55 protein-coding genes (1 of these 55 only partly in view) are annotated in these 53,856 nt (G+C 73.5%); 28 read left to right on the top strand and 27 right to left on the bottom strand.

From position 1 onward, the window contains the following. From ACIBCA_RS29310 to ACIBCA_RS29300, 3 genes are all read left to right on the top strand, one after another. Positions 1-369: the 3' end of a hemolysin family protein gene (locus tag ACIBCA_RS29310; RefSeq protein WP_396286160.1), read on the top strand. Its footprint begins 972 nt before the window's first position; the window shows 369 of its 1,341 coding nt (coding positions 973-1,341); the start codon falls outside the window, past its left edge; it ends in the stop codon at positions 367-369. Next, on the top strand, positions 366-1,406 hold the full coding sequence (locus tag ACIBCA_RS29305) for a hemolysin family protein (protein WP_396286023.1): 1,041 nt from the start codon (positions 366-368) through the stop codon (positions 1,404-1,406). Before ACIBCA_RS29310 ends, ACIBCA_RS29305 begins: the two co-directional genes overlap by 4 nt. Positions 1,407-1,503: 97 nt before the next feature. After that, entirely contained in the window at positions 1,504-2,487 is a 984-nt protein-coding gene (locus ACIBCA_RS29300; protein ID WP_396286022.1) for an NAD-dependent epimerase/dehydratase family protein, read from the top strand. A 29-nt stretch (positions 2,488-2,516) separates the two neighbouring features. Here ACIBCA_RS29300 and ACIBCA_RS29295 read toward each other — a convergent pair whose 3' ends face one another. Together ACIBCA_RS29295 and ACIBCA_RS29290 are read right to left on the bottom strand one after the other, a co-directional pair. Next, the gene (locus tag ACIBCA_RS29295) at positions 2,517-4,550 is read right to left on the bottom strand and encodes an AAA family ATPase (protein WP_396286159.1); all 2,034 of its coding nucleotides are present in this window, start codon (positions 4,548-4,550) and stop codon (positions 2,517-2,519) included. A gap of 412 nt (positions 4,551-4,962) precedes the next feature. Further along, a complete protein-coding gene (locus ACIBCA_RS29290) occupies positions 4,963-5,541 on the bottom strand; it encodes a hypothetical protein (RefSeq protein WP_396286158.1) in 579 nt (192 codons plus the stop codon). 264 nt (positions 5,542-5,805) lie between these two features. Here ACIBCA_RS29290 and ACIBCA_RS29285 point away from each other — a divergent pair, with 264 nt between their 5' ends. Beyond that, a complete protein-coding gene (locus ACIBCA_RS29285; protein ID WP_396286021.1) occupies positions 5,806-6,969 on the top strand; it encodes an acyl-CoA dehydrogenase family protein in 1,164 nt (387 codons plus the stop codon). 107 nt (positions 6,970-7,076) lie between these two features. Here ACIBCA_RS29285 and ACIBCA_RS29280 read toward each other — a convergent pair whose 3' ends face one another. Continuing rightward, positions 7,077-7,574, bottom strand: coding sequence for a hypothetical protein (locus ACIBCA_RS29280; protein ID WP_396286020.1), 498 nt, complete (start codon positions 7,572-7,574; stop codon positions 7,077-7,079). Positions 7,575-7,802: 228 nt separating this feature from the next. On the opposite strand from ACIBCA_RS29280, the gene ACIBCA_RS29275 reads away from it, so the two are divergent. From ACIBCA_RS29275 to fxsA, 5 genes are all read left to right on the top strand, one after another. Next, positions 7,803-8,243, top strand: coding sequence for an Lrp/AsnC family transcriptional regulator (locus ACIBCA_RS29275; RefSeq protein WP_396286019.1), 441 nt, complete (start codon positions 7,803-7,805; stop codon positions 8,241-8,243). Between the two features lie 31 nt (positions 8,244-8,274). After that, positions 8,275-9,879, top strand: coding sequence for an amidohydrolase (locus tag ACIBCA_RS29270; protein WP_396286018.1), 1,605 nt, complete (start codon positions 8,275-8,277; stop codon positions 9,877-9,879). 42 nt (positions 9,880-9,921) lie between these two features. After that, positions 9,922-10,380 (top strand): GNAT family N-acetyltransferase, encoded by a 459-nt coding sequence (locus ACIBCA_RS29265; RefSeq protein ID WP_396286017.1) that lies wholly within the window; start codon positions 9,922-9,924, stop codon positions 10,378-10,380. 128 nt (positions 10,381-10,508) lie between these two features. Then, positions 10,509-12,149: an apolipoprotein N-acyltransferase gene (gene lnt, locus ACIBCA_RS29260; RefSeq protein ID WP_396286157.1), complete on the top strand. Its 1,641-nt coding sequence runs from the start codon at positions 10,509-10,511 to the stop codon at positions 12,147-12,149. 55 nt (positions 12,150-12,204) lie between these two features. Further along, positions 12,205-12,801, top strand: a complete 597-nt coding sequence (gene fxsA, locus ACIBCA_RS29255; protein WP_396286016.1) for an FxsA family membrane protein — start codon at positions 12,205-12,207, stop codon at positions 12,799-12,801. Between the two features lie 102 nt (positions 12,802-12,903). On the opposite strand, the gene ACIBCA_RS29250 is transcribed toward fxsA, so the two are convergent. From ACIBCA_RS29250 to ACIBCA_RS29240, 3 genes are all read right to left on the bottom strand, one after another. Continuing rightward, the gene (locus ACIBCA_RS29250; RefSeq protein ID WP_188300504.1) at positions 12,904-13,278 is read right to left on the bottom strand and encodes an RNA polymerase-binding protein RbpA; all 375 of its coding nucleotides are present in this window, start codon (positions 13,276-13,278) and stop codon (positions 12,904-12,906) included. 299 nt (positions 13,279-13,577) lie between these two features. Continuing rightward, positions 13,578-15,152, bottom strand: a complete 1,575-nt coding sequence (locus ACIBCA_RS29245) for a hypothetical protein (protein WP_396286015.1) — start codon at positions 15,150-15,152, stop codon at positions 13,578-13,580. A gap of 133 nt (positions 15,153-15,285) precedes the next feature. Next, positions 15,286-15,480 carry a hypothetical protein gene (locus tag ACIBCA_RS29240; protein WP_396286014.1) on the bottom strand — a complete coding sequence of 65 codons (195 nt, stop codon included), beginning with the start codon at positions 15,478-15,480 and terminating at the stop codon, positions 15,286-15,288. Positions 15,481-15,833: 353 nt separating this feature from the next. Between ACIBCA_RS29240 and ACIBCA_RS29235 the strand changes: the two genes are divergently transcribed. From ACIBCA_RS29235 to ACIBCA_RS29225, 3 genes are all read left to right on the top strand, one after another. Beyond that, positions 15,834-16,226 (top strand): ankyrin repeat domain-containing protein, encoded by a 393-nt coding sequence (locus ACIBCA_RS29235; RefSeq protein ID WP_396286013.1) that lies wholly within the window; start codon positions 15,834-15,836, stop codon positions 16,224-16,226. Between the two features lie 215 nt (positions 16,227-16,441). Further along, positions 16,442-16,969 (top strand): GNAT family N-acetyltransferase, encoded by a 528-nt coding sequence (locus ACIBCA_RS29230; protein WP_396286012.1) that lies wholly within the window; start codon positions 16,442-16,444, stop codon positions 16,967-16,969. Positions 16,970-17,163: 194 nt separating this feature from the next. Continuing rightward, positions 17,164-18,195, top strand: coding sequence for a serine hydrolase domain-containing protein (locus ACIBCA_RS29225; protein WP_396286011.1), 1,032 nt, complete (start codon positions 17,164-17,166; stop codon positions 18,193-18,195). 19 nt (positions 18,196-18,214) lie between these two features. On the opposite strand, the gene ACIBCA_RS29220 is transcribed toward ACIBCA_RS29225, so the two are convergent. The 3 genes from ACIBCA_RS29220 to ACIBCA_RS29210 all read right to left on the bottom strand — a co-directional run bounded on the left by ACIBCA_RS29220 (position 18,215) and on the right by ACIBCA_RS29210 (position 20,533). Beyond that, the gene (locus ACIBCA_RS29220) at positions 18,215-18,877 is read right to left on the bottom strand and encodes a vitamin K epoxide reductase family protein (protein WP_396286010.1); all 663 of its coding nucleotides are present in this window, start codon (positions 18,875-18,877) and stop codon (positions 18,215-18,217) included. 84 nt (positions 18,878-18,961) lie between these two features. Beyond that, entirely contained in the window at positions 18,962-19,762 is an 801-nt protein-coding gene (locus tag ACIBCA_RS29215; RefSeq protein ID WP_396286009.1) for a thioredoxin domain-containing protein, read from the bottom strand. Between the two features lie 96 nt (positions 19,763-19,858). Then, complete coding sequence (locus tag ACIBCA_RS29210; RefSeq protein ID WP_396286008.1) at positions 19,859-20,533, bottom strand: hypothetical protein; 675 nt, start codon at positions 20,531-20,533, stop codon at positions 19,859-19,861. Positions 20,534-21,508: 975 nt separating this feature from the next. On the opposite strand from ACIBCA_RS29210, the gene ACIBCA_RS29205 reads away from it, so the two are divergent. After that, positions 21,509-22,387, top strand: coding sequence for a CHAD domain-containing protein (locus ACIBCA_RS29205; RefSeq protein ID WP_396286007.1), 879 nt, complete (start codon positions 21,509-21,511; stop codon positions 22,385-22,387). 87 nt (positions 22,388-22,474) lie between these two features. On the opposite strand, the gene ACIBCA_RS29200 is transcribed toward ACIBCA_RS29205, so the two are convergent. Then, entirely contained in the window at positions 22,475-23,254 is a 780-nt protein-coding gene (locus ACIBCA_RS29200; protein WP_396286006.1) for a uracil-DNA glycosylase, read from the bottom strand. Between the two features lie 124 nt (positions 23,255-23,378). On the opposite strand from ACIBCA_RS29200, the gene ACIBCA_RS29195 reads away from it, so the two are divergent. Beyond that, entirely contained in the window at positions 23,379-24,362 is a 984-nt protein-coding gene (locus tag ACIBCA_RS29195; protein ID WP_396286155.1) for a slipin family protein, read from the top strand. A 78-nt stretch (positions 24,363-24,440) separates the two neighbouring features. Then, positions 24,441-24,890: a CBS domain-containing protein gene (locus ACIBCA_RS29190; RefSeq protein ID WP_396286005.1), complete on the top strand. Its 450-nt coding sequence runs from the start codon at positions 24,441-24,443 to the stop codon at positions 24,888-24,890. 106 nt (positions 24,891-24,996) lie between these two features. Here ACIBCA_RS29190 and ACIBCA_RS29185 read toward each other — a convergent pair whose 3' ends face one another. Beyond that, entirely contained in the window at positions 24,997-25,410 is a 414-nt protein-coding gene (locus ACIBCA_RS29185; RefSeq protein WP_396286004.1) for a PaaI family thioesterase, read from the bottom strand. Positions 25,411-25,442: 32 nt separating this feature from the next. After that, positions 25,443-26,063 (bottom strand): TetR/AcrR family transcriptional regulator, encoded by a 621-nt coding sequence (locus ACIBCA_RS29180; protein WP_396286003.1) that lies wholly within the window; start codon positions 26,061-26,063, stop codon positions 25,443-25,445. Between the two features lie 82 nt (positions 26,064-26,145). Between ACIBCA_RS29180 and ACIBCA_RS29175 the strand changes: the two genes are divergently transcribed. Beyond that, positions 26,146-26,649 (top strand): DUF1453 domain-containing protein, encoded by a 504-nt coding sequence (locus tag ACIBCA_RS29175; RefSeq protein ID WP_396286002.1) that lies wholly within the window; start codon positions 26,146-26,148, stop codon positions 26,647-26,649. Positions 26,650-26,691: 42 nt separating this feature from the next. Beyond that, a complete protein-coding gene (locus ACIBCA_RS29170) occupies positions 26,692-27,198 on the top strand; it encodes a hypothetical protein (protein ID WP_396286001.1) in 507 nt (168 codons plus the stop codon). Positions 27,199-27,357: 159 nt separating this feature from the next. On the opposite strand, the gene ACIBCA_RS29165 is transcribed toward ACIBCA_RS29170, so the two are convergent. From ACIBCA_RS29165 to ACIBCA_RS29155, 3 genes are all read right to left on the bottom strand, one after another. Next, positions 27,358-27,885 (bottom strand): hypothetical protein, encoded by a 528-nt coding sequence (locus ACIBCA_RS29165; RefSeq protein ID WP_396286000.1) that lies wholly within the window; start codon positions 27,883-27,885, stop codon positions 27,358-27,360. A 70-nt stretch (positions 27,886-27,955) separates the two neighbouring features. Beyond that, positions 27,956-28,312 carry a hypothetical protein gene (locus tag ACIBCA_RS29160; RefSeq protein ID WP_396285999.1) on the bottom strand — a complete coding sequence of 119 codons (357 nt, stop codon included), beginning with the start codon at positions 28,310-28,312 and terminating at the stop codon, positions 27,956-27,958. Positions 28,313-28,464: 152 nt separating this feature from the next. Beyond that, positions 28,465-31,359: an FAD-binding and (Fe-S)-binding domain-containing protein gene (locus ACIBCA_RS29155; protein ID WP_396285998.1), complete on the bottom strand. Its 2,895-nt coding sequence runs from the start codon at positions 31,357-31,359 to the stop codon at positions 28,465-28,467. A gap of 113 nt (positions 31,360-31,472) precedes the next feature. Between ACIBCA_RS29155 and ACIBCA_RS29150 the strand changes: the two genes are divergently transcribed. After that, positions 31,473-32,129 (top strand): hypothetical protein, encoded by a 657-nt coding sequence (locus tag ACIBCA_RS29150; protein WP_396285997.1) that lies wholly within the window; start codon positions 31,473-31,475, stop codon positions 32,127-32,129. On the opposite strand, the gene ACIBCA_RS29145 is transcribed toward ACIBCA_RS29150, so the two are convergent. The 3 genes from ACIBCA_RS29145 to ACIBCA_RS29135 all read right to left on the bottom strand — a co-directional run bounded on the left by ACIBCA_RS29145 (position 32,130) and on the right by ACIBCA_RS29135 (position 36,189). Next, the gene (locus ACIBCA_RS29145; RefSeq protein WP_396285996.1) at positions 32,130-33,134 is read right to left on the bottom strand and encodes a glycosyltransferase family 2 protein; all 1,005 of its coding nucleotides are present in this window, start codon (positions 33,132-33,134) and stop codon (positions 32,130-32,132) included. Between the two features lie 271 nt (positions 33,135-33,405). Then, positions 33,406-34,077: a transglycosylase SLT domain-containing protein gene (locus tag ACIBCA_RS29140; protein WP_396285995.1), complete on the bottom strand. Its 672-nt coding sequence runs from the start codon at positions 34,075-34,077 to the stop codon at positions 33,406-33,408. Positions 34,078-34,764: 687 nt separating this feature from the next. Beyond that, entirely contained in the window at positions 34,765-36,189 is a 1,425-nt protein-coding gene (locus ACIBCA_RS29135) for an amino acid permease (RefSeq protein ID WP_396285994.1), read from the bottom strand. Positions 36,190-37,116: 927 nt separating this feature from the next. Between ACIBCA_RS29135 and ACIBCA_RS29130 the strand changes: the two genes are divergently transcribed. Together ACIBCA_RS29130 and ACIBCA_RS29125 are read left to right on the top strand one after the other, a co-directional pair. Further along, the gene (locus ACIBCA_RS29130) at positions 37,117-37,998 is read left to right on the top strand and encodes a LuxR family transcriptional regulator (RefSeq protein WP_396285993.1); all 882 of its coding nucleotides are present in this window, start codon (positions 37,117-37,119) and stop codon (positions 37,996-37,998) included. A 49-nt stretch (positions 37,999-38,047) separates the two neighbouring features. Then, on the top strand, positions 38,048-38,182 hold the full coding sequence (locus ACIBCA_RS29125) for a hypothetical protein (protein WP_396285992.1): 135 nt from the start codon (positions 38,048-38,050) through the stop codon (positions 38,180-38,182). Here the strand turns inward: ACIBCA_RS29125 and ACIBCA_RS29120 are convergent. The 3 genes from ACIBCA_RS29120 to ACIBCA_RS29110 form a co-directional block, all read right to left on the bottom strand. Next, positions 38,155-38,724, bottom strand: coding sequence for a hypothetical protein (locus tag ACIBCA_RS29120; protein ID WP_396285991.1), 570 nt, complete (start codon positions 38,722-38,724; stop codon positions 38,155-38,157). The two genes, ACIBCA_RS29125 and ACIBCA_RS29120, sit on opposite strands and share 28 nt — an antisense overlap. Before the next feature lie 54 nt (positions 38,725-38,778). After that, on the bottom strand, positions 38,779-40,734 hold the full coding sequence (locus tag ACIBCA_RS29115) for an ABC1 kinase family protein (protein WP_396285990.1): 1,956 nt from the start codon (positions 40,732-40,734) through the stop codon (positions 38,779-38,781). Between the two features lie 462 nt (positions 40,735-41,196). Beyond that, the gene (locus tag ACIBCA_RS29110; protein WP_396285989.1) at positions 41,197-41,472 is read right to left on the bottom strand and encodes a hypothetical protein; all 276 of its coding nucleotides are present in this window, start codon (positions 41,470-41,472) and stop codon (positions 41,197-41,199) included. A gap of 90 nt (positions 41,473-41,562) precedes the next feature. Here ACIBCA_RS29110 and ACIBCA_RS29105 point away from each other — a divergent pair, with 90 nt between their 5' ends. Continuing rightward, positions 41,563-42,495, top strand: coding sequence for a Ku protein (locus ACIBCA_RS29105; RefSeq protein WP_396285988.1), 933 nt, complete (start codon positions 41,563-41,565; stop codon positions 42,493-42,495). A gap of 37 nt (positions 42,496-42,532) precedes the next feature. After that, the gene (locus ACIBCA_RS29100) at positions 42,533-42,814 is read left to right on the top strand and encodes a hypothetical protein (protein WP_396285987.1); all 282 of its coding nucleotides are present in this window, start codon (positions 42,533-42,535) and stop codon (positions 42,812-42,814) included. A gap of 68 nt (positions 42,815-42,882) precedes the next feature. On the opposite strand, the gene ACIBCA_RS29095 is transcribed toward ACIBCA_RS29100, so the two are convergent. Both ACIBCA_RS29095 and ACIBCA_RS29090 read right to left on the bottom strand, forming a co-directional pair. Further along, positions 42,883-44,271 carry an NADP-dependent succinic semialdehyde dehydrogenase gene (locus tag ACIBCA_RS29095; protein WP_396285986.1) on the bottom strand — a complete coding sequence of 463 codons (1,389 nt, stop codon included), beginning with the start codon at positions 44,269-44,271 and terminating at the stop codon, positions 42,883-42,885. A gap of 111 nt (positions 44,272-44,382) precedes the next feature. Beyond that, positions 44,383-44,661 carry a DUF6158 family protein gene (locus ACIBCA_RS29090; RefSeq protein ID WP_396285985.1) on the bottom strand — a complete coding sequence of 93 codons (279 nt, stop codon included), beginning with the start codon at positions 44,659-44,661 and terminating at the stop codon, positions 44,383-44,385. A gap of 153 nt (positions 44,662-44,814) precedes the next feature. Here ACIBCA_RS29090 and ACIBCA_RS29085 point away from each other — a divergent pair, with 153 nt between their 5' ends. From ACIBCA_RS29085 to ACIBCA_RS29075, 3 genes are read left to right on the top strand one after another with little or no spacing between them, the layout of a single operon-like run. Beyond that, positions 44,815-45,444, top strand: coding sequence for an ArsR/SmtB family transcription factor (locus ACIBCA_RS29085; RefSeq protein ID WP_396285984.1), 630 nt, complete (start codon positions 44,815-44,817; stop codon positions 45,442-45,444). Then, complete coding sequence (locus ACIBCA_RS29080) at positions 45,441-46,739, top strand: MFS transporter (protein WP_396285983.1); 1,299 nt, start codon at positions 45,441-45,443, stop codon at positions 46,737-46,739. The genes ACIBCA_RS29085 and ACIBCA_RS29080 overlap by 4 nt, the downstream gene beginning before the upstream one ends. 55 nt (positions 46,740-46,794) lie before the next feature. Next, complete coding sequence (locus ACIBCA_RS29075) at positions 46,795-47,793, top strand: adenosine deaminase (RefSeq protein WP_396285982.1); 999 nt, start codon at positions 46,795-46,797, stop codon at positions 47,791-47,793. Positions 47,794-47,839: 46 nt separating this feature from the next. On the opposite strand, the gene ACIBCA_RS29070 is transcribed toward ACIBCA_RS29075, so the two are convergent. From ACIBCA_RS29070 to ACIBCA_RS29060, 3 genes are all read right to left on the bottom strand, one after another. Beyond that, positions 47,840-48,487 carry a vitamin K epoxide reductase family protein gene (locus ACIBCA_RS29070; protein WP_396285981.1) on the bottom strand — a complete coding sequence of 216 codons (648 nt, stop codon included), beginning with the start codon at positions 48,485-48,487 and terminating at the stop codon, positions 47,840-47,842. Beyond that, positions 48,484-49,281, bottom strand: coding sequence for a DsbA family protein (locus ACIBCA_RS29065; RefSeq protein ID WP_396285980.1), 798 nt, complete (start codon positions 49,279-49,281; stop codon positions 48,484-48,486). The genes ACIBCA_RS29070 and ACIBCA_RS29065 overlap by 4 nt, the downstream gene beginning before the upstream one ends. 66 nt (positions 49,282-49,347) lie before the next feature. Next, positions 49,348-50,007, bottom strand: coding sequence for a hypothetical protein (locus ACIBCA_RS29060; protein ID WP_396285979.1), 660 nt, complete (start codon positions 50,005-50,007; stop codon positions 49,348-49,350). 141 nt (positions 50,008-50,148) lie between these two features. Here ACIBCA_RS29060 and ACIBCA_RS29055 point away from each other — a divergent pair, with 141 nt between their 5' ends. Beyond that, positions 50,149-51,012 carry an Fpg/Nei family DNA glycosylase gene (locus ACIBCA_RS29055; protein WP_396285978.1) on the top strand — a complete coding sequence of 288 codons (864 nt, stop codon included), beginning with the start codon at positions 50,149-50,151 and terminating at the stop codon, positions 51,010-51,012. Positions 51,013-51,161: 149 nt separating this feature from the next. Here the strand turns inward: ACIBCA_RS29055 and ACIBCA_RS29050 are convergent, their stop codons facing one another. Then, positions 51,162-52,022, bottom strand: a complete 861-nt coding sequence (locus tag ACIBCA_RS29050; protein ID WP_396285977.1) for an SAM-dependent methyltransferase — start codon at positions 52,020-52,022, stop codon at positions 51,162-51,164. 243 nt (positions 52,023-52,265) lie between these two features. Here ACIBCA_RS29050 and ACIBCA_RS29045 point away from each other — a divergent pair, with 243 nt between their 5' ends. Further along, positions 52,266-53,189 (top strand): polysaccharide deacetylase family protein, encoded by a 924-nt coding sequence (locus ACIBCA_RS29045; protein ID WP_396285976.1) that lies wholly within the window; start codon positions 52,266-52,268, stop codon positions 53,187-53,189. A gap of 182 nt (positions 53,190-53,371) precedes the next feature. Next, complete coding sequence (locus ACIBCA_RS29040; RefSeq protein ID WP_396285975.1) at positions 53,372-53,698, top strand: hypothetical protein; 327 nt, start codon at positions 53,372-53,374, stop codon at positions 53,696-53,698. Positions 53,699-53,856 lie beyond the last annotated feature (158 nt).

Below are 53,856 nucleotides of genomic sequence, written 5' to 3'. Positions count from 1 at the left end.
GTCGTCACCGTCGAGGACATCGTCGAGGAGATCGTCGGCGAGGTGCAGGACGAGCACGACCCGGCCGACCACCCCGACCTCATGGCCCTGCCCGCCGTCGACGGCCTGCCCGTCTGGCAGGCGGACGGCCGCGCCCGGCTCGACCAGCTGGAGCGCATCGGCCTGCACGCCCCGGACGGACCGTACGAGACCCTGGCCGGCCTGGTCGCCGACCTGCTCGGCAAGCTCCCCGAGGTCGGCGAGCGGGCCGAACTGCCCGGCTGGCGGCTCACCGTCACCGGCGTCGACCGCCACCGCACCAGCGAGGTCCGGGTGGAGCGCACCACCGCGCCCACGCTGTTCGGCGACGAGAGGGAGGGCTCCCGATGACCGCCCTCCAACTCCTGGTCGCGCTGCTGCTCCTGCTCGGCAACGCCTTCTTCGTCGGCGCCGAGTTCGCCGTCGTCTCCGTGCGCCGCAGCCAGATCGAGCCGCTCGCCGAGGCCGGCAACAAGCGCGCCCGCACCGTGCTGCACGCCCTGTCCAACGTCTCCGCGATGCTGGCCGCCGCCCAACTGGGCATCACCGTCTGCTCGCTGGGCCTCGGCGCGCTCGCCGAGCCGACCATCGCCTCCCTGCTGGAGGGCCCGTTCCACGCGATCGGCGTCCCCTCCGGCCTGATGCACCCGCTCAGCTACGGCATCTCCCTCGCCGTGGTCGTGTTCCTGCACATGGTGATGGGCGAGATGGTGCCCAAGAACATGGCCATGGCCGGCCCCGAGCGCGCCGCGCTCTTGCTCGGCCCGCCGCTGGACCGGCTGGCCCGCTGGCTCGCCCCGGTCATCCGCGTGCTGAACAGCCTCGCCAACGCCGTGCTCCGGCTGTTCCGGGTGGAGGCCAAGGACGAGGTCGAGTCGGTGTTCACCACCGAGCAGCTGATGTACCTGCTCGTCGACTCCCGGGACGCGGGCCTGCTCGACGAGGGCCGCCAGGAACGCCTGGAGGACGCCCTGGAGATGGGCCACCGCCCGGTCACCGACGTCCTGCTGCGCCCCGAGCAGCTCGTCACCGTGGACACCAAGGTGACGGCCGCCGAGGTCGAGGAGCTCGCCCTGCGCACCGGCTTCTCCCGCTTCCCGGTCACCGACGGGGACCCTGCGGGCCACGGGTACCTGGGCTACCTGCACCTCAAGGACATCCTCGACGTCGACGACCCGTCGGCGCCCGTCCCGGCCCGCCTGTGGCGCCCGATCACGGTGCTGCGCGGCAGCCTCCCGCTGGACGACGCCCTCGGCGCGATGCGCAGGGCCACCTGCCACCTGGCGGCGGTCCTCGACCAGGACGGCCGCACGCTGGGCGTGGTGATGCTGGAGGACGTCCTGGAGGAACTGGTCGGCGAGATGCACGACCCGGACCACCGCGCCTGATCCCACCGCGCCTGAGCCCTTCCGTTCACTCGCAGCGATTCTGCCGACAGCAGTGAGCGCTTCCCATGCCGGCCACCCTCGTCGCAGGGTGGTCGGCATGAGACTTCTGCTGCTGGGTGGGACGAACTTCGTCGGACGGGCCCTCGCCGAGGACGCGCTGGCCAGGGGCTGGGAGGTGACCGCCCTCAATCGCGGCAACCGGCCCGCCCCCGAGGGCGTGCGGGCGCTGACCGGGGACCGTACGGCCGAGGGCGGCCTCGCGGCGCTCGCGGCGGGGGAGTGGGACGCGGTGGTGGACACCTGGTCCTGGGCCCCCGCCGCGGTCCGCGACAGCGCCCGCGCCCTGGAGGGCCGGGTCGGCCACTACACGTACATCTCCAGCCGCTCGGTGTACGACTACCCGCTGAGCGCCGGGGCCGACGAGAGCGCCCCCGTGGTCGACTCCTCCCCGGACCTCACCGGCGAGGTGCCCTACGCCGAGGCCAAGCGCGGCGCCGAGATCGCCCTGGAGGAGTGCTACGGCGGCCGGGCGCTGCTGGTGCGCGCCGGGCTCATCCTCGGCCCCCACGAGGACATCGGGCGGCTGCCCTGGTGGCTCGGCCGGATCGCCCGCGGCGGCCCGGTGCTCGCCCCCGGCCCGCGCGAGCAGGCTCTGCAGTACATCGACGTCCGTGACCTCGCCCGCTGGACCCTGGACGCGACGCGGGCCCGCCTCGGCGGCCCGTACAACGTGGTGAGCCCCTCCGGGCACGCCACCATGGGCGAACTGCTGGACGCCTGCGTGCGGGCCACCGGCTCGGACGCCGACCTGCGCTGGACGGCGCCGGAGAGGATCCTCGCCGCCGGGGTCGCGCCCTGGACGGAGCTGCCGATCTGGCTGGCCCCGGGCGAGCTGTACGACTTCCTGCACACCGGCTCGGTCGCCCGCGCCGAGGCCGCCGGTCTGCGCTGCCGGCCCGTCGCCGAGACGGTCGCGGACACCTGGGCCTGGCTGCGCTCGATCGGCGGCACCGCCCCGCAGCGCGCCGACCGGCCAGCGGTCGGGCTGGACCCCGCGCGCGAGGCCGAGCTCCTGGCGTGATGTGGGAGGCGTGATGCAGGAGGCGCGACTCAGGAGCGGCCGTCGATCAGTTCCCCGTACGCCTGCACCAGGTCCGGCAGCCGCAGGGTCGAGAGGTCCTCGCGGCCCGGCGGCTCGCGCAGCAGCGAGAGTCGCAGGTCCCGGTAGGCGCAGGACTTCTCGTACAGGGTGCGGATGAACCGGCCGTTGCCCAGTTCGTCGATCCAGCCCTCGCGGACCACGTGGGTGCAGATGCTCGCCAGCTCCTCGGCCGCGTCCTCGTCCCAGCCGTCGCCGTCCCGGCCGGCCAGCGCCGCGCCGATCGCGGTCAGCTCGCCGGGGCGGTAGCTGGGGAAGTCCACCCGGGTGGTGAAGCGGGAGTTGAGGCCCGGGTTGGTGGCCAGCAGCCGGTTCATGCCCTCGGGGTAGCCGGCGAGGATGACCACCAGCCGGTCCCGGTTGTCCTCGGCGCGCTTGAGGAGCACCTGGAGGGCCTCGTCGCCGTAGGCATCGCCCTTGGTGTAGCCGGAGTTGGAGAGGCTGTACGCCTCGTCGATGAACAGCACGCCGTCCAGCGCCGAGTCGATCAGCTCGTTCGCCTTCACGGCCGTCTGTCCGAGGAACTCGCCCACCAGGTCCGCCCGTTGGGCCTCCACCAGGTGGTCCCCGGAGAGCAGGCCCAGGGCGTGGAACACCCGGCCGAGTATCCGGGCCACGGTGGTCTTGCCGGTGCCGGAGGGGCCGGAGAAGACGAAGTGCCGCTTGGGCGGCTGCACGGGCAGGCCCTGCTCGGCCCGCAGCCGCGACATCCGCAGCTGGGCGGACAGCGCCCGCACCTGCCGCTTGACCGGCTCCAGGCCCACCATCAGCTCGAGTTCGGCCAGGGCGGCGTCCAACTCCCGCTCGTCATCAGCCGGTTGGGCGGCGGCCACACCCTCGGCCCGGGGCTCGGCCACCGCCCGTACGGGCAGCGGCGCGGAGGACGCCTGGCCGGGCTGGCCGGTCTGTCCAGGTTGGCCGGTCTGGCCGGGCGCCGTCGCGGAGCCGGTCCGCTCCCCGGCGGCCTGCGGGGCACCGCCGTCGACGGTCACGCCCTCGGCGGTCGCACCCTCGCCGGGCCCGGCCTCCGCCACGCCCTCCTGCGGCGCAGCGCCGTTCAGCAGGGAGCCGTTCATCAGCACGCCGTCCGCCAGCACGCCGTCCGACAGCGGTGAGTCCGCCAGCGGCGAGTCCGACAGCGGGCCCTCCAGCAGCGCCGCCTGCTCGGAGAGGCCGAAGCCCGGCCCGTCCACGAACAGCGTCTCGTCCTGGTACCCGACGGGCTCCGCCACCCCGCCCTCGCCCGGCCGGATGCCCGTCAGCAGCCCGTCCGCGAGGGCGTCCTCGGCGGCGATGGCCGCCAGCCGGGCCGCCGTGTCCATGAACGCCTGGTCCGCCCGGTGCACCGCCCGGTACAGCGGCAGCGCGGCGGCGCTGCGCCCGGCTCCCTCGTACGCCCGCGCCAGCCAGTACCGCAGCTCCTTGCGCTGCGGCTGCTCGGAGCGGCAGCGGGCCAGGGAGGCGGCCAGCGGGCCCTGCGCCTGGGCGCACATGTCCAGGCGGACCCGGGCCATCCCCGCGAACAGGCCGGCCTCTATGCCGAGCATCGGGTCGTCCAGCAGCCGGTCGGTGTCGCGGATCAACTGCTCCCAGTCCTTGAGCAGGTAGGAGCGGCAGGCGTACAGGAACTGCGCGGACGGGTCCTCGCTCGCGGGCGCGCACTGCTCCAACGCCCGGTCCAGCTCGGCGAGGTGGCGTCCGTCCAGCCAGTGCGAGGCGTGCGCCAGGGCGAGGTCGCGGGTGTTCTCCAGCACGGGCTGCACCCACCAGCCCAGCCAGTACCAGGAGCTGAGCGGGCGTCGGTGCAGGCGCCGCTGTTCGCCGAAGCGGCTCTGGTTGCGGTACATGGCGAGCAGGGCGGCGGAGGTGTCGCTGCGCAGGGCGTGCAGGCCGAGCCAGGCGTCGGCCATGCCGGGGTCGAGCCGGACGGCGGCGCGGAACTCCTCCTCGGCGCGGGCGTAGGCGCCGGCCGTGTAGGCGTCCATGGCACGCTGCCAGGCGCGGTCGGCGAGCCGGTCCGGGCCGCCCGCCGTGCTGTCGGAACTGTCCACCGTCGTCACTCACGCCCCCCGCCGTGTGGCCCGGGGCGCGGCCCGGCGGATGGTCTGCGCACAACCGGGCCGGTGGTCGTCGTGCCCCCGGGGCGCATCCGCGCCTGTCAGGAATCGTACCGGGGCGGGGCTGATCCGGAAGGGTGTCGCGCGGGGTCAAATGCGATCGCGGGGGCGGTCGTTGACCGTCCGTCGGCCTGTTCGGCCGCACGGGGGCGAATTTCGGAAGGGGGCGGAGCGGTGCCCCCGGCTCACGGGGGAACAAGCCGGGGACACCGGGTCCGTCGCGGCCGGAAGCGGGCGTTCCGGCGGCTGTGGAGAACCTAAGCCGTGCCAACGCCGCAGGTCAAGAGCTTGTTGAAGGTTCACCGACGGTGCTCGGCGCGATCCGCCCGGTCACCCCGTCGACCCGCGTCGCGGCGTACGGCCGGCTCGGGTCGGCGGCGAAATGTGCCGATTCGGCCTGCGCCCAGCCCGCCCAGAAATCGGCCAGTTCCGGACCGTCCCTCAACTCCCCGCGCCGGCGGGCCGAAGCGGCGTCCAGCTCCATCCAGATCACCCGGGCGAGCCACGGCCGCACCGCCCGCCGCCCGGCGCCGACGCCCTCCACCAGCACCACCGGCGCGGGCGGCACCACGGCCGTGCCCGCGAAGCGGCGCAGCGTCCAGTCGTACACCCCGTGCCGCGCCTCCTGCCCCGCCGCCAGCGGCGCGATCACCTGCTCCCGCAGGCGGCCCGTCCAGCCGAAGAGCTCCTCGTGGGTGGCCAGGTCGTCCAGGTGCACCACCGGGGCGCCGCCGAGGGCGGCCGCCAGCCGGGCGGCGAAGGTGGTCTTGCCGGAGCCCGCGTGCCCGTCCACCGCGACCAGCCGCACCGGCCCGCAGGAGGGCGCCAGCGCGCCCAGCTCCCCGGCGAGCGAGGTCAGCGAGGTCGGCGAGGTCGGAGAGGAGGCGGAAAGAGGTCCGGAAGCAGCCACAACGGCAACCCTACGGTGCCGTAGCCCACCACTGCGGACAGTTGATCTGTGCTGGTCGTGACGCCGGGCCGGGATTCGGGCATACTCGCCTTCGCCACGCCTGTGAACGGCCGTTCACCGCAACCCGGTGCCCGGTCGGGCCGACCCCGCCACACCCGCGCCGGACCAGCCGAAACCCCGGCCCGGTGCCCGATCGAGGAGGCGACCACCGCCATGACCCCCTCTCCTGCGAAAGCCGTGGAGCGCCAGCTGCCCAGCGAGGAGGCCCGTGAGCTGCTGAGCCTCACCCGGGAGCTGGTCCAGCGCGAGCTGCGGCCGCGCGCGGCGCAGGACGAGGACGCGGGCCGCTTCCCCCGGGAGGTCTTCCGCACCCTCGGTGAGGCGGGCCTGCTCTCCCTGCCGTACGACGAGAAGTACGGCGGCGGCGCCCAGCCGTACGAGGTGTACCTCCAGGTGCTGGAGGAGCTCGCCTCCGGCTGGCTCGCGGTCGGCCTCGGCGTCAGCGTCCACACCCTCTCCTGCCACGCGCTGGCCACCTTCGGCAGCGAGGAGCAGCGCGACAAGTGGCTGCCCGCCATGCTGTCCGGCGAGCAGCTCGGCGCCTACTGCCTCTCCGAGCCGCAGTCCGGCTCGGACGCGGCCGCGTTGCGCACCCGCGCCGACCTCGACGGCGAGACGTACGTCGTCAACGGCACCAAGGCGTGGATCACCCACGGCGGCCAGGCCGACTTCTACAGCGCCCTGGTGCGCACCGGCGCCGAGGGCCCCAAGGGCATCAGCTGCCTGCTGGTGCCCGGCGTCACCGAGGGGCTCTCCGCCGCCCCGCCGGAGCACAAGATGGGCATGCGCTCCTCGCCCACCGCCCAGCTGCACTTCGACGGCGCCCGCGTCTCCCGCGACCGGCTGATCGGCGAGGAGGGCCAGGGATTCCAGATCGCGCTCGCCGCGCTGGACTCCGGCCGCCTCGGCATCGCCGCCTGCGCGATCGGCGTCGCCCAGGCCGCGCTGGACCTCGCCGTGGAGTACGCCCGCACCCGCAAGCAGTTCGGCCGGGCGATCGCCGACTTCCAGGGCCTGTCGTTCCTGCTCGCCGACATGGCCACCCAGATCGAGGCCGGCCGCGCGCTCTACCTGTCCGCCGCGCGGCTGCGCGACGCGGGCCTGCCGTTCTCCAAGGAGGCGGCGATGGCCAAGCTGTTCTGCACCGACACGGTGATGCGGGTGACCACCGACGCCGTCCAGGTGCTCGGCGGCTACGGCTACACCCAGGACTTCCCGGCCGAGCGCTACATGCGCGAGGCCAAGGTCCTGCAGATCGTCGAGGGCACCAACCAGATCCAGCGCCTGGTCATCGGCCGCCACCTCACCAAGGGCTGAGCCCCTCAGGGCTGAGCGCCCAGGGCCGGGAGCCCATCTCATACGGCCGCCGGCCGTCACTCCAGGGTGCGGAGTGACGGCCGGCGGTTCACGTTTCCGACGGTTCGTCAGCTCGCCCGCGCCATGCGGCGGCGCTGCTCCGGCACGGAGCGCAGCGGCGAGACCTGGGCCAGCGGGGCGGCCTTCACGGGGGATTCGACGGCGGCCGCGGCGCGCACCGGCCGGTGCAGCACGGCGTGCGAGAACGGCTGGGTGCGCCAGTCGAGTTCGCCCGGCGGCTTGAAGAGGGCACCGAAACCGACCGGGCCGCTCTCCTCGGGCGTCTCGACCTCGGCCAGGTCGTCGGTGAGCGTGCCCGAGCCGGGGCAGATCGCCGGGGCGAAGGGGTTCCAGGCGGTCGGCAGCAGCGCGTGCTCCGGAAGTCGCTCCTCGTCGGCCACCAGGGCGATCGGGCGGCGGCACTCGGGGCAGTGGACCCGGTAGATGTCCCAGGCCTCGGCCTCGCCGAGGCCGGAGCCCGGCGGGAAGTCGGCCGCGAGACCCTCGCGACCGGTCATATCGTCGGTCTCGTCGGCGTCCAGCGCAGGCTGGTCAGTAGCAGGCATGAAGATCCCCCTAGGATCAGGCCCGACGTGGTCGTCCAGGGCCACAACCAGCACTTCCCTCCGGTCAGGACTCATAACCCTGCGGTGCGGCGCACTGTGATGCACGCGGTGTGTCCTTGGCCACATCACCCGCCATGTTCACCCGGCATGTGCCCCGTGGGCACCTGCAGGGGCACCGGGTGCCACCTCGTGCGCCCCCCGTGCGCCCGAGCGGGTAGGTTGACCGCTGTGGAGGATCTCGACCAACGCATCGTCCAGCTGCTCGTAGAGGACGGCCGGATGAGCTACACGGACCTGGGCAAGGCCACGGGCCTGTCCACCTCGGCGGTGCACCAGCGGGTACGCCGCCTCGAACAGCGCGGGGTGATCCGCGGCTACACCGCGATCATCGACCCGGACGCCGTCGACCTGGCGCTGACCGCGTTCATCTCGGTCAAGCCCTTCGACCCCAGCGCCCCGGACGACACCCCGGAGAGACTCGCCGGTCTGCCCGAGATCGAAGCCTGTCACAGCGTCGCCGGCGACGAGAACTACATCCTCAAGGTCCGCGTCGGCGCCCCCGGCGACCTGGAGGACCTCCTCGCCCGCATCCGCAGCGCCGCGGGCGTCTCCACCCGCACCACCGTCGTCCTCTCCACCCCCTACGAGGCCCGCCCCCCGAAGGTCTGACCACGACCCGGTGAGGTGCAGACTTAGCCCCATGACCGAAAGCACCCTCCGGACCGTCCTGCTGCGCGGCGGCGCCGTCTACAGCCCCGCCGACCCCTTCGCCACCGCGATGCTCGTCGAGGGCGAGCACGTCGCCTGGGTCGGCAGCGACGGCGCCGCCGAGGCGTACGCGGCGACCGCCGACGAGATCGTCGAGCTGGACGGCGCCCTGGTCACCCCCGCCTTCGTCGACGCCCATGTGCACGCCACCGCCACCGGGCTGGCGCTCACGGGCCTCGACCTCACCGGCACCCCCTCGCTCGCCGCCGCCCTGGCCGCCGTCACCGCCTTCGTCGACGCCCAGGGCGCGGACGGCGTGCTGATCGGCCACGGCTGGGACGAGACCGCCTGGCCCGAGGGCCGCCCGCCCACGCTCGCCGAACTCGACGCCGCCGCCCGCGGCGCCGCGCTCTACCTCTCCCGCACCGACGTGCACTCCGCGCTGGCCACCACCGCCCTGCGCACCCTCACCGAGGGCCTCACCGAGCGCCCCGGCCACGACGCCGAGGGCCCGCTCACCAAGGACGCCCACCACGCCGTCCGCCGCACCGCCCTCGCCCACCTCACCCCCGGGCAGCGCCGCCACGCCCAGGCCGCCACCCTGGCCCGCGCCGCCGAACTCGGCATCGGCGCCCTGCACGAGTGCGCCGGCCCCGAGATCTCCTCCGAGCAGGACCTCACCGCCCTGCTGGCGCTGGCCGCCGAGGGCGAGGGCCCCGAAGTCTTCGGCTACTGGGGCGAGTTGGGCGCCGCCGACACCGCCCGCCGGCTCGGCGCCGTCGGCGCCGGGGGCGACCTCTTCGTGGACGGCGCCCTCGGCTCCCACACCGCCTGCCTGCACACCCCCTACACCGACGCCGACCACACCGGCACCGCCTACCTGAGCGCCGAGCAGATCGCCGACCACGTCGCCGCCTGCACCGAGGCCGGACTCCAGGCCGGCTTCCACGCCATCGGCGACGCCGCCGTCGACGCCGTCATCGAGGGCGTGCGCGCCGCCGGCGAACGGGTCGGCGCCGACCGGGTCAGGGCCCTGCGCCACCGCGTCGAACACGCCGAGGCCCTCGACGACAAGAGCATCGCCGCCTTCGCCGAACTCGGCCTCACCGCCTCCGTCCAGCCCGCCTTCGACGCCGCCTGGGGCGGCCCCGACGGCATGTACGTCCAGCGCCTGGGCGCCGAACGCGCCGCCGCCCTCAACCCGTACGCGGCCCTGCTGCGCGCCGGCGTCCCCCTGGCCTTCGGCTCCGACGCCCCCGTGACCCCGCTCGACCCCTGGGGCACCGTCCGCGCCGCCGCCTTCCACCGGACCCTCGAACACCGCATCTCGGTGCGCGCCGCCTTCACCGCCCACACCCGCGGCGGCTGGCGCGCCATCGGCCGCGACCAGGACGGCGTGCTGGTGCCCGGCGCCGTCGCCAGCTACGCGATCTGGGCCGCCGACGAACTGGTCGTCCAGGCCCCCGACTCCCGCGTCGCCGGCTGGTCCACCGACCCCCGCTCCGGCACCCCGGGCCTGCCCGACCTCACCCCCGGCCACGACCTCCCCGTCTGCCTGCGCACCGTCGTGCGCGGCCGTACCGTGCACCAGCGGTAAAAGCAGATGAGCCGGCGGGCGCCCGTCCGTAGGTTGACCACCATGACGACCGAACCCCTGGTGCCCGCCGACTTCACCGTCCCGCGCGAGCTGCGCACCCCGCAGTTCCGCCTCGAACCCCTGGGCGAGCGGCACAACGACTCCGACCTCGCCGCCTGGACGGGCAGCATCGACCACATCCGCGCCACCCCCGGCTGGGCCGACGGCCAGTGGCCGCCCGTCGAGGGGATGCCGCCGGAGAAGAACCTCGCCGACCTCCGGCGCCACGCCGCCGACTTCGAGGCCCGCCGGGGCTTCACCTACACCGTCCTCGAACCGGACCGGGACGAGGTGATCGGCTGCGTCTACATCTACCCCGACCGCGAGGACCCGTCCGCCGTCTCCGTCAGCTCCTGGGTCCGCGCCGACCGCGCCGCCCTGGACACCCCGCTCCACCACGCCGTCAGCGCCTGGCTCAACGGACACTGGCCGCTCGGTGAACTCCGGTACGCCGCCCGCTGACTGGGGCCCGTCTTGCCGGTCAGCCCCCCGGCCACCACCCTCGCCTCTGCCGTCCCCGGCGTTCCGGGGTACCTTCTTCCGACAGCGTCCGAACAAGCTCGTTTCAGGAAGATGGTGTGCCGGTGGCCATGCCCGTCACGGAGGAGCGGCCGGGAGCCGCCGCCGAGCCGCAGGAACAGGCGCCGCGCCGCGGCCTGCTGGCCCGCGTGCTCGCCAAGGTCCGCGCCGGGCTGCCCCGGACGGGCCTGGCCGCCGTGGCCGGGCTGCTGCTCGCGCTCGCCTTCCCGCCGTACGACCTGTGGCCGCTCTCCCTGCTCGGCGTCGCAGCCCTGTCGCTGCTCACCCGCGGCCGCACCGTCCGCCAGGGCGCCTGGACGGGCTTCGCCTTCGGCCTGCCGTTCTTCCTGATGCTGCTCAGCTGGCTGCGGGTGGTCGGCTGGGACGCCACCATCGGCCTGTCCGTGGTCGAGGCCCTGTTCCTGGCCGCCCTCGGCGGCGCGCTGGCCGGCACCTCCCGGCTGCCCGGCTGGCCCGCGTGGGCGGCCTGCCTCTGGGTCACCCAGGAGTGGGCCCGCGACCGGCTGCCGCTGGGCGGCTTCCCCTGGGGCCGGCTGGCCTTCGCCAACACCGCCACCCCGTACACCCCGCTGGCCGCGCTCGGCGGCGCCCCGCTGGTGACCTTCGCCGTCGCCCTGTCCGGCACCCTGCTCGCCTGGGCCGCCCTGCGCCTGCGCGGCCCCGGGCGGGCCCCTCGCGCCGCCGCGCTGGCCGCGCTCGGCGCCGTCGCCGCCATGGTCGCCGGCTACGCCGTCCCCGTGCCGACCAACGCGAACGACACCGTCAAGGTCGCCATCGTCCAGGGCAACGTCCCCAACCCCGGCATGGACTTCCTCGGCCGCCCGATGATGGTCCTCAACAACCACGCCGCCGCCACCGAGCGCCTCGCCCAGGACATCCGCGACGGCGCGGCCACGCGGCCCGACATCGTCATCTGGCCCGAGAACTCCTCCGACCTCGACCCCTTCAGCGACCCGCTCGCCCGCCAGCGCATCGACGAGGCGGTCAAGGCCATCGGCGTGCCCACCCTCGTCGGCACCCTGGTGGACGGCCCCGACGCGCAGCACGTCCAGAACGAGGGCATCGTCTGGGACCCGGTCACCGGCCCCGGCGCCTCCTACACCAAGCAGCACCCCGTCCCCTTCGGCGAGTACGTGCCCTTCCGCGCCCAGCTGATGAAGGTGGTCACCCGCCTCCAGCGCGTCGCCCGCGACTTCTACCCCGGCGACCACAACGGCGTCATGCAGCTCGGCCCGGCGAGGATCGGCGACGTCATCTGCTTCGAGGTCGCCTACGACGAGATCGTCCGCGACACCGTCGACGACGGCGCCCGCATCCTCGTCGTCCAGACCAACAACGCCACCTACGCGAAGACCGGCCAGCCCGAGCAGCAGCTCGCCATGAGCCGCCTGCGCGCCGTCGAGCACGGCCGCTCCGTGCTGATCGCCGCCACCAGCGGCATCAGCGCCGTCATCGCCCCGGACGGCACCGTCCAGCAGCGCACCCGGGAACTGACCGCCGCCGAGCTGTCCGCCACCGTCCCGCTGCGCGACGGCACCACCGTGGCCGACCGCGTCGGCGCCCTCCCGGAGTGGACCCTGGCCCTCGGGGGCCTGCTGGCCTGCGCCGCCGCCGTGGCCCTCGGCCGCCGCCGGCGCCCCGAGGACGGAACACCGGCCGAGCCGGAATCGTTGGACCAGGTGGTGCCGTAGCCGGCCCGGACCTCCCGTGCGGCGCGCCGAGCACCGCCTGGAGTGGATTCGTACCGTGACCCAGCAAGACACCCCCACCCGTCCGGTCCCGCGCAGCCGCCTCCGCCGCGTGCTGCCGCTGCTGCTCACCGCCTGGCTGGTGCTGGAGATCTGGCTGCTGGTCCAGGTGGGCTCCTGGCTGGGCGGCTTCACCGTCCTGCTGCTGCTCATCGCCGGCGCGCTGCTCGGCGGCTCGCTGATCAAGCGTGCCGGCGTCAAGGCGCTGTCGGCGGCCATCGAGCAGAGCCGCAACCCGCAGTCCCAGCAGCCGCAGACCGGCACCAGCCTGACCGTGCTGGCCGGGCTGCTGCTGATCGTGCCCGGCTTCCTGTCCGACCTGGCGGCGCTGACCCTGCTGTTCCCGCCCACCCGGGCCCTGTGGCGGGCCGCCGGGCGCAAGGCGGCGGACAAGGCGCTGCGCGCCGCCGGCCCGGTCGGCGCCGCCCCGTTCGCGGACGCGGTGCGGCTGCAGGAGCAGCTGCGCATCCACCGCCCGGACGGCAAGGTCATCCAGGGCGAGGTCGTCGACCCCTTCGTCGACCCCGAGGCGGGCCCGCGCGGCCCGGGCTCCCAGGGCCCGGACACGACCTACCGGCCGCCGATCTCGGGCTGACGCACGCCCGTACCCCAGGTACGCGAAGGGGTGGTACGCGAAAGGGACCCTGGTGACCAGGGTCCCTTTTCGTGTGTGCTCCCGCGCGGGGCGGGGGCTCGGTCAGGCGCTCTTGCGGGTGTCGCGCGGGTGCACCGCGAGGTTCATCCCACCGGAGCGGAGAACGGCCAGCCGCTCGGCCAGCACCTCCTCCAGCTCCTCCCGAGTCCGGCGCTCCATCAGCATGTCCCAATGGGTGCGTGTCGGCTTGGTCTTCTTCTCCTCCGGCTCGTCGCCGTCGAGAAGGGCGGCCTCCTGGCCGCAGAATCGGCATTCCCAGGTCGAGGGGATCTCGGCCTCGACCGAGAAGGGAACCTCGAAACGGTGTCCGTTCTGACACGCGTACTCGACGGTCTGGCGGGGCGCCAGGTCAATGCCACGGTCGGTCTCGTAGCTGGTGGCCCCGAGTCGCGTGCCGCGGAGAGCTCGCTCGCTCATGAATCGTGCCTCCCGGGCTTATGGCCCACAGGACTAGTGGTCGCTGTTCTTCGTCGTTCGGTCAACGCTCGGCCTCCGACGAAGATTCCCGTCCCGGGACATGCGTCGTCTGTTGTGCCGCCCCTGTTTGTACCCATCAGCGCCCGATTTGTCACATCTGGCCGGGGATATCACCCAAGGTGTCACCTGTTTCACATCTGGTGATCGTGCGGACTTTCTGTGACGAGCGTACCGGGCCGGGTTCCGACGGTATTCGTCGCCCCCGAATCACCCGCCTCCGCAGGGGTCCGCGGTGGCATTCAGGAGATCGGACGGGAGCGGATCAGCGGTTCATCCTTGGCCAGGACCACAGGGACGACCGGTGGGTGCTCCGGGCGCGGCGGCGCCTCCGTTCGGGTGTCGCGGTGCGGCAGCAGGGCGATCACCGCGTCGCGCAGCGGGGCCGGGGCGTCCTCGTCCAGCGGGTCGACGGTGGCCGGCACCTGGAGCCGGACGGGCGCCGCGTTGCCGATCCGGGCGTAGCCGCGGCCGACGGGCGCGTGGGCGGCGGGCACGATGTCCAGGGGCGCGCCCAGCGCGGTGTACGCCTCCTCGGGGCCGGTGGGGCCGAGCAGCACCCGTGCCCGGGTGGTGGCGAGGACGGTCGGGGTGAGGCGGTCGTGGGCGGCGAGGTCCTCGGCGACCACCACCGTCACCCGGGCGGCCCGGCCGTGGCGCAGCGGCAGCTCCAGCAGGTCCTGCGGGTCCGGGCGGCCCTCGGCCCGGGCCAGCTCGCTCAGCTCGGTCGGGTGGTCGAGCAACAGCCACAGCGGCCGGGTGACGTCCTCGGGCGGGGCGGTGCCGGCGTGCCGGGCGGCGTTGAGCGCGGCGAGGCGGCGGTCCGTCTCGCCGGCGGCCCACTCCAGGGCGGCCAGCGCCCCGTGCAGGCTGGTCTCCACGGTGTGCACGCCCGGGCGGTTGACCAGGCAGGCGTGCTCCCCGGTGCCGGCGCCGTCGACCACCACCAGGTCGGCGTAGGGCAGGGCCTGGAGGGCGACGGAGCGCACCAGGCTGGAGGTGCCGTAGCCGGTGGCGCCGAGGGCCAGCAGGTGCGGTTCGGAGGAGCGCGGGCCGGTGCGCCAGACCACGGGCGGCTGCTGGACGGGGGCGCCGCCCTGGTTCACCGGGATCGTCCGGGCGCTGCCGTCCTCGTCGGTGAAGCCCAGCACGATCTCGCCGGGGGCGGCGACGAAGCGCTGGGCGGTGATGTCGGTGGGCAGCGGCGTCAGCGCGGCGATCCGCAGCCGGTTGGACTCCTCGTCCCAGTCGAAGCGGTACTCCCGGGCCCGGCCCGCCTTGCCCTGGACGACCTGCTCGATCCGGGCGCGGGCGGCCGGCTCGGTGTCGGTGAAGTAGGCCGGGTAGCCCAGTTCCAGCCGGGCGAGGCGGCCCTCGCCGTCGAACTCCCAGGAGCCGAAGGCGGCCTTGTAGTCGCCCTCGAAGCGGTACATCGGGTTGGCGTCCTCGGGCCCGCACAGGTACGGGGTGAGCGCCGCGTAGAGCGCGTTCAGCTTGATGTCGGCGACGTCCGGGGCGGGCGGGGCGGGGGCCGCCTTGGGGGCCCGGCCGGCCCAGGCGGCGCTGGCCATCAGGGCGATCAGGGCGAACAGCAGGCCGTGGGGCAACAGGTAGACGCCGACCGCCATCGCGGCGGCGAGGAACAGCGTCGGGCCGCGGCGCTCCTTCGGGGTGGCCTGCCAGCGGTCCTTGGCCCAGGCGCTGTGGTGGCGCAGGCCCCGGCTGATCACGGTGAGCGGGGCGAACATGTCGGAGGCGTGGTCCCCGGCGGTTCGGGCGATCTCGCGGCCCTTGACGAGATGGCGGTGGAGCGGCATGGCGTGACTCCCCGGGCTGGTGGGACGGGTCGGAGGGTTTCGGTGCGGTCGTACTGGTCCGGTCGTACGACGGAGCCCGGGGCGGTGGGAATCCGCGCCCGGGCCCGTGCGGGGGCTTCGAGTGGTTCGGCCGCTAGAACTTGAGGCCGCTGAGCAGGCTGGCGAGGCTGGCGCCGCCCGCCGTGATGCTCGGGGCGATCGAGGAGCCGGCGATGTAGAAGCCGAACAGGGCGCAGACGATGGCGTGGGAGACCTTCAGTCCGTCCCTGCGGAAGAACAGAAAGGCGATGGCGCCGAACAGGAGGATGCCGGAAATGGAGAGGATCACGTTCTGCTCCTCGGGGAGGGGGACAGGGCAGTGTCACGGAAAGTGCACTAATCGTGACAAAAAGTAATAGATGATGGAACGGGGCAAATGGGTGGTTCTGCCGTTCAATACCGCCGCGGGCACCGGACGGAGGTATGCGAACCGGCCGAAGCGGTGACCGCGAACCGCCCGGATTCGGTGCGGCAGCGGCGCGACGAGGCATTCCCGGCGTTAGGGCGGGAAGCTTCCCGGGGGGTCGGTAAGTTCGCTCTAATGGCCGCGCAACCGGTGCGGCCGCGTGTCGCACCGCCCCGGTCGAATCGCGGCGTGCGATTCGACCGACGAAGGAACCGACGAAGGAAAGGCCGATCTCCATGACCGACGCCCCCGACGCTGATGTGATCGCCCTCGCGGGGAAGCTCTTCGACGCCGCCCGCACCGGGGACGCCGCCGCCCTGGCCGCCTACCTGGAGGCCGGCGCCCCGGTCGGCCTCACCAACGACCGTGGTGACGACCTGCTGATGCTCGCCGCGTACCACGGCCACGCCGTCGCCGTCGAAACCCTGCTCAAGCACGGCGCCGACCCCAACCGGGCCAACGACCGGGGCCAGACCCCGCTCGCCGGCGCCGTCTTCAAGGGCGCCGACGACGTCCTGGAGGCCCTCCTCGCCGGCGGCGCCGACCCGACGGCCGGCACCCCGAACGCGCTGGACACGGCCCGGATGTTCGGCAAGGAGCACCTCGTCGCCCGCTTCGAGGGCCGCTAGGCCCTCTCTTTCGGATCTTGCCGGGCGGTCGCCGCCGGGGCACGCACCTCGACGGCTTCTCGTCAGTCACCAGTGCTCCGCAATGGCTCCCTCCTCGGCACCGCCGATGCACGCACCCATGGGGGCACCTCCCGGCCGAAGGCTGGGGGAGACGCCCGCTCATCCGACAACATCCGAAAGAGAGGGCCTGGCCGCAGGTCGTAGGCTTTTCGACCATGGACACCAAGACCGCCGGCACCGTCGAGTACCGCGTCACCGGCTTCGGCCACCCCGACGCGCAGGCCCTCGCCCAGGAGGTGCAGCAGGAGTACGTGCGCCGCTACGGCAGCCCCGACGAGACCGAGATCCGCTCCGAGGACTTCGCGGCGCCGGCCGGTCTGTTCATGATCGCCTACCTCGACGGCCGGCCGGTCGCCTGCGGCGGCTGGCGGGCCAAGCAGGCCGGACCGGACGGCCTGCGCGACGGCGACGCCGAGCTCAAGCGGATGTTCGTCGTCCCCGACGCGCGCGGCAAGGGCCTGGCCCGCGCGGTGCTGCGCCGCCTGGAGCGCACCGCCGTCGAGGCCGGCCGCACCCGGTTCATCCTGGAGACCGGCACCGAGCAGCCCGAGGCCATCGCGCTCTACGGCTCCGAGGGGTACGCCGCGATACGGAAGTTCGGCATCTACAAGGACCACCCGCAGAGCATCTGCCTCGGCAAGGAACTGGACCCGGCGGCGGTTGTCCGAGACGTGTCAGTCTGAGCGGCCGCCGCGCCGGGTAGGTTCCCGTCAGCCTCAGGGGGTGACGGATGGACGAGCACGAGCCCGGCGCCGGCCGGCTTCCCGAAGCGGCTTCGCCTGGACGGCCTCTGCCTGGATCGGCACCGCGTGAATCGGCTTCGCCTGCGCGGCCTCTGCCTGAACTGGCCCTGCCCGGAGGGGAACTGGACCGGCTGGTGCGCGAGGGCGTGCGCACCGTCGGCGCCGGGGCCGTCTGGGCGGTCGGCGACGCCGCCGGCCCGCTCGGCGGCGGCAGCCACGGCCCGCTCGGGCAGGGCCCGTACGCCCGGCTCTCGCCCGGGGCGGACACCCTCTACGACCTCGCCAGCCTCACCAAGGTCGTCGCACTCTGGCCCTGCGCCGGGGTGCTCTGGCAGGAGGGCCTGCTGCCGCTCGACGAACCGCTCGGCCGCTGGTGGCCCCCTGCCGGCGGACGGCGGGTCGGCGGAGTGACGGTCCGTCAACTCCTCACCCACACCGCCGGGATGCTCCCGTTCACCCGCTTCGAGAAGCTCTACGGCCCCGAAGCGTCCGCCATCCGCGCCGGAGTGCTCGGCGCACCGCTGCACCGCGAGCCCGGGGAGGCCGTGGAGTACACCGACCGGGCCGCCGTCCTCCTCACGTACGTCGTCGAGGACCTCGGCGGCGCCGGGCTCGACGAACTCGCCGCGCGCTGGGTCTGGCGGCCGCTGGGCATGGCCGACACCCGCTACGGGCCCCTACCGGAAGGGGAGTTGAGCCGCACGGCGCCCACCGAGCGCTCCGGCACGGATGGCGGCTACGCGGACGGCGGCTGCGCGGATGGCGGCTACCTGCGCGGCGTCGTCCACGACCCCTCCGCCCGGCTCCTCGGCGGGGTCTCCGGCAACGCCGGGGCCTTCTCCAGCGGCCGGGACCTCGCCCGCTTCCTGGCCGCCGTGCTCGACCCGCCCGCCGGAACCGGCTGGGGCGGGGACTGGACCGCCGAATCGCTGCGCGAACAGACCGGCGGACTGGAACCCGCACGCGGCCTGTCCTGGATGGTCGCCCCCGGCACGGACCCGGCCGAGGGCACCTTCGTCCACTACGGATTCACCGGCACCGGGTTCTGGGTCTCGCGCCGACTCGGGCGCTGGGCCGTCCTGTTGACCAACAAGGTGCACTACGACCGGAACACCCGACCGCTCACCGACCTGCGCAACGCCTACCGGCGAGCGGTCTTCGGGTGATCTCCCTTTCGGCGATGCGTCAGATCAGCGTGCTCCAGTAGAACCAGAACCGGTTCAGGACCAGCAGCGCCAGCACCGTCACCCACACCACCGGCAGCGCCCAGTGGTAGCGCGCCGCCTCCCGGACGACCGTCGCCCCGCGCGGGCCCACCGGGATCACGCCCGTCCGCAGGTTGTGCAGCGTCGTGTACCAGAACAGCAGCACCACCGTCACCCACACCACCATGCAGTACGGGCACAGCGCGCCGATGTCGTACAGCGCCTGGTCGACCAGCCAGTGCACCGACAGCAGGCCCAGCGTGGTGCCCGCCTGCATCCCCAGCCAGAACCAGCGCCGGTACGCCCCGCCGGCCAGCAGGCCCGCCCCGACCGCCGCCAGCGCGCCGAAGGCGGCGATGCCGAGGAGCGGGTTCGGGAAGCCGAACACCTCCGCCTGGTCGGTGCGCATCACCGAACCGCAGCTGATGACCGGATTGACGTTGCAGCTCGGGACGTACGACGGGTTCTCCAGGATGCGGAGCTTGTCGAAGGTCAGCACCGCCGAGGCGGCCAGGCCGACCAGCCCGCCGAGGAACACCAGCAGGGCCAGGGCCCGGCTCGCGCCGACGGCGGGGGAGGAGGAGGCGGAGGCGGGACGGGAGGTGGGGGAGGGCGAGGATGGCACGGTGGCGGCGGCGGACATGGCTGCTCACTCCGAGGACGGGGAGGGCCGGCCCGGCCGGGGTGTCGGCCGGGCCGGTGGTGCGTGCCGTGCTTTCGTGCGTTCCTACTGCAGGCCGGCGGCCTGCTTGACCGCCGCGCTGAACTGCTCCGGGCTCACCACGGCGTTGCCGGTGAACAGGCTCACCGTCGTGCCGTCCACCTTCACGGTCGGGGTGCCCGTCACCCCGCTGTCGTTGAACTTCGCGGCCACCTTGTCCGCCCACGGCTCGTAGGTGCCGTCCTGGACGGCCTTCACGAAGGCCTCCGTCTTCAGCCCCGGCACCTTGCCTGCGAGGTCGAGGAGGTGGTTGACGTCCCCGAAACCGTCCTCCCGCTCGTCCGGCTGGTTGGCGTACAGCACGTCGTGGAACGCCTTGAACTTGTCCACGCCCTCGTTCAGCGCCGCGCCGGCCGTCGCCAGGGCCAGGTGGGAGCCGTCGCCGCCCAGGTTCTTGTCCAGGAACGCCGCCAGGTGGTACTGGACCTTGATCTGGCCGTCCTCCGTGAGCTTCGCGGTGGTGGCGCCGTTCGCCGCCTCGAAGTGCTTGCACACCGGGCAGCGGAAGTCCTCGTACACCTCCATCGTGTGCGGGGCGTCCGCCTTGCCGTACGTGACTACCGTGCCGTCGTCACCGGTCGCGTTCGCCGGGACGACCAGGGCGGTGCTCTTCGCCTTGCCCGACGGCTTCTCGTCCTTCTTCGCCGAGGTGATCGCGAGCGTCACCCCGCCGATCAGGGCGATCACGGCGACGGCCGACACCGACACCACGATCCGCTGACGGCGCTTGGCGGCCGCCTGCTCGGCGCGGTGCAGCTCCTGGAGCCGCTCACGGGTGCTGGCACGCTTGGACTGGTTCTGAGCCATGGGAATTCAACTCCTGTCGACGCGCGGATACGCGCGGAAGACCGAAAAGGGACCAACGCGGAGTCGAGCGCACCACCTGCTGCCGTGACGTTCCGGTCAGCAGGCAGGCGCGAGAACCGGCGGCCCCCGACGCGGAGCAGGGCTCAGAACCACATCCGCGTGCCGCGGTCGCACCTTGTCCGACGCCGGCAGCGGCACCCGCGGCACCGGCCGGACCGGAGCCGGGATCACCAGCAGCACCAGCGCCCGCAGCGGCCGCGCCAGCGACTCGCCCAGCGCCCGCAACGCCCTCGCCAGCCCCGACAGGGCGGCATCCCCCAGCCGCAACCACGCGGCGGCGGCCAGCGCGATCACCAGGTGCACGAACAGCAACAGGAACTGCGCGGCCGCCGGCGCCAACTGCCCGACGTGCCCCAACGTCCCGTCGAACCACGACCCGTCCATCGACCCGCCGCCGCACACCAGCAGATTCACCCCACGCGAGGGCACCTGCCCCGACAGCACCGGCCCACAGCCCGTCTGCCCCAGGTTGAACGTGGTGTTCAGCAACAACTCGACCGGCACCATCACACCCGAGATGTGCAGCAGCCGCCGCTCCCCACCGGCCAACGCGGCCGCGAGGACGAACACGACGACCGTCGCCACCCCCACCAACGCCACCGGCAACGGACGCCCCGTGATCACCACCTGCCCCAAGGCAGACAGCGGCACCGCGAGCGCGGTGAACACCGCTGCCCGCAGGCCCCTGATCACATGGCTGGACGTCGTCATGCCCCGGAGTATGCCACGCCACTTACACCCCACACGAGACCACATCCCGCCGACCCCCCACCCCCGGCCCCCACCCCACCTCCATGGGCACCCCCTCCCCCTCCGGCTCCCCGCCACCCGCCCTCGGCCGCCCCATCGGCCCCCGGCCACCCGCCTACCCCTCAGCCCCCGGGCCAGCCGCCCCGCCTCCCGGCCGCCTGCCTGGCCCTCCGGCTACCCGCCGCCTGCAGGGGCGCCGCCTCTTGGGCCTCGGGCGATCCGCCTTGCCTCCCCGGCCACCGGCCCCGCCTCAGGAGGCCCCGCACCCTCCGGCTGCCCGCCGCCCGCCTTACCCCCCAAACCCCCGGGCCCCCTGCCGCGCCCCGGCCGCAGGGTCGCCGCCCCTTCGGCCTCCGGCCTCGGTCCGGCGGCGGTGGTCGGGCCCGGCGGACCGGATGGCCCGGCGGGCCCAGGGGGACACGCCCCAGCGGCTGTGCCGCACGGCACGGGGCCGGCAGCAGGCTGTTGAGTGGCTGACCTCCCGGTGGGGCGGCGCATGCTCGGCTCGGTTCGTGTCCTGTGCAGGTGCTGCGCGCTGCCAGGCCTGCGGGAGTGGCGGGGCATCGCGGGCGCGGGATGTCGAGTTGGGGGCCTTCTGGCTTCGGTGCCCTGGCGTCTCGCGTGCCGTGTGCTTTGCCCGTGGTGGTGAGGGGGGAGGCAGCTTGTGGTGGCGGCCCGCTGCGCTCGGCCGTACGTCGGCCGGGATGGCTGATGCGTGTGACGTGCGGACTTTTGCTGGGCGCAGGCCCCCGGCACTACGCAAGTAGTGCCACTACTTGCGTAGTGCCGGGCCCGGCCAGGTCCGCCCGAGGGCCCGGGGCTGCCCCCGGCTCGCCCCGGTGCGTGTTGTGCCGGAGGGGGTGGTTCGGGTGTGTGGCGTGAGCCGGAAGGCAGGTCCTAGCCTGGAAGGCGACCTCTGTGAGGGGGTGTGTGCGCATGGCCGGGGCAGGGAGCACGGTCGGGCAGGTGCTGATGGCGCGCGTCGAGGCGCAGGTTGTGGTGCTGGCCGGGCTCGACGATGCCGTACGGGCGGATGAGCCCGACGCGGTGCACCGGATGCGGGTGGCCTGCCGTCGGCTGCGCAGTGCGTTGCGGACCTTCCGCCGCTACCTCGCCCCCGGTTCCACCGACGACCTGGTTGCCGAACTGCGCTGGCTGGCCGCCGCGCTCGGCCGGGCACGGGACAGGGAGGTGCTCACCGAGCGGCTGGTCGGGCAGGCCCGCGAGCTGCCCGCCGTGTGCGGGCCGGAGCGGGTGGCCGCCGAGTTGGAGCGGTGGGGACGCGAGGAGTACCGGCGGGCCTGGCCGGAGGTGACGGCCGCACTGGACTGTCCGCGCCGCCGCGCGCTCGGCGTCGCCCTCGGCGGTCTGCTCGCGGACCCGCCGCTGCGCCGCCGGGCGCGGCGGCCGGCCGTCCCCGGGCTGGCCCGGGTCGCGGAGCGGGAGCAGCGGCGGACGGGCAGGCGGGTGCGGGCGGCCCTGGAGGCGCCGAGCGGGGAACGGGATGCGGCGCTGCACGAGGCCCGCAAGGCCGCGAAGCGGGCACGGTACGCGGGCGAGACGGCGGCATCGGCGGTGGGCGAAGCGGCGGAGCGCTACACGGAGCGGATGAAGGCCGTGCAGGAGGTGCTGGGCGAGCATCAGGACGCGGTCGTCGCCGCTGCCGCACTGGTGGGCGCCGCGGCCACGAGCGGCACGCCCTTCGGCTACGGGGCCTTGTACGCCCGGCAGTTGGCGGAGGCGGAGGCGGCGCGGGGGCGCCTGCCGAAGGCGTGGAAGCGGGCGTCGAAGCCGAAGCTGCACCGTTTCGGCTGACGCCCCGGCCGGGCGGCAGTGCTGATCCACGGATTCGCCCCGTGAGGCGTGGCAGTCGAGGTGCGGGCCAAGATTGGCCCCTTCGGGTCACTCTGGGGTCGGGGTGAGGCCCGCTGAGAGGGCTGCTTCGCGGAGGGCGGTGCGGAGCATGGGCGGGGTGAGGCGGCCGGTGTTCGTGTTGCGGGGGCTGACGTGGTAGCAGCCGTAGAGGGTGAGTGGGGGGCCGCCGTCGGTGGCGGGGAGGGTGGCCCGGGTGGCGTGGCCGAAGGTGGGGCGGGGGCGGGGGATCTGCCAGCCGGCGTCGGCGAGGACGGGGAGCATGGCCTGCCAGGCGAAGCCGCCGAGGGCCAGGACCGTGCGGACGGTGGGGCGCAGGAGTCGCAGTTCACGGGTGATCCAGGGACGGCAGGTGTCGCGTTCGGTGGTGGTGGGCTTGTTCTCGGGCGGGGCGCAGCGCACGGGGTCGGTGATGCGGACGCCGTACAGTTCCAGGCCGTCGCCGTGGCGGACGGATTCGGGGCGGTTGGCGAGGCCGAGGTCGTAGAGGGCGGCGTAGAGGAGGTCGCCGGAGGGGTCGCCGGTGAAGATGCGGCCGGTGCGGTTGGCGCCGTGGGCGGCGGGGGCGAGGCCGACGAGGACGAGCGGGGCGTCGGGTGGGCCGAAACCGGGGATGGGGCGGGCCCAGTAGTCCCAGTCGAGGTAGGCGCGGCGTTTGGTGCGGGCGGTCTCCTCGCGCCACTCGACGAGGCGGGGGCAGGCCCGGCAGTGGGTGACCACGCGGTCGAGTTCGGTGAGTCCGGTGGCGCGGGCGGATGCCTCGGCGGGGTGTGCGGGGTGGCCGGGGTCGTCGGCGGGGCACGGCGGCATGGGCGTGATCCTAGGGGCTCGGTGGAGGGCCGTTCCGGCGGTGGCGGGGCAGGCGTAGCGTGGGATTTGCGCTGGTTCGCGCCGGTATGCGCGGAAGGCCGTGGAGGCCGAGGAGGCCGTGATGATCGTCGATGCGGTGCTGGGGGCGATCGGGGGGTTGGTGGGGCTGGGGGCACTGTGGGCGGGGATGAGCATCCGTGTCGTCCAGCAGTTCCAGAAGGGTGTGGTGTTCCGCTTCGGGCGGGTGCGCGACGAGGTGCGGGAGCCGGGGCTGGTGGCGCTGATGCCGATCGCCGACCGGCTGCGCAGGGTGAACGTGCAGATCGTGACGATGCCGATCCCGGCACAGGAGGGCATCACCCGGGACAACGTCACCGTACGGGTGGACGCGGTGGTGTACTTCCGGGTGCTCGATCCGGTGAAGGCCACGGTCAACGTGCAGGACTACACCTTCGCGATGTCGCAGGTCGCGCAGACCTCCCTGCGGTCGATCATCGGCAAGAGCGAGCTGGACGATCTGCTGGCGAACCGCGAACCGATCAACCAGGGCCTGGAGTTGATGATCGACAGCCCGGCGCTGGGCTGGGGCATCCAGATCGACCGGGTGGAGATCAAGGACGTCGCCCTGCCGGAGTCGATGAAGCGCTCGATCGCCCGGCAGGCGGAGGCCGAGCGTGAGCGGCGGGCGAGGATCATCACGGCGGACGGCGAGTACCAGGCGTCGGAGCGGCTGTCGGAGGCGGCCCGGGTGATGAGCGCGACGCCGTCGGCGCTCCAACTGCGGCTGTTGCAGACGGTGGTGGAGGTGGCGGCGGAGAAGAACTCGACGCTGGTGCTGCCGTTCCCGGTGGAGCTGCTGCGGTTCCTGGACAGCGCGACGGAGAACCAGCAGCGGGAGGTGCTGGCGGCCGCGGCCGCTGCTGCGGCGGTCAAGGTGGCGCGGCAGTCCGGGGTGGTGGAGGTCGAGCCGGAGGAGGAGCCGCCGCCGCGGCCGGTCGAGGGTGCGGAGGCGCGCGAACTCCCGGAGCTGGACGAGGTGTTGCGGCAGTCCCCGCTGGAGGAGGGCGAGGAGACGGGAGAGGGCGAGGTGCCGGGGCGGGCGGCCTGACCGGGCTCCCCGGTGGCGTCGGTCACCCGTGCGGACCACGATGGACGAGGGAGTGGAAGCCAGGTCAGGAGGCGGATCATGACCAGAGCGATCGACATCATGCACCCGGGCGCCGAGTGTGTCCGCGAGGGCCAGACGCTGGCGGAGGCCGCCCGGATCATGCGGGACCGGCACGTCGGCGCACTGCCGATCTGCGGGGACGACGACCGGCTGCTCGGCATCGTGACCGACCGCGACATCGTGCTGCGCTGCGTCGCCGAGGGGCGTGACCCGGAGCAGGTGACGGCGGGCGAGCTGGCGCTGGGCCGGCCGATGACGGTGGAGGCGGACGAGGACTGCGAGCAGGTGCTGCGGGTGATGGAGCAGTACCAGGTGCGGCGGCTGCCGGTGATCAACCACCCAGAGCACAAGCTGGTCGGGATGATCAGCGAGGCCGACATCGCGCGCGGGCTGCCGCAGGCACGGCTGGCGGAGTTCGTGTCGGCGGTCTGCGCGGAGGAGGCGCCGAAGGCCGCGGCGGCGAGTTAGCGCGGGGGTCGTGACGGGGCCATGGCGTTCCCCCGAACGGCGCATAGCACTACGGAAGTAGTGGCACTACTTCCGTAGTGTTATGCGCCGTTCGGGGGGCCTGGGGTCAGTCGCCGAGGGCGTAGACGGCGGTGGCGTGGGCGGCCGGGTCGTCGGCGCCCTCCGGGGTGAGGGTGATGTCGAGGAAGGCGATCCGGCGGCCCAGTTTGGTGACGCGGGCGTGCACCAGGACGTCCCGGTCGGTGACGGCGCGCTGGAAGTCCGTGGACTGCTGGACGGTGGTCATCGGGCCGAAACCGCCCCGGGCGGCGGAGACGGCGATCACGCTCGCCGTGTCGGCGGCGGCCATCAGCGCCTGCCCGGAGAGGGCGCCGCCCTCGCGTGCCAGCTGGTCGGACCAGGGGAGGCGCAGGACGGCGTGGTGCTCGCCCGTCTCGACGGCGGACAGGCCGAGGGCCTGCACCCAGGGGGCGAAGTGGGCGGCGAGGAGGTCGTCGGCCTCGGTGGGGGTGAGGGTCACGGGGGCATTGTGGCAAGAAGGCCGGCCGGGCGTCAGGGGGTGCGGCCCGCGAGGCTGTCGAGGTGGCGGCGCAGGACGGCGCGAAGCTCGTCCGGGCCGAGGAGGTCGGGGTGCTGGACGGCCTGGAGGGTGAGGCCGTCGAGGAGGGCGGAGAGGCGGCGGGTCTCGACGTCGAGGTCGAGGCCCGGGGTGAGGCCGCCCGCGCGGTCGGTCTCGACGAGGACGCGGCGGATCAGTGCGTCCAGTCCCGCCTGTAGTTCGGCGGCGCGGGGGCGCAGTTCGGGGCGGAAGCGGGCGGCGGTGACGAAGGAGAGCCAGAGGGCGGACTCCTCCCGCCGTTCGGCGTCCAGGGGGAGGACCTCGGCGAGCAGGCGTTCGACCTCGGCGCGCCGGTCGGTGCCGGGGCTCGGTTCGAGCAGCGCGCGGGCGTGGGCGTGGACGCGGGCGTCGATGCGGCGGGCGAGTTCGGCCATGGCGAAGATCATCAGCTCGGAGCTGCCGGTGATGTAGTGCCGTACGGAGCCGATGGCGAGGCCCGCCTCCTCGGCGACGTTGCGCAGCGAGGCGTGCTCCAGGCCCTCGCGGGCGGCGACGCGCAGGACGGCGTCCGCGACGGCCTGGCGGCGTTCCACGGGGTCGACGATCTTGGGCATGTTGCCGTTATAGCACGGTCGAGCTACATTGCTGGCGGCCGGTTATTTGGCACAGTCGAGCTATAAAAATGAGGGGGCGGGGATGGCGTCGCACTGGGTGTACGCGGGGATCGCCGTGGTGGTCGTCGCGGTGGTGGTCCGGCGGCTGCGCGGTGAGCCGGTCAACGCGAGGGACCTGTTCGGCGCGCCGGTGGTGCTCACGGCCATCGGGCTCTGGTCGCTCGCGCACCACCGCGGGCTGGGGGTGGGGGACTACGTGTGGGTGGGCGCCGGCTCGGTGCTCGGCCTCGCGCTCGGCGCGGTGCGCGGGGCCACCGTCGTCGTCTATGAGCGCGAGGGCGTGCTGTGGCAGCGCTACGTCGGGCGGACGTTCCTGGTGGCGGCGCTCTCGCTGGCGGTGATGGCCGGCTTCTCGCTGCTCGCCTCGCACAACGGCCTGGCGGCGGAGGCCCGGCCCGTCCAACTCTCCATCGGCGTCGGGTTCCTGGGGGAGGCGCTGGTGGTCGGCTACCGCGGACTCGTGTCCGGAACCCCGTTCGCGCCCGAGCGGCGGAGCTCGAGCCCGTTGTCGAGGTTCGAGCGGTAACAAAGGTTGTCGTGAATGGATTCGGTAACTATGGTTGTCACCATGACGACCGTGGAGATCACTGCCGAGGAGAGCGCCGAGCTGGGCCGGGCGCTCGTGGACGCGCTGAACCCGCTCGCCGCCGCCGTGCGTGCGCGCGGGACCGGGCTGACGGAGGAGCTGAGTTGGCACGGGGAGCCGGTCGAGATCGCGCTCTCCGTGCTGTCCGCCTGGAAGCTGGTGGACGTCGAGGTCAAGCGGCTCACGGCGCTCGCGGCCGCCACCGCCGGTTCCTACGGCGCGAGTTACGAGCAGTTGGGGGCGGCCTGGGGCATCACCCGGCAGGGCGCCCGGAAGAAGTGGCCGGAGGCGGTCGCGCGGGCGGCACGACCGGGGGTGCTCGAACTGTTCGGCGGGACGGCGGAGTTGGTGGAGGCGGAGGACGGCTGGCGGTGGTCCGCGGTGGCGGCGGACGGCACGGCCGGGGAGGCGGCCGCCGGGTACCCGAGCCGGGAGGAGGCTTCGGCGCACGCCGGGGCCTTCCTGGCGGCGAGGGGTGAGGGCTCCTAGGACCAATGCCACTTGCTCAGCAGGCTCCGCATGGGCGCTGACCTGCAGAAGTTCGCCAACGGAAGTCGTCAAGGCTGGGCGTAGACGCCATGTTGGTGAGGTGCGGCCCCTCGCGCGGGGAGCGCACGGGGCCGCGTGGTCGGCGGGCCGAGGTGGTGGTTACAGGCCGCCGGACTTGACCGGGAACTTCATGATGCGGGCGACCACGGTGTCCGGCTTCTCGGGGTCGACGAGGTCGACGGGCTGCTCCAGCTGGTAGATGTCGCCGCGGGGTGGGAACTGGGTGAGCTTGGCGACCCAGACCATCGGCTCCTTAGGGGTCAGGATCACGGGCTTGCCGGCGATGTCGAAGGTGGCGGCGAAGGGGATCACCGCCCGGTGCTCGTACTGCGGCGGGAACTGCTGGATCAGGCGGAGCCTGCTGAGGGTGTCGACGTCGGGGTCGTTCTGTTCGAGGGTGACCGTGCCTCCCGGCTCGCCGTTGGCCCCGGGGAACTCGGCGCTCATCCTGAAGCCGGTGATCCGGAGGCGGACGCTGTTCATCGGGTCCTGGGGGTTCGGGTCGACGCGGTACTTGATGCCGCCCCGGAAGTCGACGGAGATGAGCTTGCCCTCGTACTCGACGGGGGTGTTGATCGCGAGGCAGGAACAGGGGATTTCGGCGCCGATCGGCGGCAACAAGGGCATGGGAATCCTTCGTGTTGCTTGGCAGCGGGACGAGTTCATCCAAGCCGCGCGTAGATCGGTCCAACGGCACTCACCCGATGGTGGGCGTGGTGACGGCGGGGAGGAGGAGGCCCGGGTCCTGCTCGGGCAGGCCGGCGGGTACGTCGTGGACGACGACGAGGAGGCGGGCTACCCGCCGAGCGAGCAGGAGGAACTCGCCGCGGTGGGAGCGGGGTTGGGGCGCATCCGGGCGCGGGGAGTGGCGGGCCCGTACACGCTCGTGCTGACGGTCCTGCGCGCCACGCTCGTGGGGGACCGCGAGGCGTACGACGCCGGGCTGGCGGCCATGCTGCCCTGGCAGGGCAGCATGGCCGATGGACGGCCCGGCAGCCTCCTGGCGCGTCCGCCGTTGGCCCTCGCCCACCGCCGCCGGGCGTCGAGAATCCATCGAGGCTGGTGGGGAGAGTGCGCGGGCGCTCGGCTCGGGCAGGGACAAAGTGCTGCGCCTGTAGGCAAGTTGAGTGATCGAGGTGCGGCGGGGTGTTAGGCGGGTGCGCCGTGGGGGTTTGGCGTCAGGGCGAGGGGGAGGGTGTGCCGGGGTCAGGGGGTGGGGGTGGGGAGGGCGGTGGCGATGAGTTGGGCGAGGTGGAGGGGGGTGTGGGCGGGGGCGAGGTGGGTGATCTGGGTGCGGCAGCTGAAGCCGTCGGCGAGGACGGTGGTGTGGGGGGCGGCTGTGCGCAGGGTGGGGAGGAGGAGGCGTTCGGCGATGGCTCGGGAGGTCTCGTAGTGGCCCCGGGCGAAGCCGAAGTCGCCGGCGAGGCCGCAGCAGCCGGGGTCGAGGACGTGGTTGGTGAGGCCGAGGCGGGCTTCGACGCGGCGGTCGGCGGCGGAGCCGAGGACGGCGTGCTGGTGGCAGTGGGTCTGGGTGATGGCGGTCGCGGGGATTCGAGGGAGGGGGGCGTCGGGGGCGTGGGTGTCGAGGAATTCGGCGAAGGTGTGGAGGTGTTCGGTCAGGGGGTGGGCTTCCGGGCCGAGCAGTTTGGGGGCCTCCTCGCGGAGGGCGGCGGTGCAGCTGGGGTCCAGGCCGATCACGGGGGTGTCGGCGGGGAGGCCGGCTGCGCCGACCGCCCGGAGGCTGCGGCGCAACACCCGGCGTGCGGTGTCGAGTTGGCCGGTGGAGTACCAGGTGAGGCCGCAGCAGACCGGGCCGGCCGGGAGGTGGACGTCGAAGCCCAGGTGTTCCAGGACCTGGACGGCGGCGCGCGGCACCTGCGGCTGGAGGTGGTTGGAGAAGGTGTCCGGCCAGAGGAGGACGGGGCGGGCGCCGGGTGGGGCCGGGTGGGTGGCGCGGTGGCGGGGGTGCGAGCGGGTGAAGGGTTCGGGGGGCAGGACGGGCAGGGGGCGGCGCGGGTCGATTCCGGCGAGGCGTTTGAGGAGGGTGCCGGCGCGGGAGTGGGCGAGGGTGTTGGCGGCGCCGGGGGCGCGGGAGGCGGCGCGCAGCCAGAGGGGGAGCCAGCCCATCGAGTAGTGGGTGAGCGGGCGGGGGCGGCGGCGGTAGTGCTGGTGGAGGAACTCGGCCTTGTAGGTGGCCATGTCGACGTGGGTCGGGCAGTCGCTGGCGCAGCCCTTGCAGCTGAGGCAGAGGTCCAGGGCCTCGCGGACCTCGGGGGAGCGCCAGCCGCCGGTGACCAGGTCGCCGCGCAGCATCTCGGCGAGGAGGCGGGCGCGGCCGCGGGTGGAGTGGCGCTCCTCGCCGGTGGCCAGGTAGCTGGGGCACATCACTCCGCTGCCGGGGGCGACGCACTTGGCGACGCCGACGCAGCGGTGGACGGCCTTGGTGAGGCTGCCCGCGTCCTGGTCGTAGGGCAGGGCGAGGGGGAGCGGGCGGCGGGGGGCGGTGACGAAGCGAAGGTCGGAGTCTAGGGGGCGGGGGTCGACCAGGGCGCCGGGGTTGAGGAGGTCGTCGCCGTCCCAGATGCGCTTGAACTCGCCGAACAGGGCGATGACTTCGGGCGGGTACATGCGCGGCAGCAGTTCGGCGCGGGCCTGGCCGTCGCCGTGTTCGCCGGAGAGTGAACCGCCGTGGGAGACGGCCAGATCGGCGGCCTGTTCGAGGAACTCCCGGAAGACCAGCACTCCTTGGGGCTCGTCCAGCGGGAAGTCGATGCGCAGGTGGACGCAACCGTCGCCGAAGTGCCCGTACGGCACGCCGTGAAGGCTGTGGCGGCGCAGCAGCGCGCGCAGGGCCCGCAGGTAGTCGCCGAGGCGCTCGGGCGGGACGGCGGAGTCCTCCCAGCCGGGCCAGGCTTCCCCGCCGCCGGGCAGGCGGGTGACGATGCCGGCGCCCGCCTCGCGGACGGCCCACAGCTGGCGCTGCTCGACGGGGTCGGTGACCAGGGAGACGGTGGCCCCGCGTTCGCGCCGTACGGCGTCGGCGAGGGCGCGGGCGGCCTGGTAGGCGGCGAGCGGGGTGTCGCCGCCGACTTCGAGGAAGAGCCAGCACTCGCCGGCCGGGAGGCGGTCGAGCGCGGGTGGGCGGGGGCCGGCCGCGAGGAGGGCGGCGATGAGGTCGGCGGCCATGCCCTCGGCGGTGAGCGGGCCGTGCGGGAGCAGGGCGGGGATCGCGTCGGCGGCGGCGCCCTCGTCGGGGTAGCCGGCGACGACCAGGGCGCGGGCGGGCGGTTCCTCGACGAGGCGGACGGTGGCGCCGAGCAGGAGGGCGCAGGTGCCTTCCGTGCCGGTGAGCGCCCGGGCGAGGTCGTGGCCGCGTTCGGGGAGCAGCGCGTCGAGCGGGTAGCCGGAGGTGCGGCGGGGCAGCTGGGGCATGCCCTGGCGGATGGTGGCCAGGTTGCGGTCGGTGAACTCCTGCAGCTGGGTGTGGAGTCGGCCGACCCGTCCGGGCAGGGCGCGCAGCGCGGCGCGCTCGGCGGCGGTGAGCGGGCCGCCGACGGTCAGTTCGGTGCCGTCGGCGAGCAGCAGTTCCAGCTGCTGGACGTGGTCGGAGGTGCGGCCCCAGGCGAGGGAATGGGAGCCGCAGGAGTCGTTGCCGATCATGCCGCCGAGGGTGCAGCGGCTGTGGGTGGACGGGTCCGGGCCGAAGCGCAGCCCGTACGGGCGGGCGGCGCGCTGGAGGTCGTCCAGGACGGTGCCGGGCTGGACGTGGGCGGTGCGGGCCTCGGGGTCGACGGCGAGGACGGCGCCGAGATGGCGGCGGAAGTCCAGCACCACCGCGCCGGGGCCGATGGCCTGCCCGCCGATGCTCGTCCCGGCGCCGCGGGCCACCACCGGCACCCGGTGGGCGCGGCACAGGGCCATGGCGGTGCGCACGTCGTCCAGGTCGGCGGGCTTGACCACGCCGAGCGGCGGATGGCGGTAGTTGGAGGCGTCGTGGCCGTAGACGGCCCGCTCGGCGGTGCCGAAGCGGACCTCGCCGCGCAGCACGGCGGCCAGCTCGCGGGCCAGCTCGGCCCCGGGGACGGCGGACGGACGGCTCATCGGGGACCCTCCCGGCGTTCGGCGACCTCCGAGCATGCCAGCCGGAGCGGGCGCGGGGTACCGGGCACGACGGGGGTTCCGCCGAGCGGGGTCATGTGGCAGGGTCGGCGATCATGATCGACGACACAGCCGATGACGCCTGCTCCGCGGATCCAGCCGACCAGGACCCGGCCGGGCCCGACGCCTACCTCGCCCGGCTGCCGATCGGGGAGCCGCTGCCGTTCCCGGTGGACGGCGCGCCGTCCTGGGAGATCTTCCCGTACGAGGGGGAGATGACCGTCCGTGAGCTGCGGGCGCCCGAGCTGCCCGAGCCGCCCCGGCAGGGCGAGGACGGCCCGGAGAGCTGCAAGCAGTGCGCCCGGCCGGACTCCGACTTCCTGTGGACGGACGCGCACTGGCGGCTCAGCGGCACCGACGAGCCGACGGGCCTGCCCGCCGCGCTGCTGCTCCAGCCGCGCGACCACCACGACCTGCTGGACCTGCCGGTCGAGCTCTCCACCGCGCTCGGCCCGATGCTCCAGCGCGTGGAGCGGGCGGTGACCTCGCTCGGCGGCGTCGGCCGGGTGCACGTGAACCGCTGGGGCGACGGCGCCGCGCACCTGCACCTGTGGCTGATCGCCCGGCCCGCCGGGGTGATGCAGCTGCGCGGCTCCACGCTGCCGCTGTGGATGGACGTGCTGCCGCCGCTGCCCGAGGGGGTGCGGCGGGAGCGGGACCGCCGGGTCGCCGCCGCGATGGCGGCGGACGGCGGGACGGCGCACGTGCGGTGATCAGCGGCGGCCGGTGAGGGTCCCCTTGGCGATGTGGGAGAGCTTGGCGACCTCGAAGGCCGGGTAGGCGCCGCCGGCCAGCAGGGCGAACTTGATGCCCTCGCGCCCGCCCGGCTTGCGGTGGCCGGGCGGGAGGAAGCGGCGGTGGTGCTCGGCGGCGCGGTGGAAGAACTGGGGGCGCTCGGCGCGGGTGACGCAGCCGGCGAGGTCGAAGACGAACAGGTAGTGCCGGATCATCCGCACGAACAGGGCGTCGCGCACCGCGTACAGGTGCGGCTGCTCCTCGAGCAGGGCGAAGCTGCGCTCGTACTGGTCGAAGAGGTCGAAGACGCTGCTGCCCGGGCTGCTCGCCGGGTGGACGGTCTCCCGGCGGCGCAGCTGCACGCACTCGCGGGGCAGCACGGCCGCCTTCTGAGCGCCGAGCATCGCGGCGTGGACGACGGGGACCTCCTCGTACCGGCCGTCCGGGAAGGTGAGGGCGAGCTCCTGCCAGTGGCCGCGGCGGATCAGCCGGTCCCAGATCAGCGGGGGCGCGCCGAGCAGTTCGGGGTGGTCGAAGGGGGCGAAGGGCTCGGGGCCCGCGGCGGCGAGCAGGGCTTCGGCGGCGCCGGGCCAGTCGCGGTCGTTGTGGCGGCGGGTGTGGCCGAACTGCAGCACGTCCACGGGGCCGGTCTCGAGCAGCCGGTCGGCGAGGGCGGCGAGGCCCTCGCGGGGGAGCAGGTGGTCGGCGTCGAGGAAGAGCAGGTACTCGCCGCGTGCCCGGGCCGCGCCCGCGTCGCGGCAGACCCCGACGCCGACGGCCGCGTTCAGCCGGAGCACGGAGACCCGGGGGTGGCGGGCGGCGTACGCCTCGGCGAGGTCGGCGCCGGACTCGGGGGAGCGGTCGGCGACGACGATCACCTCGACGTCGTCGAGGGTCTGCGCGAGCAGGGAGTCCAGGCACTCGGCGAGCTGTTTGTGCTGGTCATGAGCCGGGACGACGACGCTGATGAGGGGTGAGGGCATGACGCCGGAGCGTAAGAGGGCGCGCGAACCGTGGCAAAGCCCTGACGGGGCGTAATTACGGTGATAGGCGGCAAATCGTACGACCGTACGCCATATCTTCACGTCGCCTTCCGGGCGTGTCCACGGCAGGTTGGGGCGTGGAAGGCGGGGCGAAAGGGTCTGCGAGAGGGTCCGGGAACGGACGGCACTACGCCAGTAGTGGCACTACTGATGTAGTGCCACTACTGGCGTAGTCGCCTAGCGGGCCCCGAGGGGCGCGATAAGGCCGGTTTTAGTACCAGTGGTGGTTCTGCCAGAACGACCAGGCGGCGCAGGGGCTGCCGTAGCGGGAGTTCATGTAGTCCAGGCCCCACTTGATCTGGGTGGCCGGGTTGGTGCGCCAGTCGGCGCCGGCGGAGGCCATCTTCGAGCCGGGCAGGGCCTGCACCAGGCCGTACGCGCCGGAGGAGGCGTTGACGGCGAGGGGGTTCCAGGTGCTCTCGTGGAAGACGATGTTGCTGAAGCACTGCAGCTGGCCGGCCGGGACGATCTGGGCGGCGATCTGCTGCGGGGTGCCGGAGTAGGCGCTGCCGAGGTTCTGGCGCTGCTGGGAGCGGGAGGCGGCGGCGTCGGCGTCCGCCTTGGCCTTGGCGTCCGCCTGGGCCTTCGCCTCGGCCTCGGCCTGCGCCTGGGCGGCGGCCTGGGCCTGAGCGGCCTGCGCCTGCGCGACCTGGGCGGCCTGGGTGTCCTGCGCGGCCTGCTGGGAGGCGGCGGCGGCGTCGGCCGTGGCCTGGTCGGCGGCGGGCTGCCCGTCCACCGACACGGCGGCCACGGGGGCCTCGGCGACGACGGTGGTGGAGTTGCCGACGCCCGGGAGGGCGAGGGTGGCCGTGGCGGCGCCGGCGAGCACGAGGGTGGTGACGCCGGTGATCAGGGAGTTGCGGCGGGCATGGCTGAGCGGCATGGGGCTGGACAATCCTTTTCCGTCGGTGGCCGTCCTGGGGCCGTGGGATCCGCGCCTACGGCAACGGGGCGCGGGGCATCGCACGGGCCCCGGGTGAGCGGGGCCCGCGCGGCCGTACGGGACGGCCGTGGCGCCCCGGCGGAGTGCGACGGGGCGGGCGGGGGCTGCGCGGCGCCGGTCGGGCGGGCCGCGCTGCCCGGCGACCCGACATTCTTGGCAGGGCGGCGGACGGGCCGCAAAGGCGCTCGCTACTACGGCGGGTAGTGGCTACAGGGCCGCCACACAGGGGATCTTCGCCCGCTTTGCGGTGAATTGTCCGAATTGGGAATGCAAGGGTCCCGCGCCCGCGTCACCGAGGGGAGGGGGCGCCGAGACGGCCGGTGGCCTGGCTTGTTCAGGCCGGACGAGCTCGGGCGGGCCGGGCGCGCGGAGCCGTCGGGGCAGCCGGGAGGGGGTGTCGGCCGCCCCGGCAACTATCGAGGATCGTGGACGCCGTACGGCCTGTGCGCGGCCTCACACGTTTACGGCCCGGAGTTCGGCGGAGCGTGACCACGCGATTGCGGGCGGAACGGGTGCGGACGGGAGCGGGTGGAAGGGGTGCGGACGAGAGGGGTGCGGGAACGGCGCCGGGCCCGGGAGCCTCCGCAACGGCTCCCGGGCCCGGCGTTTCCGAGCGGCGCGGACGGGTCAGGACTCCGCCGCCACCGCGACCCGCCGCCGGCGGCCCACCACGGCCGAGGCCGCGAGCACGATCGCCGCGGCGACCAGCGACAGGTACATCTGCTTGCGGCCGTCCGCGTCCGTGAACATGTACGCCACCACGAACCCGATCATGCCGATGGCCGTCCAGGTCAGGTACGGGTACAGCCACATCCGTACGGTCAGTCGCTCCGGGGTCTCCCGCTCGATGATCCGGCGCATCCGCAACTGGGAGAAGCAGATCACCAGCCAGACGAAGAGCGCAACAGCGCCCGAGGAGTTGAGCAGGAAGGCGAACACCGTCTCCGGGTAGGCGTAGTTGAAGAAGACGGCGACGAAGCCGAACACCACCGAGGCCAGGATCGCGACCCGGGGGACGCCCCGGTCCGTGACCTTGGCGAACGCCTTCGGGGCGTCGCCGCGCTGCCCGAGCGAGAAGGCCATCCGGGAGGCGGTGTACATCCCGGAGTTGAGGCAGGAGAGCACGGCCGTGAGCACGATCACGTTCATCACCTGGCCGGCGTGGGGGATGCCGACGTGGTCCAGCACGGCCACGTACGGGTTGGCCTTGACCTCGGCGGAGTCCCAGGGGAGGAGGGTGACGACGAGGAGGATCGAGCCCAGGTAGAAGAGGCCGATGCGCCAGATCACGCTGTTGGTGGCCTTGCTCACGGCGCGCTCCGGGTCCTCGGACTCGCCGGCGGCCAGGGTGACGATCTCGCTGCCCATGAAGGCGAAGACGACGGTGAGCATGCCGGTGAACACCGCGCCGACGCCGTGCGGCAGGAAGCCGCCGTGGCCGGTGAGGTTGGTCAGGCCGACCGGGTCGGTGTCCGGCAGCAGGCCGAAGGCGGCCAGGGTGCCGATCACCAGGAAGGCGGCGATCGCGACGACCTTGATCCCGGCGAACCAGAACTCGAACTCGCCGTAGGAGGCGACGGAGAACAGGTTGGTCGCGGTGAGCACGGCCATGACGATCAGGGCCCAGCCCCACTGGGGGACGCCGGGCACCCAGGAGTGCAGGATCTTGGCGCCGGCGGTCGCCTCCACGGCGAGGACGACGACCCAGAAGAACCAGTACAGCCAGCCGATGGTGAAGCCCGCCCACCGGCCCAGCGCGCGGTCCGCGTACGCGGAGAAGGAGCCGCTCTGGGGGTCGGCCGCCGCCATCTCGCCGAGCATCCGCATCACCAGGACGACCAGGATGCCGGCCAGGGTGTAGGAGAGGAGGATGCCGGGGCCGGTGGAGGCGATGCCCGCGCCGGAGCCGACGAACAGGCCCGCGCCGATCACGCCGCCGATGGCGATCATCGACAGGTGGCGGTTCTTGAGCCCGGCCTTGAGGTGGCCGTCGCCACCGTGGGGGGAGGGGGCCTTGGTGGCCGGCGGCGGGTTGGTGGTGTCCGCACTCATCGTTGGGTTGCCTGTGCCTTTCCCGCGCGGCCTGACCCTCGGCTCGTCGCGCCGGAGGGTGGGGGACGAACCGCGCATTGCGGTGCAACCTAACTTCTACGCCCGGGTATCGGAACACGGCCGGGGGAATTGTTCGCTCAGCGGACGGAAACCGCAGGTCAGAGGGGGTGAAGGGGGCAGGTGAAAAGCTCAGATCTGACGCAGCATCAGAGTTCGGGCCAGGAGGTGCGCCCGACGAGTGCGCTCCGGAGCGTGGTGAGGGCCTGCCGGGCGGGGATGACCCTTGCGCTTCACCGCGGCAGTGGGAGGGGTCGTCGACGCGGACTCCGGCGATCCCCCGCGGCCGGACGAGGATTTCGGCGACGGCGACCATCGCCTTTCCTGAAGGCCGGTGCCTTTGAGTGCGAGGCGGCCGTTCCCGAACGCGCGGCTCCGGAAATCGGCCACGCCCTGGCCGATTCGTCGGTGTTCGACCGCCGTATTCCGCCAGAGGGAAACCTTCCGTGCGGCTGATGTGTTGTCACATCGGTTATTCGTCAATCCGATTCGTTGATCCCGCACCCGGCTGCCGATGCGTTGACGGAGCATCGGCATTCGAGTTAGCGTTCGGCTCGAAATCGGCTTGATCGCCCTGTTTCGCTCCCGCTGTATTCGGCCTGGTCATGGGCTCGCCCCCGTGTCGGGACGGTACGCGGGGGGAAGCCGGTACTTTTTTGGACCAGTTTGATCGACTTGACCGGATCGGGGCCGGGATATCCCCCGATCCGTACACATGACGGGGGAAGTCATGAGAACAGCGTGTATGGAACCTGCATTGCCACGCGACGGCCTTCTGAAGGGCCTGGGCCCGCGACCCGCGTGGAGGCCGGACCGTTGACGAATTCGAGACTGCCAAGGGACGAGCGACCGGCGCCGGCCGGTGCGGCAGTGGGAGGGGACGAGGTCGTCCAGGCGTTACTGGACGTCCGCACCCTCATCGAGGCGACCGTGGCCAGGCACCGGGACCGACGCTCCAGCCAGTCACCCGTCGCCATGGTGGCCGCGGACGACGGCAACGTCCTCGGGACCATCGAGGAGATGATCGCGGGCGCCGAGCGGACGGTCGACGTGGTCTTCGCGACGGACGTGGTGCACGCCAGGGCCATCCACCTCGCCCTGCACGGACTGCTGTCCACCAAGGGTGACGCGGTGAAGGTCAGGCTGCTGTGCCCGCCCGCGATGTTCGACCGGGAGTTCCTGCGCGTGCACGCGGCCCGCGGCAGGCCCCTGGAGGTGCGGCTGGCCAGGATGCCGATGCTGGAGGCCGTCCTGGTGGACGAGAGCGCGGCGCTGGTCTGCGTGGAGTCGGGCACCGCGGCGGTGCGCGAGGCGTCCGTGATCCGGGCGCCGTCGGTGCTGCGCACGCTCTACACGCTGCTCGGCGGGGTGTGGCGGCACGCCGTGCCGGCCGGCGAGCACGTCGACTTCGGCGGCCGGGCGCGGACGGAGTTCGCGGTGCGCATCCTGGGCTGGCTGAACGCCGGGGTCACCGACGAGGTGGCCGCGCGCGAGCTGTCGGTGTCCGTGCGCACCTACCGCCGCTACGTCGCCGAGATCATGGAGCTGCTGAGGGCCAACTCCCGTTTCCAGGCGGGCGCGAGGGCCTTCGAACTGGGCCTGCTGCCCGGCAACTCGCAGCCCGACCGGCCGGCGCAGCCCCCCGCGGGGGCGGCCCGGCGCGCGGACACGCCCTGGGTGGGCGTGCCCCGCCAGCCGGAGGGCCCGGGCTCGGCCGCCCGGGACCACGCCCTCCCGGCGCGCAGGGCCTGATCGGCCCGGCGCGATGCACCACCCGTAGGACGCGACCCCCGGTGCCCCGGTGCCGGGGGACGTCGTCACCCTCTGGAACACCTCCGCCACCACCTCCGCCGCCACCTCCGCCGCCGCCACCGCCACCGTCGCTGTCGTCGGCGAGGCCGTGGAGTGCTACGCCCGCGAGCGCAGCCCCCGGTAGTACTGGAGGAGCATCAGCGCGAAGAGCACGCCGCCGAGCAGGAAGAACCCCTCGACGATGCGGATCGACCAGATCGTGTAGTCCGAGGGGTGCGCCACGCCGTACACCTTCTCGTCGGTCTGCCCGGTGACGCTCTGCGGCAGGGTGCCGAGCACCCCGCGCAGGATCAGCAGTACGGCGCCGATCCAGGCGCTGACCGTCAGGGTCCACAGCGGCGCGGACTCCCTCCAGCCCGGTACCACCCGCACGGCGGCGCCGACGCGGCCGACCGTGGTGAGGGTGCGCTCGCGCCACACCGGGCGGACCAGTGCCAGGGAGACGACCGTGCCCCAGGCGCACATCCCGACCACCACCAGGTCGTAGACCAGGAACCCGATGTTGTGGAACGACAGGTCGATGTTGTCGCCGTCGCCGAGGCCGAAGTGCCCGCCCAGCGCCCAGTAGAGGTGGAAGACGCCGAACACGAGCGCCCACAGGGCGGTGGCGTGGGCGGCCCAGGTGGACGGGCGGCCGGCTTCGGCGGTCCGGTCGACTGTGGTCATCGGTACTCCAGGAATCAGACGGGGAAAGGGGGTTGAAGGGAATTCGGCGGTCCGTCAGCGCTGGGCCCGGAAGATGGCGAACACCACCCGGAGCACCATCACGCTGCTGACCAGCAGCAGGTTGTAGCCGAGCACCTGGAACAGCTGGAGCGACTGCCCCAGCGTCGGCCCGCCCGAGGTGCGCAGCAGCAGCACCCCGATCAGGCCGAGCGTGCCGCCGAGGAAGGTGAGCAGCACCTCGTGCACCAGGGTGCGGATGAAGCGGCGGTCGCGTTCGTCGGCCAGGAACCGCACCTGGACGCCGAGTCGGCCGTGTTCCAGCGAGTTGGTGATCCGCTCCAGCCGCCGCGGCATCCGGCGCAGCACGGGCGCCAGGGCGAGCGCCTCCTCGACGACGGTCTCGCCGAGGGACTTCGGCGTGAGCTTGCGCTGGAGCTGGGTCCTGGCGAAGGCCTTGGCCCGGGTGATGATGTCGAACCCGGGCACCAGGAGCTCCATCGAGCCCTCCAGGGTGGCGAGGGCGCGGAAGGCGGCGGCGATCTCGGGCGGGCAGCTCAGGCCGTGCCGGGCGACCAGGAGGAACAGGTCGGCGAACATCTCGCGGTCGGGCTTGACGCCGGGGGTGAGGTGGCGGGCCATGAACCGGCCGAGGGCCCGTTCGAGCTTGGCCTCGTCGATCTCCTCGGCGCGGTCGACGAGTTCGAGCAGTGCGTCGCACAGGGCGACCGGGTCGCTGCGGTGGATGGCGAGGAGCAGGTTGCGCAGGGAGGCGCGCAGCATCCGGTCGACGCGGCCGACGGAGCCGAAGTCGAGCAGGCCCAGCGTGCCGTCGTCGAGGAGCATGATGTTGCCGGGGTGCGGGTCGGCGTGGAACACCCCGCCGAGCATGATCTGTTCGAGCACGCACTCCAGCAACTGCTGCGCCAGCGCGTCCCGTTCGGTGGCGTCGCTGGGCAGGGCGGGCCCGGCGGAGCCGAGGGTGACCCCGTCCATCCAGGCGAGGACCAGCACCCGCGGGGAGGAGTACTCCTCGTGCACCTCGGGCAGCCGCACCCGGGCGGTGACGGCCGAACTCCCGGCACCTGCTCGGACGGCGGCCGTGTTGCGGGCCTCGACCCGGAAGTCCAGCTCCTCGTGCAGGGAGCGGGCGAAGCCCTCGGCGAGTTCCATGGCGCCGACGGTGCGGCCCCACTCGCTGTGCTCGTCGAGCTTGCGGCAGATCCGGAAGAGGATGTCGAGGTCGCGCTCGACGGTGGCCTTGGCGCCCGGCCGCTGCACCTTGACCACCACCCGTTCGCCGGAGCGGAGTTCGGCGCCGTGCACCTGGGCGATGGAGCCGGCCGCCAGGGGCTCCCGGTCGAAGGCGGCGAAGACCTCGGAGGGCGCGCGGCCCAGTTCTTCGGTGAGCACCTGCTCGATCTCGGTCCAGGGCTCGGGGGCCACCTGGTGCTGCAGCCGGGTCAGTTCCCCGACGAACTCGGGCGGCAGCAGGTCGTAGCGGGTGGAGAGCAGCTGGCCCATCTTGACGAACGTCGCCCCGGCCTCCTCCAGCGCCAGGCGCAGCGAGAGCGCCAACTGCGCCCGCTCGGCGGAGGCCTGGGGCCCGGCGGCCTGGTTGCGCCCGCGCAGCCAGCGGCCGAGCCCGTGGCGCACCGCGATGCGGCTGAGCTCGGTGTAGCGGCGGGTGCGGGCGAGGCGGCGGCGGACGGCCTGCGGCCAGCGCACCACGCCGGTGATCCTGCCGCCGGGCAGCACGACCTCGGCGAGGGCGAGGAAGGCCATGGAGCCGAACACGGCGCAGCTGATCTGGACGGTGATCAGGGCGCCCTTGCGGGCGTCGCCCATGGCCTGGCCGATCAACGCCGCCGCGCCGAGCCCGGTCAGTCCGGCCAGCAGGGCTCGGGTGCGGCCTATTCGGAGCCCGAGCAGGCGGCGGGCGCCGGCGGAGAGGAAGGCGATGGTGGCGAGGAGGCTGACGAAGGACAGGACCAGGAACAGGGCGAGTTGCATGAGTGGGGGGCGGCCCGCTCCCGGTGCGGTGGCGGTGCGGGCCGCGGCTCCTTTCGTGCGTCGGGCGGGCTCGGGGCAGGGGAGTGGACACCCCACGTGGCGCCGCCCCCGGTGTCCCATCATTCACCGGACGGACCATCGGGGACGGGGCTTCGGACCGTCAGCAGCCGGTCCCGTACAGGGCTGTCGCGGCGATCGGCCACACGGCGATCCCGCCGAACTCCGTCCGGGTCCGCCAGCATCGCACCTCGCAGGGGGTGCGGACGGTGACGGCCGGGCCGCGGAGCGAATGCTGTCCGGTAGCTGACACGGCAAGGACCGGGCGCGGCCGGGGCCCCTCGCGCGACGGGCGGCGTGGCAGCATCGGGACAAGATCCGCAGCGGATTCCTCGCGGTGGCGGCCGACGCGTTCCCGGACTCGGCCGCCGAGCCCCCGCCGGGGTGCGCCCCACCCCGTGAGACTCACTCCTCCCGCGGCTCCTCCGGCAGCTTCTCCGGCAGCTGCTCCCGCGGCTCCTCCGGCAGCTCCTCCCGCAGCTCCAGGACGGTGATCAGCCCCGCGTCGCCCGGCCGCCCGGTCAGCCGGGCGGCGAGCAGCCTCGGCACGTCGGACTCCTGCGCGTACCCGGGCAGCAGCGTCACCCGGGCGTGCCGCACCCCGGTCTCGCCGCGCACCGCGTACGTCACCAGGTACGTGGTGCGCTCCGGCGGGGGAGCGGTGGGCGGTGGTGCGGACATCGGTGGTACGGGCATCGGCGGATCGGCCTCCATCGCGGCCCCCTCCTCGAAGTGTGGCCGAACCGGGCGCATCGGGGCACAGTGGGAGCCATGCAGACCACCTGGAAGGGGACGATCAGCTTCGGGCTGGTCAGCATCCCCGTCCACCTGTACTCCGCGACCCAGGAGCACGACGTCCCGCTGCACCAGGTGCACGCCAGGGACGGTGGCCGGGTGCGGATGAAGCGGTACTGCGAACGGGAGGAGAAGGAGGTCCCGTACGCGGAGATCGCCAAGGGCTACGAGTCGCCGGACGGCCGCACCGTCACCCTCACCGACGAGGACCTCGCGGACCTGCCGCTGCCCAGCAAGAAGATCATCGACGTGCTGGCCTTCGTCGACGCGGGCGACATCGACCCGCTGATGTTCTCCAAGGCCTACTACGTGGGCGTCGCCGACCAGGCCGCCGCCAAGCCGTACGCCCTGCTGCGCGACGCCCTGCTGGAGTCCGGGCAGATCGCCGTCACCAAGATCGCCCTGCGCACCCGGGAATCGCCCGCGGTGCTGCGGGTGCACGAGGGCACGCTGGTGCTGCAGACCTGCATCTGGCCCGACGAGGTGCGCCCGGCGGCGGGCATCGCCCCCGAGGGGGACGTCACCGTGCGGCCGCAGGAGCTCAAGATGGCGCGCTCGCTGATGGACACCCTCTCCGAGGACTTCGACATCTCCCAGCTGCACGACGACTACCAGCGGGCCCTTCAGCAGGTGATCACCGCCCGGCTGGAGGGCGTCGAGCTGCCGCACGAGGAGGAGGCGGGGGAGGCGCCGGACAACGTGATCGACCTGATGGAGGCGCTGCGCAGCAGCCTGCGCCAGGCCAAGGGCGGGCACGAGGCCGAGGAGTCCGCCGAGGAGAAGCAGCCGCGCAAGCGCGCTCCCGCGAAGAAGGCGGCGGCGAAGAAGACCGGCGCCGCCGCCGCTGCCAAGAAGACCACCGCGAAGAAGACCACCACCCGGAAGTCGGCCCCACCCCGGGCCTCCTGATCCCACCCGACCTCCCCCACCCCCGGAGGCGATCTCGATGGACCTGCTGACCTACAAGGAAATGGAAACGGGCCCCCAGGCCGAACAGAACCCGGGCCTGGGCCACCGCGTCCGCAGCTGGCTGCTCACCCTCAGCCCGACCGTGGTGACCTTCATGGTCGCCCTCTCCGTGGGCCTGGGCATGGTCGCCACCCAGGTGAGCCTGACCCCGATGCTCGTGCTGATGGCGATCTTCTGGGGCCTGACGGTGATCGCCATGGTCGGCGTCCTCGCCCGCTGGATGACCCCCGGCCGGGGCAGGCACCGCATGGCGTCCTGAAGCAGTCCTGAAGCAATCCTGAACCAGTCCTGAACCAGTCCTGACCCCGGCCGGGCAGCAGAGGGCCCTCAGCCGATCCACACCGTGGTGACGTTGCAGAACTCCTTGATGCCGTGCCCGGACAGCTCCCGCCCGAACCCGGAGCGCTTGACGCCGCCGAAGGGCAGCGCCGGGTGGGAGGCCGTCATCCCGTTGAAGAACACCCCGCCGGCCTGGACGTCGCGCACGAAGCGCTCCTGCTCGCCCTCGTCCCGGGTCCAGACGTTGGAGCTCAGCCCGAACGGCGTGTCGTCGGCGAGCGCCACCGCCTCGTCCAGGTCGGCGACCCGGTAGACGGTCGCGACCGGCCCGAAGGTCTCCTCCCGGTGGATGCGCATCGCCGGGGTGATGCCGGTCAGCACGGTCGGCTCGTAGAACCACCCGGTGTCCCAGCCCATCGGCCGCCCGCCGCCGCACTCGATCCTGGCGCCGTGCGCCCGCGCGTCCTCGACCAGTTCCTCCAGGTCGTCGCGCCCCTGGCGGCTGGCCAGCGGGCCGACGTCCGTGGCCTCGTCCATCGGGTCGCCGACCCTGAGCGCCCCCATCGCCCCGGTGAACCCGGCCAGGAAGCGGTCGTAGACGTCGGTGTGCACGATGAACCGCTTGGCCGCGATGCAGGACTGGCCGTTGTTCTGCACCCGGGCCCGGACGGCGGTGCGCACCGCCGCGTCCACGTCGGCGCTCGGCAGGACGACGAACGGGTCGCTGCCGCCCAGCTCCAGCACCGACTTCTTCACCTCGTCCGCAGCCGTGGCCGCGACCGCCCGCCCGGCCGGCTCGCTGCCGGTGAGGGTGACGGCGGCGACCCGCGCGTCCCGGACGACGCCCTCGACGGCGCCCGAGCCGATCAGCAGCGTCTGGAAGCAGCCCTCGGGGAAGCCCGCCCGGCGGAACAGGTCCTCGATCGCCAGCGCGGTGCGCGGCACGTTGGAGGCGTGCTTGAGCAGGCCCACGTTGCCCGCCATCAGCGCGGGCGCGGCGAAGCGGATGACCTGCCAGAAGGGGAAGTTCCACGGCATCACGGCCAGCACCGGCCCGATCGGCCGGTAGCGGACGTACGCGCGCGAGGCCCCGGCGTCGGCCACGTCGGCCGGGTCCGGGTGCTCGTCGGCGAGCAGCGCCTCCGCGTGGTCGGCGTACCAGCGCATCGCCTTCGCGCACTTGGCGGCCTCCGCGCGGGCCTGGACGAGCGGTTTGCCCATCTCCTCGGTCATGGTGCGGGAGAGGGACTCCTGGTCCTGGTCGAGCAGGTCGGCGGCGCGGTGCATCAGGTCGGTGCGGGCGGCGAAGGGCGTGGCGCGCCAGCCGAGGAAGGCGGCCTCGGCGCGGGCCAGGCGCTGCTCGATGCCGGAGGCGTCGAGGGCGTCGAAGGTCTGGAGGGTCTCGCCGGTCGCGGGGTTGACGCTGGCGATGGGCATGCGGGGCTCCTGGGGGACGGGGTGAGGGCTGGTCTCACCCTCCCCGACGCCCGGCCCCCGGGCACGCGCATGCGGCCCGGCGTGTCCTCGCCGGACCGCCTGCGGGAGGACTCACTCCGGCAGCGACTCGGCGCGGGCCGCCGCCTCCCGCGCCCTGGCCCCGGCCCGGGTGCGCCCGGCCGTCACCAGGCGGTGGGGGAAGCGGTGCAGGTACTCGGCCTCCAGCTGTCCCATGCGCAGGGTGTGCCGGTTGAGCGCCTCCTCGGACCCGTACAGGAAGGTCTCGTGGCGGGTGCGGTGCAGCTGCTCCAGCTCGTGCAGCAGGGTGTCGTTGCCCAGCGCGTGCGGGGAGACGCCCTCGGGCCGGGTGTGCGGGTCGACGTGCCGCATGTCTCGCTACCTCCTCGGCGGAAGCCCCCTCCTCCAGGGTGCGCGTCCTTGCCGCGCCCGTACAGCCGGGCGGGTCGAGCGGGCCGGGCGGATTACACAAGAGGTGTTGTAAAAGAACTGTCGTACAAGAGCTCTTGTGTATATCCTCCCGGCATGGACGAGACGAACGACACGGCCGACACGGCCGACACGGACGAGACCAGGCATCAGCCGCAGGACACCCGGGCGATCTCCGACGCCCGCATCCTCGCCGCGCTCACCCACCCGCTGCGCCGACGCCTGATGGACCTGCTCAAGGTGGACGGCCCCGGCACCGTCGGGCAGCTCGCCGAGCGCACCGGCCAGGCGGTGGGCAACGTCAGCCACCACCTCAAGGTGCTCGCCGAGAGCGGGCTGATCGAGGAGGCCCCCGAGCTCGCCCGTGACCGGCGCGAGCGGTGGTGGCGCCTGGCCGACCGCCAACTCACCTGGGCCCGGGCCGACTTCGACGGCGACCCGGTCTCCGAGGCCGTCGCCGACGCGGCCGGCTCGATCATGGCGGAGCGCCAGATCGAGCTGGTCCGCGAGTGGGCGCTGCGCCGCAGCGGCTACCCGGCCGACTGGCAGGACGGCTGCGCGATCGCCACCCAGGGCTGGCTGCGGCTCACCCCCGAGGAGGCCCGGGAGCTGGCCGCCGACCTGCACGAGGTGATCCAGAAGTGGGTGAACCGGCCGGTGCCGGAGGACGGCCGCGAGCGCGAGACCGTCCTGGCCTTCGCCCACAGCGTCCCGGCGCGACCGTGAGCGCCACCCTGGAGGCGCCCGAACTCGCCTCCCGCTGGGGCCTGTTCGCCCACCGGGACTTCCGGCTGCTGTGGTCGGGGCAGACGGTCAGCAGGCTCGGCAGCAGCATCACCTCGATCGCCCTGCCCCTGGTCGCCGTGCTGGCCCTGGACGCCGGGCCGACGGCCGTGGGCCTGCTGACCGCCGCGGCCTGGCTGCCCTGGCTGTTCTTCGGCCTGCCCGCCGGGGTGTGGGTGGGCCGGGCGTCCCGGCGCAGCGTGATGATCCTCTGCAACCTGGCCTCGGCGGCGCTGTTCGCCGGCGTCCCGCTGGCCTCCTGGCTCGGGGTGCTCACCCTGGGGCAGCTGCTGGCGGTCGCCTTCCTCACCGGCACGGCGGCGGTGTTCTTCGACGCGGCCTTCCACGCCTACCTGCCGGAGCTGGTGCCCGCCGACGGCCTGATCGAGGCGAACGCCAAGCTGGAGGGCAGCGCCTCGGCCGCCAACGTCGCCGGGCGGGGCCTGGCGGGCCTGACCGTCCAACTCCTCGGCGCGGCGGCCGGGTTGCTCGCCGACGCCGTCAGCTTCCTGATAGCCGCGGCCACCCTGCGCGCGATCCGGGCCCGGCCCGCCGCACCGGCCGCGCCGCCTGTCCGAGGCGCACTGCTGCGCGAGGTCCGCGAGGGCCTCGCCTTCCTGTGGCGGGACCCGTACCTGCGCGCGTTCACCCTCTACGGCGCCGCCGCGAACTTCGCGCTCACCGGCGGCTACCAGTCCGTGGTGGCGCTCTTTCTGGTCCGGGACGCGGGGATCGCCCCGGGCTGGGTCGGCGCCCTCGCCTCGGCGGGCGCGCTCGGCGGCGTCCTCGGCGCGCTGGTGGCCCGCCCGCTCTGCCGACGGCTGGGTACCGCGCGCGGGCTGCGGATCGTGCTGCTCACCGTCCCGCCGGTGGGCCTGCTGATGCCGCTGGCCGGCCCGGGCGCCCGGGTGGCGTTCTACGTGGTCGGGCTCTTCGGGGTGGTCGCCGCCGTCACCCTGGTCAACGTGGTGCTCGCCAGCTTCCGGCAGTCCTACACCCCGCCCGCGTTGCTCACCCGCGTCACGGCCAGCGCGATGGTCACGGGCTACACCCTCATCCCGCTGGGCGCCCTGGCGGGCGGCGCGCTGGGCGACCTCGTCGGGACGCGTGCCACGATGTGGGTGATGACCACGCTGCTCGCCCTGTGCGGGGCGCTGCCGCTGGCCTCCCCGCTGCGGACCCTGCGCGACCTGCCCGGCCGGCCCGACGGGTCCGGCCCGAGTGACAGCAGATCATAGGATGAATCCATCTAAACCTTAAGAATCCGCCCACGACAGCACGGATCGATCGCATATGCCTCTTCCCAAGGCCGAACTCCACCTGCACATCGAAGGCACCCTGGAGCCCGAACTCGCCTTCGCGCTCGCCGACCGCAACGGCGTCGAGCTGCCCTACGCCGACACCGAGGCCCTGCGCGAGGCGTACTCCTTCAGCGACCTGCAGTCCTTCCTGGACCTCTACTACGCGCTGATGGCCGTGCTGCGCACCGAGCAGGACTTCGCCGACCTCGCCGACGCCTACCTCGCCCGGGCCGCCGAGCAGGGCGTGCGCCACGCGGAGATCTTCTTCGACCCGCAGGCCCACACCGCCCGCGGGGTGCCGCTGGAGACCGTCGTCAACGGCCTCACCGCCGCCCTGGAGAAGAGGGAGGAACGCCACGGCATCAGCACCCGGTTGATCATGTGCTTCCTGCGCGACGAGTCCGCCGAGTCCGCCCTGGAGACCTTCGAGGCCGCCCGCCCGTACTTCGGCCGGATCTCCGGCATCGGCCTGGACTCCGCCGAGGTCGGCCACCCGCCGGTCAAGTTCCGCGAGGTCTACCGCCGCGCCGCCGAGGCCGGGCTGCACCGCGTCGCCCACGCCGGGGAGGAGGGCCCCGCCTCGTACATCACCGAGGCGCTGGACGTCCTCGGCGTCGAGCGGATCGACCACGGTCTGCGCTGCCTGGAGGACGGCGAACTCGTCGCCCGCCTGGTCCGCGAGCAGATCCCGCTGACCCTGTGCCCGCTCTCCAACGTGCGCCTGCGCTGCATCGACACCCTCGCCGACCACCCGCTGCGCGAGATGCTCGACGCGGGCCTGCTGGTCACCGTCAACTCCGACGACCCGGCCTACTTCGGCGGCTACGTCGAGGACAACTTCCGCGCCGTCCGCGAGGCCCTCGCCCTGGAGCCGGAGACCCTGCGCCGCCTGGCCGCCAACTCCTTCCGCGCCTCCTTCCTCGACGAGGAGCGCCGGGCCGAACTCCTCGCCGAGGTCGAGGCGTTCGTCTTCGAGCCCACCGAGCTCTGACAGCGGGACTGCCGCCCCCTCCGCTGCGGGAGGGGGCGGCGGGCCGTCAGAGCAGGGTCGACCAGTAGTACCAGAACCGGTTCAGCACCAGCAGGGCCACGACGGCGTACCAGAGCGCCGGAACCGTCCAGTGGTAGCGCGCCAACTCCCGTACCACCGGCCGCAGTCGGCGGCCGACGGGGATCACCCCGCTGCGCAGGTTGTGCAGCGTGGTGTACCAGAACAGCGGGATCATCGCCGCCCACACCACCATGCAGTACGGGCACAGGGCGTTGATCCGGTAGAGCGCCTGGTACATCAGCCAGGTCACGAAGCCGATCCCGAAGACCGTCCCGGCCTGCAGGCCCAGCCAGAACCAGCGCCGGAACGAGGCGCCCGCCAGGAGCCCGGCGCCGATCGCGATCACCACCGCGAAACCGGCCAGGCCCAGCAGCGAGTTGGGGAAGCCGAAGGCCTCGGCCTGGTCGCTGCGCATGATCGAGCCGCAGCTGATGATCGGGTTGATGTTGCAGCTGGGGACGTAGGACGGGTCCTCGAGCAGCCGCAGCTTGTCCAGGGTGAGGACGGCCGAGGCGAACAGCCCGAGCGCGCCGCCGACCAGCAGCAGCCAGGCGAACGGGCGGCTCGCGCCGTACGTCCGGGCGGGGAGCTGGGCCGGGGAGGCGGGGGAGGCCAGGGGGGCCGGGGCCGTCATCCGCCGACCTGCTGCTTGACCATCGCGGTGAACTGCTCGGGCGAGACGGCGTTGCCGCCGGTGAGGACGTCCAGCTTCTTGCCGTCCAGCTTGACGGTCGGGGTGCCGGTGACGTCGCTCTTGTTGAACTCCTCGTTCACCTTGGCCGCCCACGGCTTGTAGGTGCCGTCCTGGACGGCCTTCACGAAGGCGTCCGTCTTCAGGCCCGGCACCTGGCCGGCGAGGTCGAGGACGTGGTTGACGTCGCCGAAGGCGTCGCTGCTCTCCTGCGGCTGGTTGGCGTAGAGCACGTCGTGGAACGCCTTGAACTTGTCCACGCCCTCGTTGAGCGCGGCCCCGGCCGCCGCCAGCGCGGTGCGCGAGCCGCTGCCGCCGAGGTTGGTGTCCAGGAACGTCGCCAGGTGGTACTCGATCTTGTACGTGCCGGCGTCGGCGCCCTGCTGGAGCGCCTTGCCGGTGGTGGTCTCGAGCTTCTCGCAGAACGGGCAGCGGAAGTCCTCGTACACCGACAGGGTGTGCGGGGCGTCGGCCTTGCCGTAGGTGACCACGGTGCCGTTGGTGCCGGTGGCGTTGGCGGGGATCACCAGCGGGCCGTCGGCGGAGGCTTCCGAGCCGGAGCCGGAGGAGCCGCCGACGGCGAAGGCCACCCCGGCCGCGAGGGCCAGCACGGCGGCGGAGGAGACGCCGACCACGACGCGGCGGCGGATGCGGTCGGAGCGCTCGGCCTGCTCGCGGGCGACGCGCATGCGCTCGGTGGCGGAGGTCTTCTTGGCGGTCTTACGGGAGTTGCTCATGGGGTGTCGTCCAGTGCTCTCGGGCGTGCAGGGGGTGCGAGAGGACCGGCCGTCCGGACGGTTGGGTCAGGCGGCCGGGACGAACACCGGGGGGCCGCGCCGCACGGCCGGGCGCACGGACGCGCCCTCGGCGGGAACGGCGGGGCGGCTGGCCTCGGGCAGCGGCACCCGTACCACCGGACGGGCCGGGACGGGGGCGGCGAGCAGCCGCAGCAGCCGGGCGAGGACGGGCAGGTGCCGGTGGGCGACCTCGCCGACCATGCGGACCGTTTGGGCCAGGCAGGTCATCGCGGCGTCCGCCCGGCGCAGCCCGTACGCGCCGATCAGCGCGATCGCCGTGTGCAGCAGCAGGAGCAGCAGCACACCGGCCTGCTGGGAGACGCCGTGGCCGAGCAGGAACCCGCCCAGCGAGCCGCCGCCGCAGAGCAGCGGCTGGAAGCCGTGCGCGGCCTCGGGCGGCAACTCGGGGCAGGTGGACTGGGCGACGTCGAACAGCGCCCCGGCGCCCAGCTCCAGCGGCAGGAACACCGCCGCGACCGTCGCGTAGCCGCGCTCGCGCCCGGCCAGGGCGAAGGCGGCGGCGAAGACGGCCAGGCCCGCCAGGCCCATCGTGGCCAGCGGCAGCGCCCGGCCGGTGACCAGCACCTGGCCGAGCCCGGCGAGCAGCACGACGAGCGCGGCGAAGACCGCCGCGCGCAGCGTCCTGGTGACCGGGCCGATGTCCATGGCATCCGAGTCTGCCACAGGTTGAAACCGGAACGGTCGGCGCCGAGAGCCGCTGTGAAGAGCCTCACCACCCGCGCTGAGCTGGGCTTATCCCCTCCTTACGGCGTGCGGGCGCCGCCCGGTGGGGGCAGACTGGGCCGCATGCCGGAGCTGCCCGAGGTCGAGGCGCTGAGCGCCTACCTGTCCGAACGCCTGACCGGGCGCGTGATCGCGAAGGTCCAGCCGGTGGCGATCAGCGCCCTCAAGACCTACGACCCTCCGGTGACGGCCCTGGAGGGCGCCGCCGTCGCCTCCGTCACCCGGCGCGGCAAGTTCCTGGACATCGAGGCCGGGGGCCTGCACCTGGTGGTCCACCTCGCCCGGGCCGGCTGGCTGCGCTGGAAGGACACCCTGCCCGCCGAGCCGCCGCATCCGAGCCCGAGGAACCCGCTGGCGCTGCGGCTGCGCCTGGAGGGCGGGGCGGGCTTCGACCTCACGGAGGCGGGGACGAAGAAGGGCCTCGCCGTGTACGTGGTGCGCGACCCCGCCGAGGTGCCCGGCGTCGCCCGGCTCGGCCCGGACCCGCTGGACCCGGCCCTTACGCTCGACGCCTTCGCCGCGCTGCTGCGCGGGGAGCGGCGCCGGATCAAGGGCGTGCTGCGCGACCAGAGCGTGCTGGCGGGCGTGGGCAACGCCTACTCGGACGAGGTGCTGCACGCGGCGCGGATGTCCCCGTACAAGCTGGCGGCCGACCTGGGCGAGGAGGAGACGGCTCGGCTGTACGAGGCGCTGGGCACCACCCTGCGCGAGGCGGTGGAGCGGTCGCGGGGCCTGGCGGCGGGGGAGCTCAAGGCGGAGAAGAAGATCGGCCTGCGGGTGCACGGCCGCACCGGGCTGCCCTGCCCGGTCTGCGGGGACACCGTGCGCGAGGTCTCCTTCGCGGACTCCTCGCTCCAGTACTGCCCGACCTGCCAGACCGGGGGGAAGCCGCTGGCGGACCGGCGCCTGTCCCGGCTGCTGAAGTAGCGCGGCCCGGGGTGCGCCCCCGGCGGACGGCACTACTCCCGTAGTGGCACTACTTCCGTAGTGCCACTACTTCGCCAGTGCCGTCGCCTTCGGCGGTGCCACTACTGCGGTAGTGGCACTACGGAAGTAGTCGGGACGCCGGACGGGCCTCAGCGCTTCACCGCGACGCCGCCCCAGTAGTACGCGGCCTTCGGGTCCGCCGGCGGCTCGCCGTCCGGGCGCCAGGCGAGGACGGGGGACAGGCCCGGCTCGACGAGGTCCCAGCCGTCGAAGAAGCGGAGCACGTCGTCGTGGGAGCGCGGCACCAGGGTCATCCCGCCGGCGCGGGCGGACTCGGCGACCTTGCCGACGGCCACCGGGTCGAAGTCCTGGGTCGGGGTGGTGAGCGCCAGGCAGCTGCCGGAGGGCAGGGCGTCGCGCAGAGCGGCGACGCGGCCCCACGGGTCGTCCTCGTCGGCGATCAGCATCAGCACGGCGATCATCAGCAGGCCGACCGGCTGGGTGAGGTCCAGCGTCGAGGTGAGCGCCGGGTCGGCGAACAGCTCCTCGGGCTTGCGCAGGTCGGCGTGGATGTACGTGGTCCGGCTGGCCGGGCTGGAGACCATCAGCGCGCGGGCGTGGGCGAGGACGATCGGGTCGTTGTCCACGTACACCACGCGGGTGCCGTCGCTGACGGACTCGGCGATCTCGTGGGTGTTGGGCGAGGTCGGGATCCCGGTGCCGAGGTCGAGGAACTGGCGGATGCCGTGCTCCTGGGCCAGGTGGCGCACGGCGCGGCCCTGGAAGGCGCGGTTGGCCTTGGCCATCTGCTTGATGCTGGGCACGGCCTCCTCGATGGCCTGGCCCATGGCGCGGTCCGGCGGGAAGTTGGTCTTGCCGCCCAGCCAGTAGTCGTAGACGCGGGCCGAGTGCGGGGTGGTGGTGTCGACGCCGAAGCGTTCCCACTCGCTGAGCTCGACCTTGTCCGCGTCCTGCGCGCCCGGTTGGGGGAAGTCCTGACTTGTCGTCATGGCCACGTCCTCTGATGGCAGATCATCACACTGGGAGAGCACAGCGTAGCGGCCCTCACGGGAACCCGGGCGTCCGGTCGGGGAAGCGCCGGGGAAGTCCAGGGGACGCCGGGTTGGCGGGGGGGTCGGCTCGGGCTTGCCTAGCCCGTCGGAGTGGTGATCGGGGTCGCCCGGGGTCAGCGGCGGTGACCGGCGGGGGAAGCATCAGGAATGCTGTCTGATCGTCAGATTACTTCGCGAAGATTGCTGCTGGTCGCGGCCGGCATGTCCCTGCTCGGAGCCGCCGCCGGCTGCCGCGGCCCGTTCTCCGGCGAGCCCTCCGCCGCCGCCCCGCCGAGCCCGGAGGCCGCCGAGGCCGGGGCGCTCGGGGCGGTGCCGACGGGCTCGCCCTCGCAGTGGTCCCCGGCATCCGGGCCCACCTCGCCCCCACCCGCACCACCCTCCTCCGCCCCACCCTCTCCCGTACCCCCGTCCACGTCCGCGTCCGCGACCACATCGGCGACCGCATCGGCATCGGCCCAGGCCCCCGGCACGGCCACCGGGGAGCCCGTCCACCGGGTGCTCACCGAGCGGGAGAGCAAGCCGGTGTACGAGCTGGACGCGGCCCAGCGGGTGGTCGCCCTCACCATCGACGACGGACCCGATCCCCGGTACACCCCGACCGTGCTGGCACTGCTCCAGCAGTACGGCATCCGGGCCACCTTCTTCCTGGTCGGCGAGAACGCCACCGAGCACCCGGCCCTGGTGCGGGAGATCGCCGACCGGGGTCACCACATCGCCAACCACACCTGGACCCACCCGGACCTGCGGCACCAGTCCGAGGCCAAGGTGCGCGAGGAGCTGGAGCGCACCTCGGACCTGCTGCACCGCACCACCGGCCGGCTGCCCACCTGGTTCCGGGCGCCGGGCGGCGACTGGTCACCGGTCTCGCTCAAGGTGGCCGCCGACCTCGGGATGCGGAACATGGGCTGGTCCGTGGACCCCCGGGACTGGGCGCGGCCCGGCACCTCGGCGATCACCGACCGCATCCTGAAGGACGTGCGGCCGGGGGCGATCCTGCTCAACCACGACGGCGGCGGGGACCGCTCGCAGACGGTGGCGGCGCTGAAGACGTACCTGCCGACCCTGATCGACTCCGGGTACTTCTTCACGGCCCCGCCGAACTGAGGGCCGTCCGAACTGAGATCCGTCATTCCGTCGTTGCCCGAGGCGGCCGGGTAGCGGTTTCGATGTCTAAACCACTCGAACGAGTGGATTGGGAGAACCGTTTCTGCGGTTTTTGGGCCTCTAGGGTGATCTCGCACCAATTCATCGGGTACCTGCGCGTACCACCTGAAAGGCCCTCAAACATGCGTCTCCGCAACGCCGTGCTCGCCGCCGCCAGCGCCGCCGCCCTCGTCCTGTCCACCCCGCTGTCGGCCAACGCGGCCGTCGGCGACTTCCTCTACAAGGTCGGCCCCGGAGTCCCGGCCGGAATCGCCGACCCGGAGAGCGGCAAGTGCATCAACCTCTTCGGCGCCACCGAGAAGGACCCGGCCTTCGCACCGGACAACTTCACCACCTCCACGGCCACGGTCTTCCTGGACTTCGACTGCAACGGCGACGTCTACTACGTGATGAACCCCGGCAAGCGGCTCGGCGACCGGCTCAAGCTGCGCTCCGTGATCTTCTCCTGAGTCGGACCCTCCCGTACTCCTCCGGCCGGGGGCCGGGGGGCGGGGGCCGGGGGGGGACCCCCCCGCGGCCCCCCCCCCCCCCCCGCGCGGTGCGGGGGCGGGAATGGGGTAGCCCCCCCCGCAAAGGTGGGGGAGGGATGTGCGTCACCCCAAAACAA

The organism is Kitasatospora sp. NPDC051170 (assembly GCF_044455705.1).
Classification (GTDB): Bacteria; Actinomycetota; Actinomycetes; order Streptomycetales; family Streptomycetaceae; genus Kitasatospora.
This window is presented reverse-complemented; position numbering and strand designations above follow the sequence as displayed.

Coding starts and splice junctions, on each gene's coding strand:
- ACIBCA_RS29305 (WP_396286023.1), top strand. CDS start 366: ATGACCGCCCTCCAACTCCTGGTCGCGCTGCTGCTCCTGCTCGGCAAC.
- ACIBCA_RS29300 (WP_396286022.1), top strand. CDS start 1,504: ATGAGACTTCTGCTGCTGGGTGGGACGAACTTCGTCGGACGGGCCCTC.
- ACIBCA_RS29295 (WP_396286159.1), bottom strand. CDS start 4,550: ATGGACGCCTACACGGCCGGCGCCTACGCCCGCGCCGAGGAGGAGTTC.
- ACIBCA_RS29285 (WP_396286021.1), top strand. CDS start 5,806: ATGACCCCCTCTCCTGCGAAAGCCGTGGAGCGCCAGCTGCCCAGCGAG.
- ACIBCA_RS29280 (WP_396286020.1), bottom strand. CDS start 7,574: ATGCCTGCTACTGACCAGCCTGCGCTGGACGCCGACGAGACCGACGAT.
- ACIBCA_RS29270 (WP_396286018.1), top strand. CDS start 8,275: ATGACCGAAAGCACCCTCCGGACCGTCCTGCTGCGCGGCGGCGCCGTC.
- ACIBCA_RS29265 (WP_396286017.1), top strand. CDS start 9,922: ATGACGACCGAACCCCTGGTGCCCGCCGACTTCACCGTCCCGCGCGAG.
- lnt (WP_396286157.1), top strand. CDS start 10,509: ATGCCCGTCACGGAGGAGCGGCCGGGAGCCGCCGCCGAGCCGCAGGAA.
- ACIBCA_RS29250 (WP_188300504.1), bottom strand. CDS start 13,278: ATGAGCGAGCGAGCTCTCCGCGGCACGCGACTCGGGGCCACCAGCTAC.
- ACIBCA_RS29245 (WP_396286015.1), bottom strand. CDS start 15,152: ATGCCGCTCCACCGCCATCTCGTCAAGGGCCGCGAGATCGCCCGAACC.
- ACIBCA_RS29235 (WP_396286013.1), top strand. CDS start 15,834: ATGACCGACGCCCCCGACGCTGATGTGATCGCCCTCGCGGGGAAGCTC.
- ACIBCA_RS29230 (WP_396286012.1), top strand. CDS start 16,442: ATGGACACCAAGACCGCCGGCACCGTCGAGTACCGCGTCACCGGCTTC.
- ACIBCA_RS29220 (WP_396286010.1), bottom strand. CDS start 18,877: ATGTCCGCCGCCGCCACCGTGCCATCCTCGCCCTCCCCCACCTCCCGT.
- ACIBCA_RS29215 (WP_396286009.1), bottom strand. CDS start 19,762: ATGGCTCAGAACCAGTCCAAGCGTGCCAGCACCCGTGAGCGGCTCCAG.
- ACIBCA_RS29210 (WP_396286008.1), bottom strand. CDS start 20,533: ATGACGACGTCCAGCCATGTGATCAGGGGCCTGCGGGCAGCGGTGTTC.
- ACIBCA_RS29205 (WP_396286007.1), top strand. CDS start 21,509: ATGGCCGGGGCAGGGAGCACGGTCGGGCAGGTGCTGATGGCGCGCGTC.
- ACIBCA_RS29200 (WP_396286006.1), bottom strand. CDS start 23,254: ATGCCGCCGTGCCCCGCCGACGACCCCGGCCACCCCGCACACCCCGCC.
- ACIBCA_RS29190 (WP_396286005.1), top strand. CDS start 24,441: ATGACCAGAGCGATCGACATCATGCACCCGGGCGCCGAGTGTGTCCGC.
- ACIBCA_RS29180 (WP_396286003.1), bottom strand. CDS start 26,063: ATGCCCAAGATCGTCGACCCCGTGGAACGCCGCCAGGCCGTCGCGGAC.
- ACIBCA_RS29175 (WP_396286002.1), top strand. CDS start 26,146: ATGGCGTCGCACTGGGTGTACGCGGGGATCGCCGTGGTGGTCGTCGCG.
- ACIBCA_RS29170 (WP_396286001.1), top strand. CDS start 26,692: ATGACGACCGTGGAGATCACTGCCGAGGAGAGCGCCGAGCTGGGCCGG.
- ACIBCA_RS29165 (WP_396286000.1), bottom strand. CDS start 27,885: ATGCCCTTGTTGCCGCCGATCGGCGCCGAAATCCCCTGTTCCTGCCTC.
- ACIBCA_RS29160 (WP_396285999.1), bottom strand. CDS start 28,312: ATGGATTCTCGACGCCCGGCGGCGGTGGGCGAGGGCCAACGGCGGACG.
- ACIBCA_RS29155 (WP_396285998.1), bottom strand. CDS start 31,359: ATGAGCCGTCCGTCCGCCGTCCCCGGGGCCGAGCTGGCCCGCGAGCTG.
- ACIBCA_RS29150 (WP_396285997.1), top strand. CDS start 31,473: ATGATCGACGACACAGCCGATGACGCCTGCTCCGCGGATCCAGCCGAC.
- ACIBCA_RS29145 (WP_396285996.1), bottom strand. CDS start 33,134: ATGCCCTCACCCCTCATCAGCGTCGTCGTCCCGGCTCATGACCAGCAC.
- ACIBCA_RS29140 (WP_396285995.1), bottom strand. CDS start 34,077: ATGCCGCTCAGCCATGCCCGCCGCAACTCCCTGATCACCGGCGTCACC.
- ACIBCA_RS29135 (WP_396285994.1), bottom strand. CDS start 36,189: ATGAGTGCGGACACCACCAACCCGCCGCCGGCCACCAAGGCCCCCTCC.
- ACIBCA_RS29120 (WP_396285991.1), bottom strand. CDS start 38,724: ATGACCACAGTCGACCGGACCGCCGAAGCCGGCCGCCCGTCCACCTGG.
- ACIBCA_RS29115 (WP_396285990.1), bottom strand. CDS start 40,734: ATGCAACTCGCCCTGTTCCTGGTCCTGTCCTTCGTCAGCCTCCTCGCC.
- ACIBCA_RS29110 (WP_396285989.1), bottom strand. CDS start 41,472: ATGTCCGCACCACCGCCCACCGCTCCCCCGCCGGAGCGCACCACGTAC.
- ACIBCA_RS29105 (WP_396285988.1), top strand. CDS start 41,563: ATGCAGACCACCTGGAAGGGGACGATCAGCTTCGGGCTGGTCAGCATC.
- ACIBCA_RS29100 (WP_396285987.1), top strand. CDS start 42,533: ATGGACCTGCTGACCTACAAGGAAATGGAAACGGGCCCCCAGGCCGAA.
- ACIBCA_RS29095 (WP_396285986.1), bottom strand. CDS start 44,271: ATGCCCATCGCCAGCGTCAACCCCGCGACCGGCGAGACCCTCCAGACC.
- ACIBCA_RS29090 (WP_396285985.1), bottom strand. CDS start 44,661: ATGCGGCACGTCGACCCGCACACCCGGCCCGAGGGCGTCTCCCCGCAC.
- ACIBCA_RS29085 (WP_396285984.1), top strand. CDS start 44,815: ATGGACGAGACGAACGACACGGCCGACACGGCCGACACGGACGAGACC.
- ACIBCA_RS29075 (WP_396285982.1), top strand. CDS start 46,795: ATGCCTCTTCCCAAGGCCGAACTCCACCTGCACATCGAAGGCACCCTG.
- ACIBCA_RS29070 (WP_396285981.1), bottom strand. CDS start 48,487: ATGACGGCCCCGGCCCCCCTGGCCTCCCCCGCCTCCCCGGCCCAGCTC.
- ACIBCA_RS29065 (WP_396285980.1), bottom strand. CDS start 49,281: ATGAGCAACTCCCGTAAGACCGCCAAGAAGACCTCCGCCACCGAGCGC.
- ACIBCA_RS29060 (WP_396285979.1), bottom strand. CDS start 50,007: ATGGACATCGGCCCGGTCACCAGGACGCTGCGCGCGGCGGTCTTCGCC.
- ACIBCA_RS29055 (WP_396285978.1), top strand. CDS start 50,149: ATGCCGGAGCTGCCCGAGGTCGAGGCGCTGAGCGCCTACCTGTCCGAA.
- ACIBCA_RS29050 (WP_396285977.1), bottom strand. CDS start 52,022: ATGACGACAAGTCAGGACTTCCCCCAACCGGGCGCGCAGGACGCGGAC.
- ACIBCA_RS29040 (WP_396285975.1), top strand. CDS start 53,372: ATGCGTCTCCGCAACGCCGTGCTCGCCGCCGCCAGCGCCGCCGCCCTC.